Genomic DNA, 55,038 nt, shown 5'->3' with positions numbered 1-55,038 from the left:
TAGGATTTGAGGTGACTATACCTCCCAGACCCTGATACCCACTCCAGGAAATGCCATTAAACCGATTCACATAAAGTGCATTATCGCTTCCTCGGACGGCACAGATAGCACCTCCAATTAAGGAAGTACAACTAGGATTTGAGGTGACTATACCTCCCAGACCCTGATACCCACTCCAGGAAATGCCATTAAACCGATTCACATAAAGTGCATTATCGCTTCCTCGGGCGGCACAGATAGCACCTCCACCTAAGGAAGTACAACTAGGATCTGAGGTGACTATACCTCCCAGACTCTGATACCCACTCCAGGAACTGCCATTAAACCGATTCACATAAAGTGCATTATCGCTTCCTCGGACGGCACAGATAGCCTGACTTGTACCTAAGAATGAAGTACAACTAGGATTTGAGGTGACTATACCTCCCAGACCCTGATACCCACTCCAGGAACTGCCATTAAACCGATTCACATAAAGTGCATTATCGGTTCCTCGGACGGCACAGATAGCACCTCCAACTAAGGAAGTACAACTAGGATTTGAGGTGACTATACCTCCCAGACTCTGATACCCACTCCAAAAACTGCCATTAAACCGATTCACATAAAGTGCATTATCGGTTCCTCGGACGGCACAAATAGCACCTCCAACTAAGGTAGTACAACTAGGATTTGAGGTGGCTACACCTCCCAGATTCTGAGGTCCACTCCAAGCAGCAAGAACTGGTTGGCTTACCAGGGATAAAATTACCGACGTTGCGCCTGCTAAAATTGGAAATTTTCTTTTCATAAAACTAATGTCTTTCTCCTTAATACTGCTCTGTCTTTTGTTGCAAAGATTTGGAGAGATGTAAAGTTTTAACTCCTGAATTTTTCTTTCAGTTTGACTTATATTGTACGATGAAATCACGTACCTATTTTGGATTCAGTTTCAGTTCTAGAGCTACGGAAATCAGTTACAAACCTTTACATTATCTAGTTCAAACTCACAATCTTGGTGTGATAAAACTGCTGCTATCAGATGTTGCATCAATAGGATCGAATTAAAGTATATCAAAGTAAGTTTTAGGTAAAACTTTGTTTATATTCAGAGTTTAAATCTGAAGAAATCATACATTAACTTAGAGGTTGTTTTAAAAGTCCTCTGGTCGGTAGCAAAAAGTTTTAGATCCCCCTAAATCCCCCGATAAATTGGGGGACTTTGATTCCAGTTCCCCCCTTTTTAAAGGGAGCCAGCGCGGTCTTCTTCCAAAGGGAGACGCTAAAAGCGATGGGGTCTCCCCAAGTAGAGCGACTGGCGTGGGTTAGGGGGGATCAACAAGTGCCTAAAATTACAGCCAACCACTTTTAAAACATCCTCTTAGGGAACTCCAAGAAATAAATTATCCAATTTCACTCCTTCAAAACGGCTTTTTCTCCCCCTGCTCCCTGCCCCCTGCTCCCCTGCCTTAAAAGCGATGGGATATTTATTTATCTGGAAGTCCCTTAGTCTGATACTCAGTCGCTAATGGGCTGCATGAGTTGAGACACCTAAGTTGGACTCGAACATCTGACACCTGACAGCGCTTAAGCTTAACGATTCCCAAGTTTTACCTGCAAATAATAAAATGATTGCTAATTATAATAATTTGTATTTAGAAAGACTTTGAATATTTGTCTTTGCGTGGTGAAATAAGAATGATTTAATAGAATTCGTGCAAAAGTATGAATCTGCGTCATCTTGTTTGCAGATTATGAGCTTTTGCCGAATATCTCATAACTAGATGATTATCCAACGATGAACAACGCGATCGCTAGGACTTCAGCATTATTATCAACTTGCGCTTTGCTACTAACAGGCTGTGGTGGTGGCACTAGCCCCGTGACAAATTCTCCAACTAATAGTCCGAATATTACCAAAAATAACACTCCAAGCGATACCACAGCGACAACGGGCACTGCCATTCCTATCGGTATTGCTGTTGCTCAAACTAGCAATGTGGCATTACTAGGTCAAGAGGAAGTGGCTGGAGCCAAACTTGCCGAGAAGTATTTTAATAGTAAAGGTGGTATTAATGGCACACCAATTAAATTGGTGTTTCAAGATACTAGCGGTGATGAAGCAGGGGCAATTAATGCTTTTCAAACTTTAATTAACAAAGATAAAGTTGTCGGAATTGTCGGCCCAACTTTGTCACAGCAAGCCTTTAGTGCTGATCCCATTGGTGAACGGGCAAAAGTACCAATTATTGGACCATCGAATACAGCTAAAGGCATTCCCGAAATTGGTGATTACATTGCTCGTGTTTCTGCACCAGTTTCCATCGTCGCGCCTAATTCGGTAAAAGCTGCACTTAAGCAAAACCCTCAACTTAAAAAAGTCGCAGTTTTCTATGCTCAAAATGATGCATTTAGCAAGTCAGAAACGGAAATTTTTCAGCAAACAGTTAAGGATCAAGGACTGGAATTAGTAACAGTACAAAAGTTTCAAACCAGTGATACAGATTTTCAAAGCCAAGCTACTAATGGGATTAATCTGAAACCAGATTTAGTGATTATTTCGGGCTTGGCTGCTGATGGTGGTAATTTAGTCCGACAATTGCGCGAACTAGGTTATAAAGGCTTAATTGTCGGTGGAAATGGTCTAAATACATCGAATTTATTGCCAGTTTGTAAAGCACTTTGTGATGGCGTGTTGATTGCTCAAGCCTACAGTCCAGAACATCCAGGTGAAATTAACGCTGCATTTCGTAAAGCCTATACTGACGAATACAAAAAAGAGCCACCCCAATTTAGCGCTCAAGCTTTTACAGCAGTGCAGGTTTATGTTGAAGCACTCCAAGCTTTAGATAAAAAGAGTAAAGTCAACAAATTACAGCTACCAGAATTACGGACAGAACTAAATAAACAGATACTTATCGGAGAATACAATACACCATTAGGTGAAATTGGTTTTACTCCCATAGGTGAAGTTGTGCAAAAAGATTTCTATGTAGCGCAAATCAAGATGGCAAAAGACGGGAGTCAAGGTAAGTTCACATTTCTCAAATAATTGCTAAATGAATATCAATCTATTTTTGCAGCAATTATTAAATGGGTTATCCATAGGTAGCGTCTATGCAATTTTTGCCTTAGGATATACCTTGGTTTATTCTATTTTGGGTATCATTAATTTAGCTCATGGCGCGATTTTTACCTTGGGTGCATATTTTACTTATGCACTCATGGGTGGTAACTTTGGATTTAATGGCTTGTTGGCGAATGCAGCCCTACCGATAAAATTACCATTTGCTATATCCTTGATTTTAGGAAGTACCTTGGCGGGATTGGTAGGGGTAGTGATGGAACGTGTTGCTTTTCAACCTTTGCGCCGTCAAGGATCTGATCCTTTACTAACTGTTGTTTCCAGCTTGGGGGTAGCAGTGGTAATTGTGAATTTAATCCAGTATTTAGTAGGCGCTGAAAGTTACACATACCCCGCAAATACTTATGGTAATTTACCACCTGCGATTAACTTTGGTAGTCCAGAAAACCCAATTCCGATTCGTAGTGTTCAGGTGGTAATTTTTACTGTGTCAGTTGTGATTGTGTCAATTCTCACCTATTTTATCAATCGCACCAAATATGGTAAAGCAATGCAAGCGATCGCAGAAGATCCAACCACAGCTAGTTTGTTAGGAATTAATAGCGATCGCTTTATCATCCTAACATTCTTCATCAGCAGTTTTTTAGCAGGATTAGCAGGAACTTTAGTCGCCTCTAGTGTTAGTATTGCAGGCCCATATTTCGGCATTGCTTTTGGTTTACGGGGTTTAGCGGTAATTGTCTTAGGTGGTTTAGGTAGTATTCCCGGTGCAGTCTTAGGAGGTTTGTTAATTGGATTAGTAGAGGCGTTTGTACCCGCCGAATACTCTGGATATAAAGATGCAGTAGCCTTTGCGATTTTGTTTATCATGCTATTAGTTAGACCCCAAGGTTTGCTAGGACGACGGTTTATTCAGAAAGTTTAAAAAGAGTAGTGCTATGAAAACATCCACCAAACAAAAATTAACTTTTGAGGAATTTTTAGAACAGTGTCCAGAAGAAGGTTTATATGAACTTGTCGATGGAGAAATTGTAGAAGTGTGTGCAACCAGAAATCATGATGATGTCGCTGATTTTATCGCTGACTCTTTCAATAATGAAATTAGGCGAATTAACCTAAATTACGTAGTAACAAACACAGTGTTACTGAAAACGATAACTGCTGATGGAATAGAACAAGGGCGCAAGCCTGATGTAAGTGTCATAGATAAAGATACATGGCGCTCAAATCGTTCTGCTTACTCTGCACTTGAAGAACCCATCCAGTTAGCTATAGAAGTGACATCAACTAATTGGGAAGATGACTACATTGATAAATTAGATGAATATCAACGCTTAGGTATTACAGAATATTGGATTGTAGATTATTTAGCAATCGGTCTAAGAGAGTATTTGGGAAATCCAAAAGTTCCGGCTGTATTTGTTTTTCTATTAGATAATGAGGGTAAATATCAACGCACACATTTTAGAGGTTCAGAACGAATTGTTTGACGAACTTTTCCTGAACTGGCGCTGACAGCAGAGCAAATATTAACAGCTTAATATAGCAGTTCTTATTTGGATGCAATACACTCTGTGACCTCTCTCCAAACCTCTCTCCTAAAAGGAGAGAGGCTTTGAGCTTACTCCCCTTCCCTTGCAGGGAAGGGGCTGGGGGTTAGGTCTGTATTCTATGCAAGCGATAACCGCTATAGTTGATAAAAGCGATAGTTTGATTAAACTTAATCAAAATGTTTTAAAATGCCTGAATTTTTTGCTACCTACGGTTCTCTAATTGTCTCTATGGTATTGGGGTCCTTATTAGGGTTATCGCTTTACTTACCGCTAATGACAGGACAATTGTCTTTAGCTAGTCCAGGATTTTATGCTTTAGGTGGATATATTGCGGCAATTTTATCCACAAAAGTTTTGACATCTAGCAGTAGTTTATTTCCCCTTCCATTGTTGTTATTGGAAATGTTAATTGCTGGTGTAACTTGTGGTTTATTGGGTGTAATAGTGGGAATTCCAGCTTTGAGGTTGCGAGGAATTTATTTAGCGATCGCTACTATCGCTTTTGTAGAAGTTCTGCGCGTCATTGCCCTAAATCTGGATATTACAGGCGGTGCTGTGGGAATTTTTGGCATTCCGCAACCTTTCCAAACACAACTTGAATATTTATGGATTGCTCTGCCTTTACTATTAATTAGTATGGTGCTACTTTATCGTTTAGAAAGAATCCGCGTCGGAAGGGCTTTTATCGCTATCCGCGAAGATGAATTAGCTGCCGGTGCAATGGGTATTAATCCCACTTATTACAAAGTTTTGGCATTTGCATTAGGGGCTATGCTTGCAGGGATTGTAGGTGCAATTAGCGCTCATTTTCTCAATACCTGGAATGCTCGTCAAGGTACTTTTGATGCCAGTATTATATATTTAACTTTTGTTTTAATTGGTGGTTCGAGAAGTTTTTTAGGTCCGGTAGTCGGAGGTATGGTATTTACAGCTTTACCAGAGATTCTGCGAAGCCTCGCTGATACTGGGGGTTTACCTAATTGGTTAGCACAATTTTTGCGAGATGGTAGATTAATTATTTTTGGCTTCCTAATAGTAATAGGTACAATCTTTTTCCCCCAAGGGCTAATTACTCCAGATATTTTCCAAAGACGCAAAACCCAAAAATGAACTATTCATAATAATATGCAAAAACGTCAGATGATGTCTGGGCAATTAAACATAATACCCGGAACCCTACCTCGCCAAAGCTCTGACTTTTCACGGGATCTGGAAAACCTCACTTCTATTTCTCTCTCCTAAAAGGAGAGAGACTTTGAATTTTCCCCCTTCCCTTGTAGGGAAGGGGGTTAGGGGGTTAGGTTTTCCCTGGCTTTTCCACATAACGTGAAAAGTCAGGCCAAAGCTGCGCTTTCGATCCTCTCATGCGAGGAGGGGTTGGGGTTCTTTTATTACGGGTAATTTGGCAGACATGACATCACATAGTATTCAAGCAACTAACAGCAGTATTGTTTTAGAAGCAAGAGCATTGACTCGCCGCTTTGGTGGTTTAGTAGCAGTAAATAATCTATCTTTTAGTGTAAATAAATATGAGATTTTTGGACTGATTGGCCCTAATGGTGCGGGCAAAACAACACTGTTTAATTTGATTACTGCATTCATTCCCCCTTCTGGCGGTAAATTAATTTATCAAGGTGCAGAAATTTCTCAACTACGTCCTCATCAAATTGCTGCTTTAGGTATCGCCCGTACCTTTCAAAATATCCGCTTGTTTGGTGAATTATCGGCGTTAGAAAATGTGATAATCGCCCGACATTTACACACTAAAAGTAATATGATTACAGGAGTTTTGGGATTACCACCAGCGCCTAGTGAAGAATTGAAAACTAAGCGAAAAGCTTTAGATTTATTAGATTTGGTGGGATTGAGCGATCGCGCCACGGAAAAAGCCAAAAACTTTGCCTATGGCGATCAGCGTCGGCTAGAAATTGCCCGCGCTTTAGCATTAAAACCGCAAATCTTACTTCTCGATGAACCGGCGGCGGGGATGAACCCCAACGAAAAGCAGCAATTGAGTGCATTTATCCGTAGTCTGCGCGATCGCTTCAATTTAACGATCATCCTGATAGAACACCATGTACCATTGGTTATGGGGTTGTGCGATCGCATTGCTGTATTAGATTTTGGGCAATTGATTGCACTGGGTGAACCATCTATAGTCAGAAATGATCCGGCTGTAATTGAAGCTTATTTGGGAAATGAATGAATTTTTTGACAAAAAATCCTCACCAATTCGTCTAAAGAACTCACAGCGATCGCTCAAGCATCTCTGATTCAGCTAACAATGGAGAGCAAGGCTATGATCTGACCATCAGACTGTTAAAGGAGTAAATCGGATCTGCTACTTTTGTCACAGGATGCTTAATAGACATCGACCGAATTTAAATATGCGTTATCCAGAACCCTTGTAGAGACGTAGCAGTGCTACGTCTCTACATTCTTTTTCACCAGATGTCTAATGTTAATAATTTTCTACCACTGGGAATAATTAAACTAGAACCCCTTTCACGACAGAAGGGGGGGTGATGCTAATTTTGTAACTTTATAGTCAAAAATCAATGCCAAATCGTACTGGATACCAAATAAACTCGACTCTCCACGAAGGAATCCAAACAATTATTTATCAAACACAAAAGCCAAAGACACAACAGCCAGTTATCCTCAAGCTGCTTAAAAACGAATATCCGACTCTCGAAGCCTTTACTCGCCTGAAAAATGAGTATCAAATTCAGCAAGGTTTAGACCATCCTAATATAATTAAAGCTATCAGTCTAGAAACCTTTCAAAATCGTGTGGGACTGTTGTTGGAAGACTTTGATGGCCAGTCTTTAACTCAACTGCTACAAACAGGGAAACTTGACTTAATTAACCATTTAAATATTGCTATTCAACTGACTAAAGCCTTAGATTATTTGCATAAGCACCAGATTATTCATAAAGATATCAAACCCAGTAACATTATCATTAACTCCCAGACAGGTATTGTTAAACTCACTGACTTTGGTATAGCCTCCCGCCTCAATAAAGAAAATCCCCAATTTAATAACCCTAACTGTGTTGAAGGTACAATTGCCTATATGTCTCCTGAACAAACTGGGAGAATGAACCGCATTCTTGATTATCGCACCGACTTTTATTCTCTTGGTGTGACTTTATATGAAATGCTCACTGATAAAATACCATTTTTTAGCCAAGATCCCTTAGAAGTAGTTTATAGTCACATTGCCGTTCAAGCGATAAACCCACAGTCATTAAATTCACAAATTCCTACCGCCGTCTCTGAAATTGTCATGAAGCTGATGTCGAAAAATGCGGAAGACAGATATCAAAGTGCTACAGGATTATTAGCAGATTTAGAGTTATGCCTGAACCAGTTAGAAACCAAGGGTACAATTACTAATTTTGTTCCAGGCCGTTTAGATATTTTAAGCCAGTTATTAATACCTCAAAAATTATATGGCCGTGAAGAACAAGTTAATGAACTCTTAGCTGCATTTGAGCGCGTTACATCTGGAACTAGTGAAATGATGCTAGTTTCTGGTTATTCTGGTATTGGTAAATCAGTTCTAGTCAACGAAGTTAATAAACCCATTACTCGTAGGCAAGGTTACTTTATTTCTGGTAAATTTGACCAATTAAAACGGAATATACCTTATGCTTCTTTAATTCAAGCTTTTGCTTATTTAATGCGGTACTTGCTGACAGAGAATAATCAAAAAATAGAAGCATGGCGTAATAAAATATTATCAGCTTTAGGAACAAATGGAAAAGTCATTACTGATGTAATTCCAGAAGTAGAGTTAATCATCGGTACACAGCCAGAAGTTGCTAAAATTGGAGCAACAGAATCACAAAATCGCTTCAATCATGTTTTTAAAGAATTTATCCAAGTTTTTACTCAAAAAGAACACCCCTTAGTGATCTTTTTAGATGATTTGCAATGGGCAGATTCAGCTACCTTAAATTTAATCCAACTGCTCATAAGTGACACCGACAGCAAATATCTATTATTTATTGGGGCATACAGAGATAATGAAGTTAGTGCGGCACATCCTTTAATCCAAAAAATAGAAGAAATTAAGAATAGTGGCACGGTTGTTAATAATCTTGTATTGGAAGCTTTAAATTTAGATAATGTAACTCAGCTAGTTGCCGAAACTCTCCAAGAAACAGAGCTTAACCAGGATGAAGAAACCAAAGTCTTTAACAAGGAAATTATTAAATTAGCTGAGTTAATTTCGAATAAAACAGGTGGAAATCCATTTTTCATCACCCAACTAATTCAAGCACTTCATCAAGAAAGTCTGTTAAATTTTGACTTCATTAATACTAAATGGCAATGGAGTATAGAGGATATTCAAGCAATTGGAATTACTGATAAGAATGTAGTTGAGTTAGTTGCCAGCCGAGTTGAAAAACTACCAAAGTTCACCCAAGATATTTTAAAATTAGCAGCTTGTGTGGGTGACAGATTTAGTCTGGATGTTTTATCGATAGTCAATGAAAAATCACCTTCTTTGACAGCAAATGAATTACACTCGGCTTTGCAAGCGGGATTAATTCTACCTTTAAGTGAAGCTTACCGCATTCCTTTAGTTTTTAATCAGGAAGAAGCCGTTAATTTAAATTTTGACACTTCACGAGTGGGTTACAAGTTCTTGCATGACAGAGTACAACAAGCAGCATATTCGTTAATTCCAGAAGAACTTAAGAAATCTACTCACCTGAAAATTGGGCAATTGCTTCTCCAAAATATACCTAAAGAGGAAATAGAAGCCAATATTTTTGATATCGTCAATCAGTTGAATGTCGGTATTGTTAACCTGATAGAGCAATCTGAAAAAACTGAATTGGCACGATTAAATTTAATTGCCGGACGAAAAGCTAAAGCTTCTACAGCTTACGAAGCGGCTCTTAAGTACTTCACAAATGGGATAAAACTTTTAAATATAGACCCTTGGCAAACTGAATATACCTTAGCCATCGGTTTATATGAAGGAGCCGCAGAGGTAGCCTATCTGGGTGGTAATTTTGAGCAGATGCAACAATGGGCTGAGGTGGTGCAGCAAGAAGCTAAAGTCCTTTTAGATAAAGTGAAAGTCTATGAAGTACAGATTATCGCTTCTATAATTCAAAGCAAACAATTGGAAGCCATTCAAATAGCAGTATCAATTTTGCAATTGTTAGGAATAAGTTTTCCAGATGAAGCGACATCAACTGATATTCAGCAAGGGATGGATGAAATCGCTACTTCTTTGAAAGGTAAAGCCATTGGAGATTTAATTAACTTACCATTAATGACTGATCCTAAAAAGATTGCAGCTATGAGAATCTTAATGGGAGTTCTCCCTGCGGCTTTTCAAACTGCTCCGGCAATGATGCCAATTATTGTCTGTAAAATGGTTAATTTATCTTTAATGTATGGGAATACGGCTGTATCTGCTTATGGTTATAGTCTTTATGGATTACTTCTTTGTGGAGTTCAAGGAGAAATTAATTCTGGCTATGAATTTGGGAAATTAGCTTCTACATTGGTGTCACAATTTAACGCTGAAGAACTTAAGGCTAAGATTTTGACGGTTGTTAGCGCCCATGTTATGCATTGGAAAGAGCATGTTAGGGAGACATTAACATCATCAATGGCAGGTTATTCTAGTGGTCTGGAAACTGGAGATTTAGAATATGCTGGCTATTGTGGTTACATTTATCCCTATCATTCATTTTGGCTAGGTAAGGAACTTTGGGTTTTAGAAAAAGAATTGATAGCTTATTGTGATTCGCTGAAAAAAATCAAGCAACAAGTAGCTTTAACTTGGAATTTAGTATATTTGCAAACAGTTTTAAACTTGAAAGGAAATTTTGAAAATGTGGACTGTTTAATTGGAGAAGCCTATGACGAGCAAAGTATGCTGCCAATTCATCAGCAAGTAAATGATCTTTACACAATTAATCATTTATTTGTTAATAAGCTAATGCTCTCTTACATATTTGGGGACTATTTGAAAGCTGTAGAAAATGCTGCGATCGCAGAAAAATCTTTAGGTGGTGTTACAGGGTTATTTGTTGTTCCACTCTTCTATTTCTACGATTCTTTAACCCACTTGGCAATATATCATACTGCTAAAGAGTCTGACAAGCAAGCTATTTTAGAAAAAGTTCAAGCTAATCAGCAAAAGATGCAACTCTGGGCTACTCATGCTCCCACGAACCACTTACATAGATTTTATCTTGTGGAGGCAGAACGGTATCAAGTTTTAGGTCAAAAGCTGGAAGCAATGGACTACTATGAAAACTCTATTGCCAAATCTCAAGAAAATGGTTTTCTCCAAGAAGAAGCTTTAGCTTATGAGTTAGCTGGAAAATTTTATCAGTCTCTAGGCAAAGAGTTAATTCATCAAACTTACATAACTAAAGCCTATTATGCCTGTATTCGTTGGGGTGCGATCACTAAAGTTAAATACTTAGAATCAAAGTATCCTTTTTTAGTAGGACAAACTACTACTATAGAAAATAGTACTTCAAAAATAGATCCAATTCATCTTACAACTAGAACTACAACTAATACCAACTTGAGCGATTTTGTAGATTTTAATGCATTCATCAAATTTTCGCAAGCGATTACCAATGAAATTGTTTTAGAAAACTTATTAAGCAAGCTGATCAAAATTTTACTAGAAAATGCTGCTGCACAAAAAGCAGTACTACTACTACTTAAAGATAATCATTTATATATCGAAGCTTCTGGAAATGCTGCTGACGATACGGTGACAGTTTTACGCTCTATCCCTGTTGAAACCTATCAGGATTTAGCACTTTCTGTAATTAATTACGTTTTCCGAACTCAGCAATATATTGTGTTGAATGATGCTGTACTGACAGAACCTTTTAACTTTGATATCTATATTCAGAAATCTCAAACAAAGTCAATATTTTGTTTGCCCATTATGTACCAATCACAGCTGACTGGTATTATCTATTTAGAAAACCAGTTATCATCAGGAGCTTTTGTTCTAGAAAGGGTAGAGGTATTAAAAGTCTTAGTTTCTCAAATGGCGATTGCCATAGAAAATGCTAGCTTGTACACAAGGGCACAAGATAAATCTCGGGAATTAGAACAATCCATAAAAGATTTGCAAGAGGCGCAACTACAACTTATCCAAAGTGAAAAAATGTCTTCTCTAGGTAATTTGGTTGCAGGAGTAGCACACGAAATTAACAACCCCATTGGTTTTATTACAGGTAGTATCGCCCAAGCAAAAGATATCGTTAAAGATTTAATAGACTATCTGCAACTGTACCGGGAAAAATTCCCCAATCCTGGTGCAGAAATTGAAGAAAAAGCCGAAGAAATAGATATAGATTTTCTGCTAAAAGATTTACCAAAAATGATTGATGGGATGACAGTTGGCACACAGCGCATTCGTAATATTAGTACCTCTCTCCGTACTTTTTCCCGCGCTGATACTACCTCTAAAGTGTTAGCTAATATCCATGAAGGCATTGATAGTACTTTGTTGATTTTACAGCATCGTCTGAAAGCCGATCATAATCGTCCCGCCATTCAAATCATTAAAAACTATGCATATATTCCATCAGTAAAATGCTACTTGGGGCAATTAAATCAGGTCTTTATGAATATAATTGCAAATGCAATTGATGCTTTAGAAGAAGCAAATATCGGTCGTAATTTTTTAGAAATTCAAGAAAAATATCCGAATACTATTACTATTAAAACTAATCTAGAAGTGGAAAATGAAAACATAATAATTAAGATTCAGGATAATGCCAAAGGAATGAAAGAAGAAGTTAAAAACTGTATTTTTCAAAATTTATTTACTACCAAATGTGTAGGAAAAGGTACGGGATTAGGATTATCTATTAGTCGGCAAATTATAGTAGAAAATCATGGAGGAAGTTTGATTTGTGAGTCAGTCTTGGGACAAGGAACAGAATTTATAATTTCTATTCCAATTTTGGGAGAATAAGGGAGTTTTGATAGTTATAGCCGCAGATTTCCAACTTTTTTAAATAAGCTGACTTTTCACGGTATCTGGAAAACCTCACTTCTATTTCTCTCTCCTTCTAGGAGAGAGACTTTGAATTTTCCCCTTTCCCGTGTCGGGAAGGGGTTAGGTCTTTCATGGGCTTTTCCACATAACATGAAAAGTCAGGTTAAAGAAGTCGGTAGCTTATGATGAATTATCTATAATTGCTATAACTGATACTTGGTAAAATAAAATTATGTAAGTGGTAACTTTATTACTTAATCAAATCAACACAAACTTAGTTTTAATTAACACTTACAAAATTTTAATTAACTGTTATAACTAATCGTATACATCAAATCTTGTACTAATTTTATCATTCAGTAGAAATCTATTTTCTAGTGAATATAAAATTTCGATCCTAGCAAAGTATGCAAGTATTTTAGATATTTATTTGAGCTAAAATTATTAGTTTAAAAAATATCTATGTCAAGTATAAGATGCGAAAATCGTAACAATTAAGGGAGTCATCTTGTGGAAAAAAGAAGAGAAAGTGGGCGAATAGTTTCAAAGGCTATCTCGTTTTTGCTAAATCGGATCACATTGATTGTGCTTGCAGTTACTCTTGTGCTGTTTGTTGGAGGTAAGTTTCAACTAGCAAGTGCAACTCAACCTAACGCCGAATTTGAGATTCAACAATTAACATCCTGTTATTCGTTGGGAACTGATGCTATTGGTAGAGGAAATCTCCCAGAGGGAAAGAATATTTATCGGGATTGTTTTACTCAAAATGCAGTCCTCACTGCCATTTTTCCTGATGGGACAACTCAAACAAGTTATGGGACAGATGCTTGGGCAGATTTTGTCTATTCAGTATTTCAAGGCAATGGTTATACAGCTACCCAACACTTGATGGGTACGATAAACATTTCGTTTAAAAATGGTAAAGTAGCAATGTCTTCTTACCTTCATGCAACTCATAAACGTTCAGAAACTAGTATTGATGTCGCTAATGGCACTTATGAAGATGAAGTTGTCAACGAAAGGGGGCGCTGGAAAATTAGTAAACGCACTCTCAAACTCATCGATTTCTTGAATCTCAGTTCACCGACAATTGATTCTTCAAGCACTAATGCCCGAAGCACTAATTCCTTTGTAAAACCAAAAATGTCTGGCTTCAAGCACTAATATAGCAATCCTATTTGATTTCTGAAAATCACAAAACTCAGATACCCGACTTCTCTAAAAAGTCGGGTATCTTGTTGTTAACGAATAATTTAGGATTGCTATATTTCACACCATATAAGGCAAAATTAAAAAGTAAAAATTACTTTTTATTCTGTTTGATGTATAAGTAAATAAGTTCACGATCGCTCTGAGGATTGACAATTAGGCACGGACTATTACCTCTACTTCCATTACTGGCAATAACAACAGTAATACCCATCTGTGGACAAACCCCTAAACAACTGGTGCTAACAACCCGAAATTCACCCCATAATCCCTCAAATTTTAAACGAGATTTTAACCAATTCTCCAAATCTTCGGAAGCTGTTGAGCCTCTCGTTTGCACATTGTGAACACACAAGCACGCAGAGGCAATAGAGTTGCCAGTGCGCCCTTGCGGTGACCCGACTTGTACCCCTCCGGGGATCTTGCTACGCGTAGCCTCTCCCCCTGGGAGAAGCAACTGGCGCAGCGCAGAGAGGAAATCAGAGATTTTCTAAGTCACCTTGAAAGAGCTACTGTAACAGAACTTACGCACAGATTTTTGCTACGTGAGCGGTATGAACCAAAAGATTTATACTCAGTTTTCTCTCAATACGTAAGTTATGCTCTCGTTGGCTTTTCGTCTAAAACTAGATGAACATTGATTTCCACCCCAGAAGACTGGGGGAGCAGGTTAGTAAATGCTATAAAACCCGCCTTAACCTTTCTCCTCAAAGACTTAGCAAGTATTTTTTCCTTAAATATGGGTCGCCCGGGATTCGAACCCGGAACTAATCGGTTAAAAGCCGAGTACTCTACCGTTGAGTTAGCGACCCTTTCGCTGCATTTCGCAACTTTGCAATCATAGCATAAACATCTGTAGATTTGTAAAGGTATTTAGAAAAAATTAGCCGTCAACCTGAAAAATGCTGTGTGGCTAGCTCCTGGCGCTAACACAGTCAGGTTATCACCAGTATTGAGAGAGTTACGGGTGGCACTCCACGGTTCTAGACAGTAAAATTCTTTGCCTTTGACCGTCCAAAATACCAGCCAGGTAGAGAAATCATCATAATCCAAGGTGAGTTTTAATTTCCGGCTGTGATCTATGGCAGTGGCCGATTGACTAGTTAGCTGTCCAAAGGCAAAATCAATTTCATCACGGCTAAAGTCAAAATTGCCGTCAAAAGAGTGAATTTCTTTAGTTTGATTGTCTTGATACTGCTTAGAAGGAATTTCAACCTTTAGCTGAGTTTTATCACCACACAAAAAGTAGGGATGGAAACCAGCCGAAAAGGGCATTGGTGTGGATGACAAGTTTTTATACTGCTGACGCACTTCTAGGGTATTACCTTGAAGTTCGTAGGTGAAAGCCAGTTGAAAATCAAAAGGATAAACAGCCTTAGTTTGCTCGTTGCTATTAAGAACAACAGTCAGACTAGCCTTATCTTCCGTTTTTTGTTCTGTTGCTGACCACGGTAATTCACGGGCAAAACCGTGTTGTTTGAGAGTATATTTTTGCCCGTTATGAGTGTAAGTATTATCTGGTAGATTGCCACAAATAGGAAACAAAATTGGATTACCACCTCTGACACTCAACTCAGGATGAGTAAAGCGTTCAGTATCCAGGTAGAAAATTTCTTGCCCTTGAATGCGCCAACGGGTGATGATCCCACCGCGTTCTGGTACCACTTCCAATTGAGAAGCAGTGGTTTCATCTGAAAGGATGTAGGTTTTGTATTGTTGCTGTTCAACTGCAATGGTAAACACAAATTTTAGTCCTGGGTATAAGGATAGTTAGGAGTTAGGAGTTGTGAGTTGTGAGTTAAGAGTTAAAAATTCATAACTCCTAACTCCTAACTCCTAACTTTATTACTCGTCTTCTGCAAAAACGAAACGATATAACTCGCTGGGGTCTGGTTCGGGGCTGCTTTCGGCGAACTTAACTGCTTCGTCGATTACATCCTGAATTTTACGGTCAATGGCTTTAATTTCTCCCTCATCCGCCAGATTTTGCTCCAGCAAATAAGCTGCCAACTTCTTAATTGGGTCACGGGCGAACCAAAATTCTTTCTCCGCCTTGCTTCGCATTTCATCTGGGTCAGCCAAGGAGTGACCTCGGAAGCGGTAGGTAAGTGCTTCAATTAATGTCGGTCCTTCACCTGCACGCGCACGGGCTACAGCTTCTTGAGCCACGGCTCGCACTGCTAGTACATCCATACCATCTACTTCCACGCCCACCATGTTAAATACACTGGCTTTTTTATAAATTTCTGGCTGGGAAGTCGCTCGCTCGTGAGACATACCAATAGCCCACTTATTATTTTCGACCACAAACAAAATTGGCAGTTTCCATAAAGCTGCCATATTTAGTGTCTCAAAAAACTGACCGTTATTAGCTGCACCATCGCCAAAAAAGCAAGCTGTCACTTGGTCAGCATTTTTATCTCCCAGCACTTCGCGGCGGTATTTGCTTTGAAAAGCCGCTCCAGCTGCTACAGGAATTCCCTCAGCTACAAAAGCGTAGCCACCCAGCATACGATGTTCGGCAGAAAAAATATGCATGGAACCACCGCGCCCTTTGCTGCAACCTGTGGCTTTGCCAAATAATTCTGCCATTACCTCTCTTGCTGGTACACCCGCACTCAGAGCATGAACGTGGTCGCGGTAAGTACTACAAACGTAATCTTCACCCGGTCGCATTGACTGGACAACACCACTACAAACGGCTTCTTGACCGTTGTACAAATGGACAAAACCAAACATTTTGCCCCTGTAGTACATTTCAGCGCACTTGTCTTCAAACAAGCGCCCTAATACCATGTCCTCATACAACCGTAACCCTTCTTCTTTAGTAATATGCGTAGTAGCAGGATTAAATGTGGGTAAAGTACGCTCTTGAACCATTATTTTTGAGTATCCCTGTTGTACAACTTAAGCTTACGGTCTTAAATAAGTTGGTCTGATAACACCTCAGCTTTTAACAGGCTAGCGTTTGTAAGACTCAACAATCAAACTTTATTTATGCACCAAAAAAGGGTCTTAGGGAATAGCTGAATTTTTAATTTTTAATTTTTAACTTTTCAGCCCATGCCCGATGAGGATTTGACTCTAACGGCAATATCTGCCGCTTTAAGTTTTTCTCTCTCACTATTCCCCTTCATAGAGTAGCAATCAACATAGACTGCTTTCTGCATATCCATTAACAATTTCAAAAAAAGTCAGCAAAAGTCTTTATACCCAAATAGGTAATTGTAATTAAAGGTTAATTATGATATGATTTTTTTCTCGTGTTATCAGGGTCTCATCCCCAATAGTGGTATTTTTGTTACCGCCTACTGGGAAAGTCCCAAAAAAATCAATCATCAATAGATTCTTTCAACCACAACATTTATGCCGTGATTAAAAGCGGTAGTTGTGGTTTGTGGTATCGAAGGCTGATAATTAGTGGTGTTAAACAAAAATACTAAGAATTAAGACAAACAATTGAGGCTTTCTAGGCGAAAGCAAAAGATTAGTACTAAAATGTGACTCAAAATTTTGGGAAGGTATAAAACAAGTTGTTGCAATATACACTTGTAGAGTAAATTCCACACGTTATTATTAACATGGCACGGTTTTACAGACCTGGAACGCTCTAGGTGAATTATGTTGATCACGGTGCAGGGGAAGTAGGCTGTGCGAATTCCGCTAGATTACTACCGAATTTTAGGACTACCGTTGGCGGCAAGTGAAGAACAATTGCGTCAGGCATACAGCGATCGCATTGTACAATTGCCACGACGTGAGTATTCTCAGGCTGCAATTTCTTCTCGTAAACAACTCATAGAAGAAGCTTACGTGGTTTTATCAGATCCAAAACAACGCAGTACCTACGATCAGCTTTATCTTGCCCACGCCTATGACCCTGATAACCTTGCTGCTGCCGCAGTAGCACAGGAAAATCCTACAGAAAGCACCAAAAGGGGTATTAATACCCAGAGTCTGGGTATCGAAATTACCCAAGACGAATTAATTGGCGCTTTATTAATTTTGCAAGAGTTAGGGGAATACGAACTTGTACTAAAACTAGGTCGTCCGTACCTGGTAAATAAAAATAGTGCTATAAGTGCAAGAAGAGTCCATAATTTAGCAGACGAAGAAATACCCGAAAGTGCCGAACATCCAAATGTTGTTCTCACTGTTGCCCTGGCTTGTCTAGAATTAGGTCGTGAACAGTGGCAGCAAGGTCACTATGAAAATGCCGCCATATCCCTAGAAACCGGCCAAGAACTCCTAGTACGTGAAGGGTTATTTGCCAGTGTTCAGGCGGAAATTCAGGCGGATCTTTACAAATTACGACCATATCGCATTTTGGAGTTGCTGGCATTACCTCAAGAAAAGACTGCGGAACGAAGCCAAGGCTTGGAGTTATTGCAAAACCTCTTAGAAGATCGTGGTGGCATTGATGGCACGAGCAATGATGACTCTGGTTTAAACATAGATGACTTTCTGCGATTTATCCAGCAGTTACGCACCCACTTAACAGTCGCAGAGCAACACAAATTATTTGAAGCCCAAAGCAAACGTCCTTCTGCTGTTGCCACTTACTTAGCTGTTTATGCCTTGATAGCACGGGGATTTGCTCAACGCCAACCAGCTTTAATTCGTCAAGCAAGGCAAATGCTCATGCGTCTGGGCAAGCGCCAAGATGTACATTTAGAACAGTCGTTATGTGCATTACTCTTAGGGCAAACTGAAGAAGCAACTCGTGTTTTAGAACTTAGTCAAGAGTACGAAGCTTTAGCTTTTATTCGGGAAAAATCTCAAGACTCTCCAGATTTGTTACCGGGGCTGTGTCTATATGCCGAGCAGTGGTTGCAACACGAAGTATTTCCACATTTTCGAGATTTAGCAAGCCAGCAAGCTTTCTTAAAAGATTACTTTGCCAACCAACAGGTACAAGCTTATTTAGAAGCACTGCCAACTGATGCAGAAACAACTAATGAATGGGCTGTAATTAACTCCCAGTATTTTCCCCAGCACCAGACAAATAATGCCCCTTTCCCCAACAATTCAACTAGAAATTCCGCAAAATTTAATCACAGCAGAATACCTGACCTAGATTTGCCAGAAACACCAACCAAAGAAACACCCGAATATTCAAATTTCTCACCACCTATATGGAATTCATCTGGAAGTGTAAAATCAGAGGTTCCTGCTGCCGAACGGATGAGCAGAGGCACTAATCAGAACTTGAATGGTTCAGCTAAGACTGCCGTACCAAGTCATAACCAAAAGCGTCGGCAAAGAAAACCTACTCCATCTTCTAGCCGAGAGCGTCTACCAGATAATCGTCCTCATGCTCGTCGTCCCCGGCGGCGGCGAACTTTTGCTAACACCATAGAAGGGAAAACACGCCTGGTATGGAGAGTGTTTATTTCTTTGGTGAGTCTATTAGTTTTCTGGGTGTTAGCCACAACAACTTTTGGATGGTTAAAAAATCTGTTTTTTCCGGCATCATCTGGGCGTGGTTCACAGTTGTTTATACAAATAAATGAACCACCAATATCTATTCCTCCTACAAATAGTAAACCAGAATCACCAGATGGCCCTTTAACAGATGCAACGGCTAAAGAAGTCATTCGGACTTGGCTATTTACCAAAACCGAAGCTTTAGGGCCGAATCATGAGATTAATAATTTAGAGAATATTTTAACTGGTTCAGCTTTATCTCAATGGCGGCTGATTGCTCAACAGGATAGGTCAGACAACCGCTACCGCAAGTACGACCATAGCCTGAAGGTGGAATCTGTAGAGAAAGTTGATTTATTTCCAGATCGTGCCGCAGTGGTTGCTACGGTGAAGGAAGCGACCCAGTTATATGAAAATGGTCAGTTTAAAAAGTCTTCTAGCGACAATTTGCGAGTTCGATATGATTTGATTCGAGAAGGAGGTAAATGGCGTATTCAGAGTGCATCTGTTGTGAATAAAATCATCAGATAAGTTTGAATTTTTAGGCGATGTCTACGATTTTCCTTGCCTTACAAGGGTTTGAGGCTAAAGAAATCATAAATTCTGAGTATCCTTTTAGAGGAAGCATTTGAAGAGATTAATATTGAGTAACTTAGTTACTTATTTGACTTACTTAACTTAAATAAATTGTGCTTTTACTGTATGGGAATCCGGTTTGATTTCTGAAAAGATCCGTAGGGTGTCTTAGAGGATGTTTTAAAAGTCCTCTGATCGGTAGCAAAACGTTTTAGATTCCCCTAAATTCCCCGATAAATTGGAGGACTTTTAGAGACTTTGCCCCCCTTTTAAGGGCAGGGCTGTTTCATTCCATTTCAAACAGCATTTGTCAAGATGGTTAGCAAGAAAATTGTAAGTGAGGGTGACGAGAAGATGAAATTTTAAGCACTTGAACAACAGTAAAATTGTTCATTTTCTTGGCACGCTGGTAACAAAATCATCAGTTTTAAATCGCTAGAACCCGTGATATTTAGCGCTCTTTAGGGAATGAAACAGCCCTGCTTTTTAAGGGGGGTTGGGGGGAGCTAAAAGTGCCTAAAATTACAGCCAACCACTTTTAAAACATCCTCTTAGCACGGAGAGTACGGTACCAAACCCTTGATCATAGTGCCGTACTCTCCGTGCTAACACACCCTACTGGCGCTGGCGATTTTCCAAGCTTCTAACGGCTATATCGACAAAGGTTTGATGAGTTTATCAAAATATTGATTGAAGCAAGCGACCGAAACTGAATCCAATACAGCTAGTTACTATTATGATAATTATAAATATTTCTTCCTGTTCAATAGTACGCTTGACAACCTCGGAGAAAGATGGAAATATTGTGGCAGTTGCTATCATAAAGCTAAATATACACGCGATTATATTATGAGTATTTTGCCATTGAGACCAAGCTATACCTATACTTGAACCTAGTTGATAAACAAATTGTAATTCTGATGAGCTATTATTTAATAATATGTAAGTAATTGGTAGATTTAAACCTACACATATTAGCAGCCAAACTGGAACAACTTTTCCTAAAAGAAATCCTATTAAAGAATATCCTATCATTATGCCTAATAACGAAAATATTCTCTTTAAAAAAGCTTGCCTTTTTTGTAGGTTTATTTTTTCTTCTTCTTGACGTAGTTTTTCTTCTTCCTGTTGACGTGCTTTTATTTTTGCCTGTTCAGATTCATATCTAGCACGTTCTTCTTTTGCTTTGGCTTTAGCTTGAGCTTCCGCTTCCTCTACTTGCCAGTTTGGTCTAATTTTGTTAGCACAAATTCTATGGAAGTACTTATTCTCGCCTAGAACACTAACATTCTTAACGGCTAATGCTTCTAGCACTGACCGTCGGCAGTGAGTACATATCTGTGCCTTAAAAGGATGACCACATTTAAAGCATGATTGATTGAATGATGTATTGAGTATAGAACAAGTTGGACAATTATATTGAATAGTATTAATTTGATTTAAGCAAGATGAATGAAAATAATTATATTCAACAGTTACATAGCGGTTGGTGAATCTACCTCGTTCAATATCATAGTCTTCAACCTCATTTTGGATGTTTTCCTTATCTACTATTGCCTGTGAATCTGCTACATTTGTATTGCAGAATTTACAACTATGTCCATAAGGATTGTTTGAACATTTTGGACATTGATAAGCTTTAGAGCTAACTGGATAATGTCCACATTCTATACAAGTAACTAAGTTATTCATTTTGGTTATATAGGAAATATAATTATATGATAAAGTTTATTTATGAAGTCAATTTTATGAATTGACTCCATAAATCTTCAATGTTTCTGGCTCTATAACTCGTTTTATGTAATACCAAATTATTGTGAAGCTGCATAGAACTGTAGAAAGCTGGAATGCTTTCCAGGCAAAGTTTTTAGCCTTTTCACTCTATGCAACTTCATACAAAATTGGTATAACCTAATAATAAATACAATGGGCTTATAGGCTGTATTCCATATCAGGATTGGGTTTTAAGGTTTTATAGTGAAGCTTCACTATAAAACCTTGATTTTAACCTCTCACCATAAAATTACCGGAAGAACCAGTGTTTTTAAATATAGAAAGGCATATAAGCTTTCATTTCACCCTCATATACATTTTTTCCATCTATCACAATTTTTCCATTACAAGGAAGCTGAAAATCTATGTGAGCTTCACCATTTGAATTTGTATTAGCGTCTCTCACACCTCCAGCTATCGCCTTACTAATATAAACATTTAAACCTCTAACGGGTTCTCCAGTTTTATTGCGAATAACTTTGACTATAATCATTGCTTTCAGTGACGTTTTCTAAGTATTTTTGAAGTAATACAGTCAAATCACAAATGAGTAAAAATTTACGGGTTTATGTAATTTATGCTTAATTTATACCTATATTTTCCTTATGCTTGAGTAAAATCACTTATTTTTATTACTTTGTATTCACTACAAAACTGTGATTTCACTCATAAATTGATCGCCTAGCAACGTAATTTTAGGGTATTTGCCCACAGGTATACAGCGTTTTAAATCAAATCGAGAACGCTTATCAGGCTACTTATTGTTTATTTCGCTCTCTATACAGCACTTACGGCAGCTATGAGGTACATCCTCAAAGCTGAAAGCTATGCTAAAAGAGGGGCAAGGAGAAAACTGTATTGCATAATAGCGGGAAGCGCTGTATCTGAAATTAAATTCAAATGAACAAGGCGATCGTAAGTAGTGGCATTTGTGCAAAAGCTACTTTTATTCAGATACATACGGGGAGGGTTAGGGTGGGGTAATTCGAGGACTGGTAGTGATTCGATAACTTGTCTGTACACCGCAGGTGTCGGGAAGGGGGTTAGGGGGTTAGGTTTTTCGTGGGTTTTGCCATATAACCGAATAATTATAAATTATTTGGTCAATTCAAAGATTCCATCAACTCAATACATTTGTGCATCTGCTGGCGCATGGCTTCTCTATCAGCATGAAACCTTCGCCCATGACCTGGTAGCACCCACTCAAAAGAATAATTAGCCAAGTTACGCATTGATTTAATCTGTTCTGGCCAAGAATACCAGCAGACACCGTAGAATGCAGTCAGTTGGTGCAAACTTTCTGACCAAGCGAGATGGTCGCCAGTGAAGAGGAACTTATTTTTGTAGAGTAGGGCGGTTTGTCCTTTGGTGTGACCGGGAACTGGGATAATTAATAAATCTGGTGTCAAACTAAATGCTTCAGAACCAGTTAACTGTATTTCTACATTGCGAGTATCCGCAGTAATATCATCGGTGTGGAGGATGCGATCGCACTGAAAATGCTCGGCAAACTTTTGATGATCTGCCACATCATCCTTATGAGTTAGGTACATATAACGAATTGGCCCCAGTTCTTCTAAACGCTTGACTAAAGGCGGCGTAAACCGGGGAGAATCCACTAAAATGTTACCTTCTGGAAGTTGAATTAAATAGCTAGCAGCACCGTAAGATTTTTCCGAATGATAGCCACAGTGGTAAACATTTTCCGCTACTAATATGGGAAATTTTTGTTGAGCATCTTTGATATCTTTTGGTTTCTCAACTGTGCCAATAGAACTAGTAGGACAAGCTAAAAGTGCTTCCAGCGCGGCTAATCTTTCCGCCTCATTGGTTGGTTGATGATAAACAGCCGATTGATCATCAACATCATAAAATACTTCAGGAGCCATCCAGCGACAGGTATCACAATCAATACAGGTAGTATCTACATAAAAATCGCCGTTGACATTTTGGGGACGACGCTGATTTAAATGAGCCATATTAATCCTTTTGCTTCCAGGCGCTTCCTGGGGAGCGATAAACCTTATATCACTAGGCTAGCAAAAGTAACTTGAGACTGTAGCCGCCACTAGAAATAAATCTGCTCAAAAATATAAAGACTTATGAAACCCAGTAAGCAGAAATTGGGAAAACTGAACATAGACACTATCTGCTGATATATTCCCAAATATGCTTTACTGTTCTAATTCTAGTTGTTCAAATCCTTTTAACCCTGATGACAATAAGTTTTGCATTAAGTGTGGACAAACACTCACACCATTATTCAGAAATCGTTTCCGAGTAATACGACTTTTGGGTGAGGGTGGATTTAGCAGAACTTATGAAGCTAGGGATGCAGATAAAATAGACGAACCTTGCGTAATTAAGCAATTTGTTCCTCAATTTGAAGGAACGGCTGCACTTGAGAAAGCAACAGAGTTATTTAAGCAAGAAGCGAAGCGTTTGTATGATTTGGGAGAACACCCGCAAATTCCCCGTTTGATTGCTTATTTTGAACAAGATAAGCGGCTTTATTTGGTACAAGAGTTTATTCAGGGGCAGAATTTATTACAAGAATTGCAGCAGCAGGGAGCCTTTAGCGAAGAAAAGATCAAACAGCTTTTAACTGATTTATTGCCTATCCTGAAGTTTATCCATGAACGCGGTGTAATTCATCGAGATATCAAGCCAGAAAATATCATGCGCCGTCTGGATGGCAAGCTAATATTAATTGATTTTGGTGTTTCTAAACAGATGAAGGCACCTGTTTTAGGTGTTGGCACAATAGTAGGAACACCTGGATATGCACCAATCGAACAAATGCGTGGTCAAGTTTTCCCTGCGAGTGACCTTTATAGTTTGGGTGTAACTTGTATTCGGCTGTTAACCCAATGCTTTCCAAAACCAGATGGTTCTGATGAACTTTATGATGCCCTAAAAGGTGGGTGTAGATGGAAAAAATATTTCCCAAAAGGTACAAATATTACACCTGTTATGATTCAAGTTTTAGATAAGTTAATTCAGGATTATCTGAAGGAACGCTATCAATCTGTGGATGAGGTAATACAAGTTATTAATACTGAAAATTTGAATTCAGCAGTAGGTATTGATTATACAATTTTGCAAAAATTATTAGCATCTGGAAAATGGAGAGAAGCTGATCAAGAAACCTGGAAGCTTATGCTTAGAATATCCCGTCGAGAAAAAGAAGGTTATCTCAGAGTACAAGATATCGAGAAATTTCCCTGTCAAGATATCTTAACTATTGATATCTTATGGGTAAAATACAGTAATGCACACTTTGGTTTTAGTATCCAGAAGCGAATATGGGATAGCGTTGGGGGAAAACCTGACTTAGATTTGGAAACTTGGAAATATTTTGGAGAGTGTCTAGGTTGGCGGATTAAAAATAATTGGAAGCCTTATGATTTTCTATCATTTACATTAACTGCTCCGGCTGGACAACTACCCAGAGCAGTATGGAGTATGAGATTAGATGAAAGAAGGAAAAGACTTTCTGCCCTCACATCAAGGCTTGTGAATTGTAAAATTTAGTAGTTAAGGAAAGATTCGCTATGAGTGAAATTGTATTTCTCGTTGAAGATGATCCAGATGGTGGTTATACAGCAGTAGCTCTAACCGAGTCAATTTTTACTCAGGCTGACGATATAGAAACACTACAGGAAATGGTTCGTGATGAAGTTCACTGCCATTTTCCTAATGAACAACGGCGTTCCAAAATAATCTGGATACTGCTTTAAAACTCTGCGTCCCTCTGCGCTCAACTCCGCGTTCCTTTGCGTTTTACTCCTCTTCCCAATATATAGACAATCTCGCCATGAAGTATCGGTAGAGTATGACCCAAACGCAATCCTAAAATAATCCATCCTTCAAGAACATCTTGCAAATCCTCCCGGCAAGCTTCTAGTGTTGCAGCGTTTGCCCAAACTCCTGGACATTCTGGAATTTCGCTATAGAAAGTTCCATGCTCAAGCAACTCGTAGGTTGCTTTGTGCATTGCTGTACGAATGTAATTTGTCAACATTTATATTTTTTACAACTTCATTCAGCTTTTTAATCAATTTGGTTATAACTGAAATTTTACTTTTAATCGCAAATCCGCCAAACTCTAATTATTATCTATATTTTTTAATTTCTGAAAATGCGATCGCGCCCCTTTACCAAACGCGATCGCTAAATTTTCCATCCCCTATCCAATAAAATGCAGATGATTACTCACCGCACTAATTAAATTATGGGTAACGGGAAGACTATCGACTACCATCCCCAGACACAACAGCATCATGTAGGAGATGGAAAAGAGAAACAACTCTTTAGCTACAGCGCGATCCTCTGGATTTTGCAACAACCGCCAAGATTTGTGGATAAATAATCCTCCCAGAATTAGGGCGATCGCACCATAAAGAATTCCACTTGCACCCAAAGGATATACCAATAACACGGTTGCAAATACTGTTACCAGTGTGTAGTACCAAATCTGCTTCACGGTTGCCGTATCACCTTCAATCACAGGTAGCATTGGTATCCCAACCTTTGCGTAATCATCCCGAATCATCAGAGCTAAAGCCCAGAAATGGGGAGGTGTCCACAAAAAGACGATGGCAAAAATTAACCATGCTGACCAGCTTAAAGTGCCTGTGACGGCAGCCCAACCTACTAAAGCTGGAATTGCCCCAGCCGCACCACCAACAACGATATTTTGGGTGGTGTGGCGTTTTAGCCAGTGGGTATAGACCAAAATATAAAAGACGATGCCAGAGAAAGCTAGCAGCGCGGCTAACAAGTTGGCAAATACTGCTAGGAGTGTAAAGGAAATCGTCGCCAGTGCGATCGCAAAAATTAGAGCATCGCGCGGCTGCACCTTACCAGAAGGTATGGGACGATGGCGCGTCCGCTCCATGTCATAATCAATATCCCGGTCATACACACAGTTAATCGTCTGGGCGCTTGCAGCCGCCAAGGTGCCACCAGTGAGAGTTACTAGCAACAGCAATGGGTCTACTTCTCCCTTAGCAGCAATCCACATACTCCCAGCCGTAGTAATCAAAAGCAACGGAATAATCCGAGGCTTCGTTAGCTGGTAGTAGCTTTGAACTACCTGTAAAAATGTTCCGTGGTGGCGAGAGACATTAGTCTCAATCATTTTGGCTCTGGTTCCTTATTTTTCAACAACTTATATGCAGCCCCCGCTCAAGGTGGCTCTTTCAGGCAAATGAAAACACAGATTTTCTGCACCTGCGTGGGTCGCAATACTCGCCGTTGCGGCCATAATTTTAGTAGAGACGCGATTAATCGCGTCTGTACAGGAGTTAGGAGTTTGGAGAGACGCGATTAATCGCGTCTGTACAAGTTAGAAATTCTTCCTTCCGCTACTCCCCCTGTTCCCTCACTCCATACTCAGCAGTCATTGCTCAACACTGTGATGTCGCGGCTAGTAGCCCAGTCACGCAGTGATAAAACTGTGAAAGCCACCAAAGTACCCAGCAAAGCAGCTCCTATAGCTTGGTGAGAGACGGTGAGAGGCTCGACTTGGAGGTGTAATTTGAAAGTGGCGAATCCCAACAAGATTTGTAAGGTCAACAACGCACCAGCCATATTTGCCAGTCGCCGCAAGGCTGGATGTAGTGCTGGTGTCCGCCAACTGATAAATACCATTGCCAAGGTTGCCACTGTTGGCGGCACCAAACCAGCAATATGGCTGTACATTACAGTACAAAGTTGAGAACCGCCGAGACATTGGTGTAGCGCCCAGCGAGAGCCTACCAAAGCACCTAGCAGACTTTGCAGGTAAACCAGAACAGCAGCAGTTAAACCGACCCAAGGCAACTTACCAACGGTTCCATTCCCCTGATAGGGCGTGAGTGCTGTGCCGATAATCAAGAGAGTGCTAAAAAACAACAGCGCTGTGCCTAAATGGGCGGTAACGATATCAAACCGCAACAGTTCGGTAACGGTGAGTCCCCCTAAGATGCCTTGGAAGACGATTAAAAACAGGGCAAAGGTGGATGCCCAAGGCAGCCAAGAGGGTAAGAAACGACGACGCCACCAGGACAAACCAAAAAGTGCGATCGCGCTTAAACCAATTAAAGCTGCATCCAATCTGTGAAACCACTCCAGAAACACTTGGAAATTCATTTGCTTGGCTGGCACAAGTTCGCCATAGCATAATGGCCAGTCTGGGCAAGCAAGCCCAGCATTCATGACGCGGGTGGCACTGCCTATGGCCATCAAAATTAAGGTGGCTATGCACATTTTCCACACCAAGCGCCGAATCATTTCCTTGGGCTTTTGCTGCCCAAGCGCCGCTTCATTTTGTTGTTGTAGGACAAATTCGCTCATGAATGATACCTTCTGCCCGCTCTTGGTGGCTCTCTTCAAATTTTCAACAGGTAGCGCCCAGGATTCCCCAACTTCCACGCAGCAAGTTTGGGAGGAATGGGCGCTCCGGGACTGGGTACTGGGTACTGGGGACTGGGCAAGAAAATATGAGTAAGATTTGGTTAGGGACTGAATCCGCATCTAAATCTTCCCCTCTTCCCAGTCCCTAGTCCCTAGTTCATTTTCTTTTAGCGTCCCATCTTCACCCTAGCGTATAGGCTAAAGGTTTATAGATTAGCACTCACTTATACTTTGAATCACTCCAGCAAAGTTTTCCCTGAAGCTTTAGGTATTTTTCAAGATGTGAGAAATTGATAAATGGCAATTAATTTCAAGATCCTAAATTTTTTATTAAATTTTTAGATTGATTTACATCTATTTTTGGGGTTAGATGATATTAGACTCTTACTCAAGATTAGTAAAATAGTCAAAAAAATTAATAAAAATTTCAGACCTTTGGACTCCATCTCTTACAGCCTAGACTACCTTAGTAAGTGGGCAGCTTTAAGATAACGTAGTAAATTCAATTTAAGTAAGCCGTGAAGATCCCAAGTTCAATCTGGACATTACTCATTGGCATCGTGCTAACGCTAGCCAGCCTTTGGTACGGTCAAAATCACGGTCTGTTGCCAGCAGCAGCCACGGATGAAGCCGTTTTGGTGGATGGTCTGTTCAACGCGATGATGATCGTTTCTACAGGTATATTCCTGCTCGTTGAAGGTATTTTAATTTACTCTGCATTTAGATATCGTCGGCGTGCAGGTGACAATGAAGACGGCCCACCAGTTGAGGGCAATGTACCTCTAGAAATTCTTTGGACGGCGATCCCAGCAATTATCGTTATCGGTATTTCTGTTTACAGCTTTGATGTCTACAACGAAATGGGTGGCTTTGATCCCCATTCCATCCATGAAGCACCGATGAATCAGGAGTCGATGAAAATGCCAGGGCATGGAAGTGCCATGGCCGCAACTTTAAGCGATACACCTCCTGGCATCGTACCCAACCTCAATCAAGAAAAATCTGATCAGGCAATGGAAGACCCAGCTACCGCAGAAGTCCGCAATGCTGACCAAATCCCCCAACTGCGGAATGCCCCAGGTGTCGGTATTGTTGCCCCAACAATTGGGGATAGTCCCAATCAAGCAGGCAAACCAGCAGAATTACAGGTAAACGTCACTGGTTTACAATATGCCTGGATTTTCACCTATCCTGAAACTGGTATCACTACAGGTGAAATGCACGTCCCCATCGGGCGAAAAGTGCAAATCAATATGACAGCCAACGATGTCATTCACGCCTTCTGGGTGCCAGAATTCCGCATCAAACAAGATGCGATCCCCGGTAGACAAAGCGAGATTAGCTTCACCCCCAAAAAAGTAGGAGATTATGTCCTCATCTGTGCTGAACTTTGTGGCCCCTACCACGGTGCGATGAGAGCGCCAGTAGTTGTTGAGCCAGAAGAAGCCTTTGACAAATGGGTACAAGAACAGTTAGTTGCTAGTAAAGAAACACTAAATCAAGCGATCGCTGTTAACCCTGCCGATCTATCCCCAAATGAATTCCTCGCCCCTTATACCAAGGACATGGGAATTCAGCCAGAAATCCTCCATCAAGTTCACCATTAGTCATTGGTCATCGGTCATTAGTCATTAGTCTAAATAAATGACAACTGACAAAGGACAACTGACAAATGACAAAGGACAAATGACAAAGGACAAATGACAAAAGATAACTAACGACTATGACACAAGCTCAGTTGCAAGAAACTGCCAATATCCCCGCCCTTCTTGAGGAACCGGGGATCAGAAAATGGCAAGACTTCTTTGGCTTTCAAACCGACCATAAGGTGATTGGGATTCAATACCTCGTCACGTCGTTTATTTTCTACTGCATTGGCGGCGTAATGGCTGACTTGGTTCGTACTGAACTACGAACTCCAGAGGTAGATTTTGTTACCCCGGAAGTCTACAATAGTCTGTTCACACTGCACGCCACGATCATGATTTTCTTGTGGATCGTGCCAGCCGGGGCAGGATTTGCTAACTATCTAATTCCCCTGATGATTGGGGCAAAAGATATGGCATTTCCTCGGCTGAATGCTGTTGCCTTTTGGATGATTCCCCCTGCGGGTGTGTTGCTAATCGCTAGTTTGGTGGTAGGCGATGCACCAGATGCCGGTTGGACTTCCTACCCTCCCCTGAGTTTGGTAACAGGACAAGTGGGCGAAGGCATTTGGATTATGAGTGTCCTGCTACTGGGTACGTCCTCAATTTTGGGGTCGATAAATTTCCTGGTGACATTGCTGAAGATGCGTATCCCCAGCATGGACATACACAAAATGCCCTTGTTCTGCTGGGCGATGTTCGCCACTTCAGCGCTAGTTTTGGTATCGACTCCAGTCTTAGCAGCAGGTTTGATTCTACTTTCCTTTGACTTAATTGCCGGGACAACATTTTTTAACCCAACTGGCGGTGGCGACCCAGTAGTATACCAGCACATGTTCTGGTTTTACTCCCACCCAGCAGTTTACATTATGATTTTGCCCTTCTTTGGCGCAATTTCAGAGATTATCCCCATTCATTCCCGCAAGCCGATTTTTGGCTATAAAGCGATCGCTTATTCTTCTCTCGCTATTAGCTTTTTGGGGCTAATTGTTTGGGCGCACCACATGTTTACCAGTGGTGTTCCCGGTTGGTTGCGGATGTTCTTTATGATCACCACCATGATCATTGCCGTACCCACGGGAATTAAAATATTTAGCTGGTTAGCAACTCTATGGGGTGGAAAAATCCAGCTTAACAGTGCCATGCTATTTGCCATTGGCTTTGTTGGCACCTTCGTCATTGGCGGGATTAGTGGCGTGATGTTGGCAGCAGTGCCCTTTGATATTCACGTTCACGACACTTATTTTGTAGTTGCCCACCTGCACTACGTTTTATTTGGCGGTAGTGTGTTAGGGATTTTTGCTGCCATTTACCACTGGTTCCCGAAAATGACGGGACGGATGGTAAACGAATTTTGGGGTAAGGTTCACTTTGCCTTAACAATTGTCGGTTTAAACATGACCTTTTTACCCATGCATAAGCTGGGTTTAATGGGCATGAATCGCCGGATCGCCCAATATGACCCCAAATTCACCACACTGAACGAAATCTGCACTTATGGCTCTTATATACTGGCGATTTCGACATTCCCCTTCATTATCAATGCCATTTGGAGTTGGTTATATGGCGAGAAAGCAGGTAATAATCCCTGGAGGGCGCTTACCTTAGAGTGGATGACTACCTCACCACCTGCGATCGAAAATTTTGATCAAACCCCAGTCTTGGCTACAGGCCCCTACGACTACGGTTTAGAAAAGGCTGATGAAGGTGTACCTTTATCTGATCCAAATCCATTTTTATCTGCTGGGCCAAATTCAGTATTAAGAGCAGAACCAGACCCAGCAGTTGCCGCAAATCCTGAAGACCGGAAATAGAGTTAGGAGTGATGAGTTAGGAGTGATGAGTTTAATAAAGTTGTTAGTTAAAAATTTTTAACACCTAACTTTTAACACCTAATTCCTAACTTTTAACTCCTAACTCCTAACTCCTAACTTTTAACTCCCCACTCCCCACTTAATCAAAATTCATGCAAAGTCAAACTATTGACCCAGCTAAAACCGAACTAAATCATCACCACGCGGCAGAAGCGTCCGTCGGTCATCACGAAGAACATCCAGATCATCGCCTGTTTGGGCTATATGTCTTCCTGATTGCTGAAGGGATGATTTTTATGGGACTATTCGGAGCCTACTTAGCTTTTCGTGCTACCTTGCCCGTGTGGCCGCCAGCAGGTACCCCAGAATTAGAACTATTGCTACCTGGAGTCAACACCATCAATCTAATTTCTAGTAGTTTTGTCATGCACAATGCTGACACTGCGATCAAAAAGAACGATACGCAGGGTGCGCGAATCTGGTTAGCAATTACAGCTCTGATGGGTGCTACTTTCTTGGTAGGTCAAGTATATGAATATACCCATTTAGAATTTGGTTTAACTACCAATTTATTTGCTAGTTCATTTTACGTTTTGACTGGTTTCCACGGATTGCACGTAACTATCGGCGTTTTGGCAATTGTTTCTGTGTTGTGGCGATCGCGCGTTCCGGGTCACTACAGTAACGAAAAGCACTTTGGTATTGAAGCAGCCGAAATCTACTGGCACTTCGTTGACGTGATTTGGATTATTTTGTTCGGATTACTGTATTTACTCTGAGTATTAATTATTTAGTTGCTCATTCCACGCGAACAACTTAATCAGCCCCCAGTAGGGGGCTTTTTTTGTGACTATATGTATAAGGGACTGACAACAAATAAATTCTCCAATCTTGTGGGGTGGGCAACATGAGCGCCTTTGTATATGGGCGGGCGGAGACACCCACCTCACAAGAAGTAGTTAGAGTATTTTTTTTAGAAGTCCCTAATCAATCCAATATCTGTTTTTTAGCCCTATCCATGAAGCTAGATGATCGTGTGAACTAGTGTAAAATTTACTTAATATATGGTTATATTGCTAGAATTATTACAACAACTTCATAACAACAACACGCCCATGAAGCCTGAGAAGCTGACTAGCTCAAATACCAACTAAATCTAGCGGCAGGGATTCATAACCTCACCTAAGCTCGGAATGGTCAGTAAATTAAGAAGTAGTAGACGCCGGATGAGCCAGAACCCTCTAGTGCGAAAAACACTCCGAAGTCGCTTTGAGACTGTCAAACTGCCAAAAAGCGAGGGAACTGATAATACTTACTTGTTAAAAGGTGCTATAGATAACAACCATCAATCCTCTATCCCCGGAAAAACCCTTCGCAATCGCTTTGAGATTGTCAAACACTTAGGAAGTGGAGGATCTGGTGATACCTACTTAGCCAGAGACTTGGATTTACCAGGACATCCTCATTGTGTGGTCAAACATTTCCACCCAAAAGATTCAAATCCGGCAGTTGTAGCGATCGCTAAAAACCTATTTGGCCGAGAAGCGGAAGTTTTATACCAGCTAGGCAACGACCACGATCAAATTCCGAGACTGTTTGCCCATTTTGATGAAGATGGAGATTTTTATTTAGTCCAGGAATTTATTGACGGTCATTCCTTAAATCAAGAAATTATACCAGGTCAGCGTCTAAGCGAGAATGCAGTCTTAAATTTATTAAAAGAGATCCTCGAAGTACTGGCCTTCGTCCACCAAAACAAAATTATTCACCGAGATATTAAGCCTCAAAATTTAATGCGGCGGTACTCCGATCAGAAGATTGTGCTAATTGACTTTGGGAGTATTAAGAGAATTGGTGCTTTGGGTGCAGGGTTAACAATTACTGTTGGCACTCCTGGCTATATGCCAAGCGAACAGGCTAAGGGAAAGCCAAAACTTTGCAGCGATATCTATGCACTAGGGATGATTGGTATTCAAGCTTTGACAGGTTTAATACCTGAGCAACTACCAGAAGATCCCAATACTGGAGAAGTCATCTGGCGCGATCGGGTAGAAGTAAGTGACGCTCTGGCAAATATTTTAGATACAATGGTTAGCGATCGCTACAACCAGCGTTATTATTCTGCCACAGAAGCTTTGCAAGCCCTTAATTCCGATCTGGCGTTGTCACAGTCCTCACAATCTGCTGATATCAATCAAAACGCTGATGATACTTATTTGCTAACTTATAGAAACTTTATTTTGCTGCTGGGCATAGGTCTTGGTGCCACCACTAGTTTGATAGTAATAATTTTAATATATACATTTATTAATACGGGAACATTGCTTCCCAACCAACCTACTCAACTAAAGAGGTTTCTAGAGAAGTTTGTTGAATCACGGTTAACTAATACCAATAGCGTAGTAGCCAAATCAGCAGCTCACAGGGGAGTCTGTCAAAGCAATTGCACCATTACAAAGACTACCAAAGAGCAGATTTGATTTCAGTACATTAGAAAAAGTTAATCATCTAATATCAATCATAAAACTAGCTATTAGAGGATGTTTTAAAAGTCCTCTGCTCGTTAGCAAAAGGTTTTAGCTCCCCGCTAAATACCCTTCAAAAGGAGGACTTTGATTCTTCCCAGTTTTGAAGAGGGGTAAGGGGGGATCAACAAGTGTCTAAAATTACAGGCAAGCACTTTTAAAACTGGCTATTAACTAGCTATGACAGATTTACTTTGAATCTAAATATTTAAAGATTACTGTCGGATAAATACTTAGGTATTCCTGTAAGATAAATACAATAAACAATATTTAAAGATATGGACAATACAAATCAAAGAAAAGCTTTAATTAACAGCGAAATCGCCCTCTTTCTCAGAGGTTTGATTATTGGTAAAGTGCTGACACTTATGGTTATTGGCGGGTTGCTTTGGTGGTTACTGAAGCCAAATTTATTGTCCCGCAACAGCGTTGACTCTTCCTCTAATCAAAGTTTAAACACCGTCTCTACTAATGCATCCAGTTTTCAAACCGTTGCTGATGTCCCCCCTGCCTCATTTAACTACGGAGGCAGTACAGCTTGGGCATCTATCCGACAATTAGTAGATTCTCAGATCCAGAGCGCTCGCCCGGAACTACAATTGCGTTACCTAGACCCGATTACTGGTAGCCCTGGTTCTAGCTCAGGTATTCGGATGTTGCTTGATGGGAAACTAGACTTTGCTCAGTCCTCCCGCCCTCTCACAGATGAAGAACAAGCTATGGCAAAAGAGCGAGGCTTCACCCTTGAGCAACGTCAGATAGGTATGGATGGGGTAGCAGTGGTAGTCAATCCATCACTCAAGGTGTCGGGTTTAAGTGTTGAACAATTGCAGCAAATTTATTTGGGACAAATTACTAACTGGAATCAAGTTGGTGGTCCAAACCTACCCATCACAGCTTTTTCTCAACGACCAGAGGATGCAGATACCGTAATATTCCCTAGTAACAGCAACTTAAAGGGGCAAGCACTTGGCTCTAATGTGCAGTATGTCTACTCTACTACAGACGCAGTGCGCCAACTCAGTAAAACCCCTGGTGGTGTGTATTATGCTTCTGCCCGTTCAGTAGTCTTTCAATGTAGTGTGAAGGCTTTGCTATTGGGTAGCACTTCTGGTCAACTAATTGCCCCCTACCGCGAACCAATGGTATCACCTGAGCAGTGTCCACGTCAGCGCAACCAGCTAAATACTCAGGCGATCAAAAATGGCAGCTATCCCATGATCGCTAATTTGTTTGTGATTATTAAGCAGAATAAAGGTCCAGAACAGCAGATTGGGGATGCTTATGCCAAACTTTTATTAACGGATCAAGGGCAAAAGGCAATTGAGCAAGCTGGTTTTGTTGGGGTTCGCCAGTAGCTCAAGTTGTTAGTTATTGTTGAGTGCGATCGCGCCATGCATATTCATGGGTAAGCAAGTTCGTAGTAGAGCTAGAGCGATCGCAAAGATAACCAATAACTTGGCAATTCACAGTAATTTTAGAGTAACAACCAGGGGATCAAGGAGAACCCGCACTCTACATCACAGATCATTCAAATCGCGACTTCCTCTGATTCTTCGATTTCGGAAATACCTACTAGGGTTACAGGTGGACGGTTAGGAAATTCAACAACAAGCCGTAACTCACCTCCCATCGCAGCAATGTACTTCCGTAAAGTTGAGAGCATCAAATCAGTACGCTGTTCCAGACGAGAAATATTCCCTTGGTCAATTTGCAGAAGTTGCGCCATCTGTTCTTGAGTGAGTTTGAGTGCGAGTCTTAATTGCTGTCGGGTCATTTCTTCGGCGATGAGCAAGTTAGATTCTTCTTCAATCTTTTTGCGTCGTTCTGGTGATAACTGTTCTAGTTTTTCCTTTAAAGTTTTCCCCATCGGTTATCCTCACTTTTACCTCTTGCTGAGTATTGAGTTGAGCTAAGTGTGCGTCAAATCTATCATCAGCTGTTTTGATCAGTTGCTTATAAAAACGACTTTCACTACTACCTGATTTGTCACCTGCAACTAGCAATATTGCATTTCGTTTTGGGTCGAATGCAAACGCGACCCGCCAAACACCATCTGCTGCTTTAAACCTTAATTCCTTCATGTTGCTATGGCGAGAACCTTTAAGCGTATCAACATGAGGTCGTCCTAGTTCAAAACCAAAAGCTTCCAAAACCTTTGTATAGGCAAGTAACTTGTTTTGCACTTCTTCTGGTAGAGCATCAACTTCTGGCTCAAAATCCTGATGAAATTCAACAACCCAACTCATTAATTATGCACTCAAATACATATATTTTCCAGAGTATATTACAAATGATGTTGGTTTACTGATTAGGGAATTTGTGTATATTTTATTTAAGTATACTGAAAAGTCAATCCACAAGGATTAGGGTACAAAGTGCGATGCTTACGGCGGTAAACTACGCGTTTTTCACCACATATCATTGAAATCCCCAACTTCTCTGAAAAGTCGGGGATCTAGGGGAAGCGATCGCACTCTCCATTATTCTCCATTGCTGCGGCAAGTTTTTCTAGATTATGACGAACAGTGATACTACGGAGATGATTTACCCCCCAAACTCGTTCATAAATGTCTAAAGCTTGGACATAAAGAGGTTTTGCTTCGCCGTAACGTCCAGTTTCACGATAAATTTCTGCCAAGTTGTTGAGACTTTCGGCAACATTGGGATGATTTTCTCCCAATAGATGCTTATCAAGTTCCAAAGCTTTTATACATAAAGATTCCGCTTCATTGTAACGCCCCTGCTCCCTGTACATATAACCAAGAGCGTAGATAGTATCAGCTAAAAGCGGATGCGCTTTTTGTAATACACGCTCCTTGAGTTCCAATGATTGCAAAAACAAAGATTCAGCTTCACTGTAGCGTCCTTGAGCGCGGTATATTAAACCTAAATTGTGCAAATCTGTTGCAACATCGGGATTCTCCTCTCCCAAAAATCGCTTATCTAATTCTATTGCTTGTTGCGACAATGGTTCAGCTTCACTGAAACGTCCTTGATGATAATAAAGTAGCGCTAAATTATTCAGTATCAGAGCGAAAGAAAGATGATTTTCGCCAACCAAACGTTTTTCGATTTCTAATGATTGCAGATACAGAGGTTCTGCTTCGTCATAACGTCCTTGTTCATCATATAGTAGCGCCAAATTGTTCAGACTGACGGCAATATCGGCATGGTTTTCTCCCGACAGGCGTTTCCTCAGTTCCAAAGCTTGTTGATACAGGAGTTCCGCTTTACTATATTGTCCAGTAGATTTGTAGAGTCCCGCCAAATTATTCAGGCTAGTAGCAAAAGAAGGATGATTTTCGCCAAGCAGACGTTTCCTCAATTCTAAAGCTTGTTTATATAAAGGTTCGGCTTCGCTGTAGTTTCCTGTTGCACGATATATTCCTGCTAAATTATTGAGGCTAGTAGCTAAATCTATCTGCAAACCTAATTCATTTTGTAATTCACTCGCCTGACGCCAATACTTGATTGCTAATTCCTGTTCTTCTTGATAATTTTGAGATTCACCCCGATCTAATCTGCTGCGGTAAATATCACCTAACCTGGAATACAAGGTAGCTAAGGTAGGATCTTTTGTACCCTGTTCCTGTTCTACTTTCTCGATTAGCCTTTGTAAATCTTGGATGGGTAAGAAAAAGGGGTTATTTTCATTAGTATCTGTGCTGGCTAACTCTGTGTCTCTAAAAACAAAGCGGATATTTTCTAGTTCTTTACCAGGAATAGCATTCGTCTTTTTAGATTCAAACCGGAATACACCATTGCGCCAACTCCAAAAATCAGGAGCTTTTTTAATCAGGTTGACTAAAATTTGGTTAGTTACCCAAAGCACGATCGCAAAAGGAAATTCGCGCAATCCTTCCCTTGTCCACTGTAAATAACCAAAGAATTTCTCCTGTTCAGATTGCTCATTTCCCAATCTGAGAAAATAAAGTTGTTCAGCACCCGTCACAGTGATCACCACCGGGTTCTGCTGACGGAGATATTCTTCTTGCTGTACCAGTTGGTTAAGAGCAGCTTTGAGGCTCGGTTCCTGACGTGGTAAAGTTACTCGATATGGACGAAACTTAGGTTGGAGTTCGGCTTGATATTGGGTAATAATCTCATCACGAAAGCTAGCATCATCGCAAACCGCAATCAGTAAATTTAATCCCCGCTTTTGAGCTTCAATAGAAACAATTAAATCATCATAGGCATCTCGATTTTCTCCCTCATCATCTAAGAAGTCTTCATTTAACATCAATGGCTCCCTGTCTTCTCAAGCTTTCGATAATAATTGGATGAACATCATACCAAGTTTCATCAGTGCGATATTCTAGAACATACAACCCATGTAGCAAATCTAAAAACTCTGCTTGTTTGGGGTCATTAGGCATAAATTGTTCATAAACACTCTGCAAAATATCTATATCAACCTTTCCTAAACGGATGGAAAAATCATTGCGGATTTTATTGATTGCTTGAAGAAGAATTTTATCATCAATGATCACTTCGGCTGAGGGATTTCGCCGGATCATCCGCAAACAAATACGGCAACATTCCTTAGAGATCCGAATTAACTCTCGCAATACGCCACCACTGTAAATCACAATTTTTTCAGCAGTTTCTGCCGCGATTAATTCACTGGGAATCCGCTTTTGTAAAACTTCACCGAGAATCTTGGTTGCTTCCAGGCGAGGTTGGGCGTTAGGGAAGCGATTTTTACCTTTCTCAAAAATTTTTAAAACAGGCATTGCTACGACCTGATCGTTAGTTTCAGTGGTAATTATTGTGCTGATAAATGTTTCCCGAAGTACGGCGATGGGGATAGTGTAGATAATTTGAAAGTTAGGTTGGCAAAGGGCTTTAATGTTATCTCGATAAATTTCGTTCACTCTTCCTAAGTCAAGTTTATCTAAATCATCAATAATTACTAAAACGTTTTGTTTAGTTGCAGCTTGAATTAGAGCAGCAATTTCATTAATTCTGGCAACTAAATCTGATAATTTGCGTTCAAATTCTTGCTTAATTTCGTCCCGAACGCTAGCATCAGCTTTTAATTTAGAACTAATCAACTTTAGGAGGTCAAAACCTATTCCACCTTCTATCTTAAAATTTGATTCTTCAGTGCGAGTGCGGGTAGCAAACCACTGATATAGAGCTTCTTTAGTAGATTGAGGAATCTCAACTTTACGTGCTTCTGCCTCTGTCATTAAATTAACTGCGATCGCAAACAGTATATTAATATGATTAACAGCCGACATCTCAATTTTGTCAGCAATAGAAAAGAGAACTACAAAATATTTATCTTGAATTTGTCTACTAAACTCAGCTAGCAAAGTAGACTTACCACATCCCCGATGTCCTGTAAAGACAATTTTGCCATCTCCATTAGGACTATCTTCCACTAATTGGTTCAGGTCTGCAATCAAATCATCACCATATTCGACTTTAAATCTTTCCATTTCGTTCCGTTCCATCAACGGAAATAGTTCGAGATTGCTGTATGCTTCTTGAAAGGAGTTTAATAAGTCTTCAGACATTGGATAGTGCCGTAAACGTGCTAACTATCCATATAATGGCTCATGATTTTTTAAGTAGAAGTTTAGCTAATTACAATTTTCCTAACTATGTCAATAAATGACTACTAGGTGATACTGTCTTATCTTTTTAAAGAGGATACTTTCCTTTGCACAATCCTAACCGAAAAACAAGTAATAGAGGTGAATATAAATAAGAGTGAATGATATATTATACATTCAGAAAATATAAATAAATAATAGATTATACATTTGAAATAGTGAAAGTTACCTAACAAATCAAGAAAATTTAATTTTCATTTATAAAATAAAATTTTTAGCCTGCTTTGCTTCTGCATCCTCTTCCTACCTTTGAGAGGATAGGTTTTTCGATGGATGGAATGTGGAGATTAGCTAGATTTTAGAGTTTTAATTAGTCTAGGTATTTCTACGATGGGCGTAGCTGGGGCAGCAATGACGGATGCTTGGAGAAGATTTAGATGCCTATGTGCAAAACAAGCCCAACCGGAGTGGTTATGGCAGATGATTGCTGAAGCTGTCGAAAGGGAGCAGCCAGCCCAATCTTTTCAACGTAAAGGGGGTGAGATTTTAGCGGCAAGTATATCAAGTTTGGTAATCAGTTATGCTGTTCAGTGTCAGAATTAGTTGATACTTCAGGTTGAATCTCTTGCTTGTTAGCGAGTTGCTCATAATGTTCTTTGTCGCGGTATTTAATTGTTCTCATAGGTTGATTCCCAACAATTGCTAAAGGTTCAACATTGGCAGTGACAACCGTACCAGCCGCCACAATCGCACCATCTCCAATGGAAACTCCCGGAATAATTAGAACATTTCCACCAATCCAAACATTGCGACCGATGACAACAGGTTTATGAATGTAGACATTATGTTCATAAGGCAAATCATTACTTTGATAGTCGTGGTTTGCAGAGAGGATAACCACCTTCAATCCAATTGTGGTATTGTCGCCAATTGTGATTCCACCACGGCCATCTAATAAGACATCTGGTCCAATGTATACTTTATTCCCCAGAGATACATTTTGGGGATGGTCAATTTTAATATCTCCCTTAAATCTTAGACCAGAGCCACAAAATTTTAATTGACTCTTCAATTCTTGATGCTTGTATCGCCTGATTTTGGTTTCTAGATGTTCTCCCCACCGTACCAGACGAGGTACTAACCATTGTTGCAATAGTCGCTCTAATTTATTCGTAATTTTATTTTGGATCTCTTTCATAAAACCTCACGAATACTCAAATCGTTTCCTCCTCGTCTTGTAACTTACAATAGCGTAGCGTTAGCGAGTCCGCGAGAATTGTCAAGTAGTTGAAATCTTGTTAACCTTTATGCTTAAAATTGTACAAGAGGTTTATTTAGCATCTACCAAGAGCTAAAGTTTACCCTTTGCAGGACTCTCCCAAGCAATGCTGACTGAAATTTTGCCTTTCCACTTTGAGTTAGACACGATCGCGATCGCTGGAGCGAGTTTGTGGTCATTGGCGCTATATCTAGGTTTTTCCAGAGTCAATCAATGGCTAATCGAGCAACTCAATCGCTGGTTTAACTTTGCAGAGCGATCGCTTTACACCAGCCAATCAGAATTTGAAAAGACTCGTAAAGCTAGAGAATCCCAAAATGCTTTCTACGCCTCACTGTTTAGCATTGTGCCTTTTTTGGTAGTTGGCGCTTTATTTAACTGGGTTCTGGAAATTAGTTTAGGTGATAGCTGGGGAATTAGTACAGGTATACTTGCCTGTATGGGTGCCGGAATTTATGAACTGGGGCGAAGGGATGGAGAATCTTCGGATTAAGTGAAGATGAGGGGGAGGGGGATGATGTTGATGTTGCTGCCTCATCTCCCTTTACTTCCCAATCTCCTCGCCAACAATCTGTGCTATCTTCTGGGCTGCACCGCTTTCACCGCGAATGTTACGCAGTTTAGTGCGGATATCAGCCAATTTTTCTGGATGCGCCAAAAAGTCTAAAACCATCTCCCCAACTTCTTGCGGTTGAAGTTTACCCATAAGTTCTGGCACTATTTCTTTCTGTGCCCAAATATTTGGCCATGCTAATAAACCTTTGCGTCTGACGAATCTCAGGAATAACCAATTAATCACCTTAGCGCATAGCGTACCTACCCCTGGCAGATTTGCCAACAACCCAGGTAAACCATCCCAAGAACGCATAGCGTCAAGTTGCTGAGTTGGCAGCAAAACAATCATTGGCACTCCTAAAGCACCGAGTTCGGCAGTGTTTGCCCCCACTGTAGTCAAACAGATACAACACTGGGATAATAAGTGATAGGCAGGATTTTCTTGCCACAGTTCCACAGTTAAGCCCGTTGTTGTTTTGAGCAATGCCTTGCCTCTACCGTCCTCTGGGACAATTAAGGAAGCATCCTCAAAGCCAAAGATTTTAGCAATAGGGTTCTTTTGAAGATCGGCAAAACTAGCTAAAGTTTGTAAATTTAAAGTTGGGGCTACAGGAATGACAAACTTGGTTTGAGGTCTTTTTGCCTGGATGTATTCGGCAATAGCTAAACATAATGGCACACCTTGGGCTAATTTTGCTGCTTTTGATCCAGGGAGTAAACCAATCAATTCAGTTGTGAGTGATAGATTTATAGGCAGAAGGGAATTTGAATCTAGGCTCTCACCTGCTGCTTCTAACATTAAATCACCTACAACGGTGAATTTGTGAGCATATTTCTGAGAGACAGCTTTAGCAACTTCGGGTTTCATGATTCCAAAGTGGTCAATCCAGTTGTGCCATCTGGCTTCCCATTCGGCGTAAACTACTGTGCGATATCCCAGCTTTTTGCCTATAACTACGGGGAAAATTTGATCGCCACCGAGGAAGACAACTACACCTTGACTTCTCCAGTCCCAATTATCAAATGTTTTGCCCCAAAGCAAAAATTGCCAAAAATGCTCTGCTCCCTGTACTCTATCTACTTCTGGGTAAGAAAGAGCGATCGCAGCTTCTTTACCACTGGCATTTGAGCAAGGTGATAATACTACAGAAATCCTCACTACAGAAAGGTCATACCCTAGTTTTTGTCGCAACGCCTTGACTACTGGACGCACCCAGGTTGTTACCTCCCCTGGTCCGTTTGATAGGATGAGAATATCTACTTGAGTCATTAGTTAATGGTCAGCAGTTAGGGGCTATTAGTCAAGAGGCAAATATTACCTAATTCGTTCCCATATTATGGGTTTCAGTGGGGCGATCCCTATAATGGCGCAATTGCGATCGTTGCAGTGCCTCCCAAGTCTAATTCCAGTGGTTTTGTCTTGACAGCGATCGGCCTCTGGTCTGTTATTAAACTGATATAATCTGATCTATGTTTGATAATGTCTGCAAGTTTCTCGCAGAGTCATTTTCTAGCGACTTTGCAACTTGGCTACTCGGTGAACCAATAACTCTTACCCAACTTAGTCCATCTGAATTATCTCTTGAACCCATCCGCGCCGATGCACTAATTTTCTTGCAGTCCGATGAAATTATCCTCCATCTCGAATTCCAAACGACACCTAAAGCCGATATTCCCTTTCGGATGAGTGATTATCGTTTACGGGGGTATATAAAATTTCCCCATAAGCGAATGCGTCAGGTAGTTATTTACCTAAAACCAACCGATTCTGAGCTAGTTTATCAAACGGAATTTGTTCTAGAAAATAGCCTCCATAGATTTGAAGTAATTCGACTTTGGGAACAGCCAACCGAAGTATTTTTCAATTCTCCGGGTTTGCTACCGTTTGCAGCTTTAAGTCAAACCAACGATCAAACGCGAACTTTAGAAGAAGTTGCCCAAGTTATTGAAGCACTCAACGACACCCGAATCCGCAGTAATGTTGCTGCATCAACAGCAGTATTAGCTGGGCTAGTATTAAATAAAGACGTGATTAAAAGAATTTTGCGGAGTGATATTATGCGCGAATCTGTAATTTATCAAGATATTCTGCAACAAGGGCTTGCACAAGGATTAGAACAAGGTATTGAACAAAAAGCTCAAGATATTGCCATCAAAATGATTAATAAAGGTATCAATCTGGAAATAATTGTTGATGTCACAGGTTTAACTGTCGAGCAGGTTCAAAAATTACAGGCTAACACAGAAGATACTCAAACTGAGTGATATGCGTGAATCTGTGATTTATCAAGATATTCTGCAACAAGGGCTTGCACAAGGCGATCGCTCTTGTTAATCCCATTATCAACAAAACACCTATAAATTCGATAGGATCAATATTAAGAGATTAATATTTAATCATATTTATAATGTCTTATAGTGACTTCTCGCTGTCAAAAGTCAAACGCGACTTTAACTTAACTACGGTTGAAAATGGACGGTTTTTACCCGAAACGCAGTCCATAGAACCTAGTTTTTACCTCAAAGAAGCACTAAGCGAAGGACTACCACTAGCAACAGCAACTGGTTCAGAAAAAGCTCGTTCAGAGTTAATTATTAGTCCAATCCTTGTAGAAGTTCGGAAAATTCTCGAACGCAAAGTCAGCTTTTTTTCAGGTGAAGATTTTACCGTCGCACCGGAACTAGGCTTAAGTGGAGTGTGTGATTTTTTAATTAGCCGCTCACCCGAACAAATATTTATTGAAGCTCCTGCGATCGTAATTATTGAAGCGAAAAAAGGTGATTTAAAACCTGGCTTAGGGCAATGTACAGCAGAAATGATTGCCGCGCAAAAGTTTAATGAAATCAATAATATACCGATTAAAACAATTTATGGTAGCGTCAGCACTGGTACCGCTTGGCGATTTTTGAAATTAGAAGGGCAAACATTGAGTATTGATTTGAATGATTATAATGTTCCGCCAGTGGAAATACTATTGGGAATGTTAGTTTGGATGGTGCGGGAAGGTTGAAGAACAATGCAGAATTCAAGTTAGTTAAAATTACTCAAGCGATCGCACGAAAATTAGTGCGTATTTTTGCGGTTGTCAGTATATTTCAAAATAAGGCATTTTGAAAGCAGTAATTTTGTCAAAAAGCTTTTTAATTGGGATTCTGAATCATGACAAATAATACCCAAGTTACAACAGATTAACTCTATCATGTCTTTGTACCTTATCAAATAGCCAAGCAGGGTGGAACTCAAAAATTTACTTCTAGAACAGGAAAATATATGAAGTAAATATTCCAGCCAACTGTACAGAAGGAAGTCAAATCCGTTTAGACAAGACATCTTCTAGCTTTTTGAATAAAATCTCTGATTTGTTTTCACAAAAAACTGTGTTCAATCAAAAGTACAGTGTTATAACTCTGCATACCTTATTTGAGCAGAATGATAATATAGACAAAATGAGGAGGTGTTGGTCTAATGACTGGAGGATCTGCGCTAGTTGCATTTGGTGCAGGTCTTATTGCTTGGAAATTTCTGAAGGGAGATAAGAACGATCCGAAGAAGATTTTGAAACAGTTAGAAGCTAAACTTTATTCTTAGTTAACAAATTATAGAAATTAGGCGATGTCTACGACCACCTACGCCTAAGCATTTCGCCAAATAAAATACCAATTTTACAACCCGCACAAGCGGGTTTTGTTTTTTAGATAGGATAATATCTTTAAATAACTACTTAACGATTCAGATTTATTACGGAATATTTACACTTATGTGAGCTAACACTTTTATATAAAGTCAACAATTACAAAGAAATATTTCGTTTTTTATATCGATTTGTGTCAGATAGACGATAAAATGCCCATTGGGTAAGCGTTTTCTGATAAAAAACACATATTGCCTAAAGTTCACAAGTTAACTGTGGCTGATGATGCCGCTAGGAACTTCCAGTAGAGAACACGCATCAAAGGAGCCGAAGAAGCATGTTCACACACGTCAAGTCCACCATTAGACACATTGCGCCTGATAACTTACGCGGTCGTAGTTTAATCAAGGTGGTCTATGTCGTGCTTGAGTCCCAGTACCAGAGTGCTTTGTCGCAAGCGGTTCGCACCATTAACGCGAACAATCCCAACTTGGCGATTGAAATCAGTGGGTACTTGATTGAGGAACTCCGCGACCCCGAAAATTACGAGGAGTTTAAACGAGAAATTGAGAATGCGAATATCTTCATCGCTTCCCTCATTTTCATCGAAGACTTAGCACAGAAAGTAGTAGCAGCAGTAGAACCACACCGCGATCATTTGGACGTTTCCGTTGTCTTTCCCTCCATGCCAGAGGTAATGCGCCTGAATAAAATGGGCAGCTTTTCTCTAGCACAGTTGGGTCAGTCAAAAAGTGCGATCGCGCAATTCATGCGGAAACGCAAAGAAAAATCCGGTGCGGGATTCCAAGATGGAATGCTGAAGCTTTTGCGAACCCTGCCGCAAGTGCTGAAGTTCTTACCGATGGACAAGGCACAGGATGCCCGAAATTTCATGCTCAGTTTTCAGTATTGGCTAGGTGGTTCTCCAGAAAATCTGGAAAACTTCTTGCTGATGCTAGCTGATAAATATGTATTTAAAGGTTTAGAGAAACAAAATTTTGCACCTTCTACTTATGAACAGCCGGTGGTTTATCCCGATTTAGGGATTTGGCATCCTTTGGCTCCCAGTATGTTTGAAGATGTCAGAGAATACCTCAATTGGTATACAGCTCGTAAGGATATTTCTAGCGATCTAAAAGATCCCCTAGCTCCTTGTGTCGGGTTAGTATTGCAACGCACTCACCTAGTTACAGGGGATGATGCCCATTATGTCGCAATGGTGCAGGAGTTGGAAGCACTAGGCGCACGGGTATTACCTGTGTTTGCTGGTGGTTTGGATTTCTCCAAACCTGTGGATGCTTACTTCTACGAACCAATTACCAAGATACAGTTAGTAGATGCAGTGATATCGCTGACTGGTTTTGCTTTAGTGGGTGGCCCAGCCAGACAAGATCATCCCAAAGCAATTGAGTCACTCAAACGCTTAAACCGTCCTTACATGGTGGCGTTACCCTTGGTATTCCAAACCACAGAAGAGTGGATGGATAGCGATTTAGGGTTACATCCGATTCAAGTAGCTTTGCAAATTGCGATTCCTGAATTGGATGGAGCAATTGAGCCGATTATATTATCAGGTAGAGATGGGACTACAGGGAAAGCGATCGCACTCCGCGATCGGGTGGAAGCTGTCGCCGAACGCGCCTTAAAATGGGCGAACCTCCGCCGCAAGCCGAAACTAGATAAAAAAGTCGCTATCACCGTTTTCAGCTTCCCACCAGATAAAGGCAACGTCGGAACCGCCGCGTACTTAGATGTATTCGGCTCAATCTACGAGGTAATGAAAGCCCTCAAAAATAACGGCTATGACTTGCCGGAATTACCAGAATCAGCCGAAGCATTGCTGCAAGAAGTCATTCACGATGCACAGGCGCAGTACAACAGCCCAGAACTGAACGTTGCTTACAAAATGTCCGTTCCTGAGTATGAGGCGCTGACCCCCTACTCTCACCGTCTAGAGGAAAACTGGGGCCCACCTCCTGGACATCTCAACAGCGACGGACAAAACTTGCTAATTTATGGTAAGCAATTCGGTAACGTTTTCATCGGCGTACAACCCACATTTGGTTATGAAGGCGACCCGATGCGGCTGTTGTTCTCCCGTTCAGCTAGTCCTCACCACGGTTTTGCAGCTTACTACACTTACCTAGAGCAAGTTTGGAAAGCTGATGCTGTACTGCACTTTGGTACACATGGTTCCTTGGAATTCATGCCAGGTAAACAGATGGGGATGTCTGGTGATTGTTACCCAGATAACTTAATTGGCTCAATTCCCAACCTGTATTACTACGCAGCTAATAATCCGAGTGAAGCGACAATAGCCAAACGCCGGAGTTATGCCGAAACAATTTCTTACTTGACACCGCCGGCAGAAAATGCTGGTTTGTATAAAGGTTTGAAGGAACTCAGCGAGTTAATTGCTTCCTACCAAACCTTAAAAGATAGTGGACGCGGCGTTTCCATTGTCAACAGCATCATGGATAAATGCCGAATCGTGAATCTGGATAAGGATATTAACCTGCCAGAAACCGATGCCAGAGACATGAGTGCCGAAGAGCGGGATAATATTGTTGGCAACGTTTACCGCAAGTTGATGGAAATCGAGTCTCGGTTGTTGCCTTGTGGGTTGCACGTCATTGGTAAACCGCCAAGTGCAGAAGAAGCGATCGCAACTCTCGTTAATATTGCTAGTCTAGATCGTCAGGAAGAAGGACTTCAAGGCTTACCGGGAATTATCGCTAATAGCATTGGGCGTAGCATTGATGATATTTACCAAAGTAATGACAGAGGCATTTTAGAAGATGTCCAGTTATTGCAAGATATCACCTTGGCAACCCGTGCAGCAGTTACCGCCCTTGTCCAAGAGCAAATCGACGCTGAAGGACGAGTTTCTCTAGTTTCCCGGTTGAATTTCTTCAACATGGGTAAAAAGGAACCTTGGGTAGAAGCATTGCATAAAGCAGGTTATCCCAAAGTTGACACCGCAGCCTTAAAACCCCTACTTGAGTATTTGGAATTCTGCCTGCAACAAGTTTGTGCCGACAACGAACTAGGAGCATTACTCAGAGGCTTGGAAGGTGAATACATCCTACCCGGCCCTGGTGGCGATCCCATCCGCAACCCGGATGTATTGCCCACGGGTAAGAATATCCATGCTTTAGATCCGCAATCCATCCCCACAACAGCAGCAGTCCAATCAGCCAAAATTGTCGTAGACAGGCTTTTGATCCGTAACAAGTCTGAAAATGATGGAAAATGGCCAGAAACCATCGCTTGCGTCCTCTGGGGAACCGATAACATCAAAACTTACGGTGAATCACTAGCACAAATTATGTGGATGGTGGGTGTGCGTCCAGTTCCCGATGCCTTGGGACGGGTGAACAAGTTGGAATTGATATCTTTAGAAGAGTTGGGACGCCCCAGAATAGATGTAGTAATCAACTGTTCTGGTGTATTCCGCGACTTGTTCATCAACCAAATGAACCTGCTAGACCAAGGGGTGAAAATGGCGGCGGAGGCAGATGAACCCTTAGAAATGAACTTTGTTCGGAAACACGCTTTGCAACAAGCTGAAGAAATGGGGATTAATCTGCGTCAAGCAGCGACGCGCGTTTTCTCCAACGCTTCTGGTTCCTACTCGTCAAATATCAACTTGGCGGTAGAAAACAGCACTTGGGATAGCGAAGCCGAGTTGCAGGAAATGTATCTCAACCGGAAATCCTTCTCTTTCAATTCCGATAACCCCGGAATTATGGACGAATCCCGGCAGATTTTTGAAAGTACATTGAAAACTGCTGATGCAACTTTCCAAAATTTGGATTCTTCCGAGATTAGCTTAACGGACGTTTCCCATTACTTTGATTCAGATCCTACTAAGTTAGTTGCAAGTCTGCGGGGTGATGGTAAAAAACCAGCATCTTATATTGCAGATACAACCACAGCTAACGCCCAAGTGCGGACATTATCAGAAACCGTGCGTTTAGATGCGCGTACCAAATTGTTAAATCCCAAATGGTACGAGGGGATGCTGTCTCACGGTTACGAAGGTGTGCGCGAACTCTCCAAGCGGTTGGTGAATACAACAGGTTGGAGTGCGACTGCTGGCGCTGTGGATAACTGGATTTACGAGGATACTAACGAAACCTTCATCAAAGATGAAGAAATGCAGAAACGGTTGTTGAACCTTAATCCCCATTCTTTCCGCAAGATTGTATCAACTTTGTTGGAAGTGAATGGACGCGGTTATTGGGAGACTAGCGAAGATAATTTAGATCGTCTGCGCGAGTTGTACCAAGAAGTTGAAGACCGGATTGAAGGGATAGACTAGGATTACATGGGCAGGCTTTATGCCTGCCTTAGCAATGAGATAAGGTTAAAAAATGAAATATAAATGATTCAAACATTTCAAAAAAAAGCATTAGAAAATTTGTTTAGAGAAAATTTTAATCAAGGAGTTCCTGCAAACTTAGAAAAGAAAATTAGAATCAGACTTGAAGTTATAGACTCAGCCTTAATTGTAGAAGATATTAAATTACCGGGTTATGATTTGCATGAATTAAAAGGAGACAGGAAAGGAACTTGGTCAATTAAGGTATCAGCAAACTGGCGTATAACTTTTAAATTTGAAGATGGCGATGCTTATGATGTTAATCTGGAAGATTATCATTAAGTCCTGTGTTAATATGATCTTAATTGGCTAGACAATGCTAAATAAGGTTGACCAAATTATTAAGTAAGAAGTATTAATTATGGATAATTGGCAAGATATTACTGATACTAGATTAGTAAGACCAATACATCCTGGTGAAGTAATTGCAGATATTTTAGATGATTTAGATATTAATACCGCAAATTTTGCAGAAATTTTAGGAGTATCTAATCAAACAATTGAAGAAATTATTAATGGTCAAAGGTCAATTACAGTAGATATAGCAATACGTCTTGGTAAAGCTTTAGGAAATGGCCCAAGACTTTGGCTTAATCTTCAGCAAAAAGTTGATCTTTGGGATGCTTTGCAAAGCCATAAAGAAGAATATGAGCAAGTTATGACATTGGTTTAGAAGAAATTATGAAGAATTATTTTTTGAATAATTGAAATTTACAGCAATTTTCAGGTAAATGAACCGAATTTTTAAATCTCACACATTCGCCGTTAGGCGTTCACGCAGGGTAGGCACAAAGGAAAAAAGAGATTCATTGATGGTGTATCTAAATAAAACACAATATAACTGTACAACCCAGGATAGTCATTTATTTTCCTATTTATGACAGAGCATTAGGTTGCTGTGTTTTTGTTAATTTATAATAAATTATACGTTATTAAAAGCAATTATCTAGTAATTTTACGCATACCATTTAATTAATAGAGTGTAATTCTCAATGACTTTTAATGGTAATGCTTCTTTGAAAACAGATAATAAGGAAATATCCTATAAAATCAACCCTTCTCATAGAAGAAGTGGAAATCCTAACAAATCTATATGGACTATTACACAAGATGAAGAAATTACTTGTTTTCAATTAGCTCTTTCAAAAGGTTGGTTGGAGGAAAAAACAGGTTGGGGAATTAAGCAGAATCAAATAGGTAAATTAGAACAAATTGGTTTATCGCCACTACAAGAAGCTTTAAAAATAGCCAAATTTAGAGATGATAGTCAAACTAAAGAGTGGCATGGTCATCCTGCTGATTACCAGAATAATCAACAAGATAGACCTTCTACAAAAATTTTGCAAATTTGGAGAAACGACGGAATAATTGCCAAGCATCATATCACAAAAATACGGAGTGGTAAACAATGCAACCTTTAAAGCTCATAATTGAAGGTGACTTTTGGGATTGTCAAATATATAGAAATCGGCTTTATTTGTGGTACATGGATGGTTCTGTAGGTGTGTATCGTTGGGATGACATCATCAGTTCAATTTTTAAGGATCAAATAGATAATTTTCTTGTAAAAAGTGCTTTTATAGAAGGTGATTATTTATATAAACTAAATAACCAGCCGATATTAAATGATCCAGAAATTAAAAATCTATTTTTAAAGAAAATTCAAAAGTTATCAGCTAAAAATTTGTTAATCTCAAATAAAAAACTAAGAAAATTTGAATATTCCAGACAGGATAATATTGCTAATGATTTACCTACTGATACAGAAATTTATAATAACACCTTGTTTGTGATTACCGATTCGGGCTTAATTGCTAGTGCAATTCACCGTCAGCACACAAAATATGGTGTTAGTACACGTTATCAAAAGCTGTGGGATTGTCCGCTTTTATCAATTAGCGCATCAAAAAATACCATAGGTATGGCAGCAGGAGATGAAGGTGCTTTTGAACTACATCTTAATAACTATAGCTATGGAATTGAATCACTTGGTCTTGAAGAAGTTGATAACAAAGTTTACAGAATTAGCGATAGGCATTCTTCGTTAGTAAATTGGGCTTTTGCAAGCTTATATATTTCCTCTTATGCTTCCTCAGGCTTTCTTGCAGCTTTTGGCTGGAATAAAAATAAAAACATTAATATCGAAAGCAGAAATAGGGATTTTAAAAGAATCATTCCTGATACAGAAGTATTTAAAAAATCAGGTTTTAGCTGGGGTTGCCAAGAGAAAATCTATATGGCTAATTCTAATCGTATTGATGTTGTTCACTACACCCAGTCAAAAGTCTCTAATGATAATAAAGGTGCTTTTTCATTATTGGAACCTTTTTCAAATGATTCAATTCCAGGTAAAGTAATTAGTGCTGGTACTGCTTATTTTGGCGTGATTGTAGAATATGATGAGTCATTAACTGTTTTATGTAGCGATAAAAAAATTATAAATTTTTATGAGCCTGTAGTTCGTTGGAGAGTTTACCCTCGTTCAATTAGATATGAAAATCATCTTCACGTTATCTATGAAGATAGATTGGAAATTTACTCTTTTAATCATGATTATTTCATTAAGCAAGAAGACAAAGTTATGGGTATTCAGTATAAAGAGAAAAGAACTAATAAGAATAATAGATAAATATAACAATTATATAAATATTTACTTATTTAAAAAGGTGGATATATGCAAAATCTCGTTGTAAATGCAGGGAGGCGCAATTTTGGAAGTCTAAGAGGCGATCGCCTTCTTTTTGAGGTTTTCTGCAAAGCGATCGCTCATTTTTGGACAACAGGCGATTGCTTTGTTTTTGAGGTTTTCTGTAAGGCGATCGCGTTCACTCTTCCACAACAGTGATCACTTTGTTTTTGAGGTTTTCTGCAAGGCGATCGCACCATCAGGTATCAAATCAGATGGAGCGTTCAATTTGATGGACAAAATCTTGTCCGCTATATTTAAGGTATACCAGTTTCTTCCTCACTCCAAGTTAATACCATGGATATCACAGCTACTTTGAACGAAATTGCAACTCTCAGTGTTGAAGATAGAATCCGTCTTGTACAGGCAATTTGGGATACCATCGCAGCAGAGCAAGTTTACCCTGATTTAACCGATACACAAAAGCAAGAGCTTGATCGTCGAATAACTGATTACGATTCAAATCCAGACAATGTGCTGACTTGGGAGGAAATCAAAGCATCAATTAAGGGGCAACAATGAATTATGTCCTGGTGTTTCGCCCAGAGGTTCGAGAAGAACTCAATGAGGCGTACAGTTGGTACGAGAGTCAAAAACCCGGTCTGGGTGATGAGTTTTTAGACTGTGTAGACGAGACGGTGAATCTAATTTGCCAGATGCCAGAATCCTATGCAGTTACCTACCGTGATGTTAGACGAGCAATAGTAAGACGATTTCCCTATGCTGTGTACTATCGAATTGTTTCGAGTCGAGTAATTGTCACAGCAATTTTTCATGGTCGCAGAGATCCAAAATCTTGGCAGATGCGAACCTAACAGTGCAATTTAGTGGACAGACGAAAGCCGCTACGAGTCTACGCTTTGTTTTTGAGGTTTTCTGTAAGGTGATCGCCTACAATGCCATCATACAATCAGCGATCGCTTCTATATTAAATTTTATGGGAATATTCAAGTTGAAATTTTTCTATGGATGCGTTAACTATCAACTTTGCTCCTGTTCTTCAAATAACAGATGAGCAATTCTTCCAGTTATGTCAGATAAATGAATTAATCAGATTTGAGCGTAATGCTGATGGCACATTGCTACTAATGCCTTTAGTTGGAGGTTTAACCAGCAATCCCAATGCTAATTTAACTGCTCAACTTGGAGTGTGGAATCGTGATGAGTCAGTAGGTATAGCTTTTGGTTCTTCGGTTGGATTTATTTTACCAAATGGGGCAGTGCGATCGCCTGGCGCATCTTGGTTAAGACGTGACAGATGGGATTGTCTCACACAGGAGCAAAAAGAGAAATTTCCGCCTGTATGTCCTGATTTTGTAGTGGAATTGCGTTCTGATACTGATTGTTTAAGAAGGCTACAAAATAAAATGCAAGAGTACCGAAAGAACGGTGCTAGATTAGGTTGGTTAATTGATTTAGAAACTCGGCAAGTAGAAATTTATCGCTCCGGTAGAGATGTTGAAGTGCTGCAATCTCCTGCTAGTTTATCAGGAGAAGATGTGCTATCGCAATTTGTGCTTAATCTTAAAGATATATGGTGAATTGATTAAAATACAAAGTGCGATCGCTTTATTTTTGAGTTTTTCTGAAAGGCGATCGCTCACTCTTGCACAACAGCGATCGCTTTGTTTTTGAGATTTTCTGCAAGGCGATCGCACATAGGCTTGTTATGAAGTTTTGAGATGGTTGAATCCTCAATTACAGCGTTCAATTTGATGATTATTTGCCGCAATGAAATTATACAGCCGTTCCGCAGCTCCAAATAATTATGGATCTTATTTAATCCTCATTCCTAAAGTGCAATCCTCATACTCAAATCCAACCACTTCGACTGAGTAATCGGCGCACTGCTCGAAATATAGTCAACACCCGTTTCCGCCACAGCGCGAATCGTTTCCAAAGTCACATTCCCCGAAGCTTCAATTTTCACCCTGCTATCCTGCTGGCGAATCAACTGTACCGCCTGACGCATCATATCCAAAGGCATATTGTCCAACATAATAATGTCAGCCTTGTGTTGCAAAGCTTCTTTCACCTGCTTTAAACTTTCCGTCTCTACCTCTATAGTCAAGGGATAAGGAATTTGAGAACGAATACGGGTAACAGCTTCTCCAATTCCCCCAGCCGCCGCAATGTGATTATCCTTAATCATCACCGCATCATCCAACCCCATACGGTGATTAATCGCCCCACCCAAAGCAGTCGCGTACTTTTCCAACAGTCTCAGCCCTGGTGTAGTTTTACGCGTATCCACCAACTGAGCAGGTAAATCAGCAATTTTCTCTATATATATATTAGTCAGCGTCGCAATTCCACTCAACCGCATGGCCAAGTTGAGCGCGACTCGTTCCCCCATCAGCAGTGCATCCAGCGAACCATGAATTTCAGCTACCACCTGTCCCGGCTCACACCATGCACCTTCAGCCGCCACCGCCACAAAGCTGACTTTCTCATTCAAAATCTGAAACACCCTAGCAGCAACAGGTAAGACAGCAATAATCCCAGAAGCCTTAGCGATCCATTTCGCAGAGCCTAGCGTCACATCTTCTACTAGTAGAGTATTTGTAGTGCGATCGCCCCTGCCAATATCCTCCATCAACCAGCCACGCAACAGTGGATCTAAAACCAACCAGGGCGGCAAAACAGCAGAATTCCTCACAACTTTAATTGCTTCCTTAGTGACATCCAGCAATACTATAGCCTAAAACCCTTACTATCTAAGGCTTTGATAGTGACGAAGAAACAATCCCAAAATTATTTTGGAAAAAGTAGTTGACACAAAGAGATGTGTTCGCTATATTGAATAAGTGCCTGAAGCGAAGCGAACGAAAGCGACGCCGAAAGGGATACCGAACCTTGAAAATATTATAGTTTGAAAGCGATTATACAGCAAGTGGATTGCGTCAAGCAAATAAAGATAACTAAGCTGAAGTTAAAAAAGAG

At 40.2% G+C, this 55,038-nt stretch carries 45 protein-coding genes and 1 tRNA gene; 28 read left to right on the top strand and 18 right to left on the bottom strand.

What is annotated here, in order from left to right; genetic code table 11:
* The coding region (locus V7K50_RS02005; protein ID WP_442944533.1) for a hypothetical protein at window positions 1-790 on the bottom strand (790 nt) is incomplete at its 3' end.
* 987 nt (window positions 791-1,777) lie between these two features.
* On the opposite strand from V7K50_RS02005, the gene V7K50_RS02000 reads away from it, so the two are divergent.
* From V7K50_RS02000 to V7K50_RS01970, 7 genes are all read left to right on the top strand, one after another.
* The gene (locus V7K50_RS02000; protein ID WP_334956766.1) at window positions 1,778-3,031 is read left to right on the top strand and encodes an ABC transporter substrate-binding protein; all 1,254 of its coding nucleotides are present in this window, start codon (window positions 1,778-1,780) and stop codon (window positions 3,029-3,031) included.
* Between the two features lie 7 nt (window positions 3,032-3,038).
* On the top strand, window positions 3,039-3,989 hold the full coding sequence (locus V7K50_RS01995) for a branched-chain amino acid ABC transporter permease (RefSeq protein WP_334956764.1): 951 nt from the start codon (window positions 3,039-3,041) through the stop codon (window positions 3,987-3,989).
* A gap of 13 nt (window positions 3,990-4,002) precedes the next feature.
* The gene (locus V7K50_RS01990) at window positions 4,003-4,554 is read left to right on the top strand and encodes a Uma2 family endonuclease (protein WP_334956762.1); all 552 of its coding nucleotides are present in this window, start codon (window positions 4,003-4,005) and stop codon (window positions 4,552-4,554) included.
* Between the two features lie 249 nt (window positions 4,555-4,803).
* Complete coding sequence (locus V7K50_RS01985; protein ID WP_334956760.1) at window positions 4,804-5,727, top strand: branched-chain amino acid ABC transporter permease; 924 nt, start codon at window positions 4,804-4,806, stop codon at window positions 5,725-5,727.
* Between the two features lie 301 nt (window positions 5,728-6,028).
* Complete coding sequence (locus V7K50_RS01980; RefSeq protein ID WP_334956758.1) at window positions 6,029-6,823, top strand: ABC transporter ATP-binding protein; 795 nt, start codon at window positions 6,029-6,031, stop codon at window positions 6,821-6,823.
* Window positions 6,824-7,175: 352 nt separating this feature from the next.
* Window positions 7,176-12,602: a trifunctional serine/threonine-protein kinase/ATP-binding protein/sensor histidine kinase gene (locus tag V7K50_RS01975; protein WP_334956756.1), complete on the top strand. Its 5,427-nt coding sequence runs from the start codon at window positions 7,176-7,178 to the stop codon at window positions 12,600-12,602.
* 609 nt (window positions 12,603-13,211) lie between these two features.
* Window positions 13,212-13,790, top strand: a complete 579-nt coding sequence (locus tag V7K50_RS01970) for a nuclear transport factor 2 family protein (RefSeq protein WP_334956754.1) — start codon at window positions 13,212-13,214, stop codon at window positions 13,788-13,790.
* Window positions 13,791-13,929: 139 nt separating this feature from the next.
* On the opposite strand, the gene V7K50_RS01965 is transcribed toward V7K50_RS01970, so the two are convergent.
* The 4 genes from V7K50_RS01965 to pdhA form a co-directional block, all read right to left on the bottom strand.
* On the bottom strand, window positions 13,930-14,175 hold the full coding sequence (locus V7K50_RS01965) for a (2Fe-2S) ferredoxin domain-containing protein (RefSeq protein WP_334956752.1): 246 nt from the start codon (window positions 14,173-14,175) through the stop codon (window positions 13,930-13,932).
* A 400-nt stretch (window positions 14,176-14,575) separates the two neighbouring features.
* A tRNA-Lys gene (locus tag V7K50_RS01960) sits at window positions 14,576-14,647 on the bottom strand.
* 61 nt (window positions 14,648-14,708) lie between these two features.
* Window positions 14,709-15,578: an aldose epimerase family protein gene (locus V7K50_RS01955; protein ID WP_334956750.1), complete on the bottom strand. Its 870-nt coding sequence runs from the start codon at window positions 15,576-15,578 to the stop codon at window positions 14,709-14,711.
* Between the two features lie 102 nt (window positions 15,579-15,680).
* The gene (gene pdhA, locus V7K50_RS01950) at window positions 15,681-16,715 is read right to left on the bottom strand and encodes a pyruvate dehydrogenase (acetyl-transferring) E1 component subunit alpha (protein WP_334803464.1); all 1,035 of its coding nucleotides are present in this window, start codon (window positions 16,713-16,715) and stop codon (window positions 15,681-15,683) included.
* A gap of 771 nt (window positions 16,716-17,486) precedes the next feature.
* Here pdhA and V7K50_RS01945 point away from each other — a divergent pair.
* A complete protein-coding gene (locus V7K50_RS01945) occupies window positions 17,487-19,793 on the top strand; it encodes an IMS domain-containing protein (protein ID WP_334956748.1) in 2,307 nt (768 codons plus the stop codon).
* 723 nt (window positions 19,794-20,516) lie between these two features.
* On the opposite strand, the gene V7K50_RS01940 is transcribed toward V7K50_RS01945, so the two are convergent.
* From V7K50_RS01940 to V7K50_RS01930, 3 genes are all read right to left on the bottom strand, one after another.
* Window positions 20,517-21,530, bottom strand: a complete 1,014-nt coding sequence (locus V7K50_RS01940; RefSeq protein ID WP_334956746.1) for a hypothetical protein — start codon at window positions 21,528-21,530, stop codon at window positions 20,517-20,519.
* Window positions 21,531-21,882: 352 nt separating this feature from the next.
* Complete coding sequence (locus V7K50_RS01935) at window positions 21,883-22,104, bottom strand: hypothetical protein (RefSeq protein ID WP_334956744.1); 222 nt, start codon at window positions 22,102-22,104, stop codon at window positions 21,883-21,885.
* 610 nt (window positions 22,105-22,714) lie between these two features.
* A complete protein-coding gene (locus tag V7K50_RS01930; RefSeq protein WP_334956742.1) occupies window positions 22,715-23,590 on the bottom strand; it encodes an MBL fold metallo-hydrolase in 876 nt (291 codons plus the stop codon).
* A 190-nt stretch (window positions 23,591-23,780) separates the two neighbouring features.
* On the opposite strand from V7K50_RS01930, the gene V7K50_RS01925 reads away from it, so the two are divergent.
* Together V7K50_RS01925 and V7K50_RS01920 are read left to right on the top strand one after the other, a co-directional pair.
* Window positions 23,781-25,145: a protein kinase domain-containing protein gene (locus tag V7K50_RS01925; RefSeq protein ID WP_334956740.1), complete on the top strand. Its 1,365-nt coding sequence runs from the start codon at window positions 23,781-23,783 to the stop codon at window positions 25,143-25,145.
* Between the two features lie 20 nt (window positions 25,146-25,165).
* Window positions 25,166-25,351 carry a 2-oxoisovalerate dehydrogenase E1 subunit beta gene (locus V7K50_RS01920; RefSeq protein ID WP_334956738.1) on the top strand — a complete coding sequence of 62 codons (186 nt, stop codon included), beginning with the start codon at window positions 25,166-25,168 and terminating at the stop codon, window positions 25,349-25,351.
* A 20-nt stretch (window positions 25,352-25,371) separates the two neighbouring features.
* Here V7K50_RS01920 and V7K50_RS01915 read toward each other — a convergent pair whose 3' ends face one another.
* The 3 genes from V7K50_RS01915 to V7K50_RS01905 all read right to left on the bottom strand — a co-directional run bounded on the left by V7K50_RS01915 (window position 25,372) and on the right by V7K50_RS01905 (window position 27,950).
* Entirely contained in the window at window positions 25,372-25,635 is a 264-nt protein-coding gene (locus V7K50_RS01915) for a type II toxin-antitoxin system HicB family antitoxin (protein ID WP_334956736.1), read from the bottom strand.
* A gap of 165 nt (window positions 25,636-25,800) precedes the next feature.
* Complete coding sequence (locus V7K50_RS01910) at window positions 25,801-26,754, bottom strand: heme o synthase (RefSeq protein WP_334956734.1); 954 nt, start codon at window positions 26,752-26,754, stop codon at window positions 25,801-25,803.
* A gap of 254 nt (window positions 26,755-27,008) precedes the next feature.
* Window positions 27,009-27,950: a COX15/CtaA family protein gene (locus V7K50_RS01905; protein ID WP_334956732.1), complete on the bottom strand. Its 942-nt coding sequence runs from the start codon at window positions 27,948-27,950 to the stop codon at window positions 27,009-27,011.
* A 578-nt stretch (window positions 27,951-28,528) separates the two neighbouring features.
* On the opposite strand from V7K50_RS01905, the gene V7K50_RS01900 reads away from it, so the two are divergent.
* The 5 genes from V7K50_RS01900 (at window position 28,529) to V7K50_RS01880 (ending at window position 35,353) form a co-directional block, all read left to right on the top strand.
* Window positions 28,529-29,617, top strand: coding sequence for a cytochrome c oxidase subunit II (locus tag V7K50_RS01900; RefSeq protein ID WP_334956730.1), 1,089 nt, complete (start codon window positions 28,529-28,531; stop codon window positions 29,615-29,617).
* A gap of 116 nt (window positions 29,618-29,733) precedes the next feature.
* The gene (gene ctaD, locus V7K50_RS01895) at window positions 29,734-31,470 is read left to right on the top strand and encodes a cytochrome c oxidase subunit I (protein WP_334956728.1); all 1,737 of its coding nucleotides are present in this window, start codon (window positions 29,734-29,736) and stop codon (window positions 31,468-31,470) included.
* 152 nt (window positions 31,471-31,622) lie between these two features.
* The gene (locus V7K50_RS01890) at window positions 31,623-32,249 is read left to right on the top strand and encodes a cytochrome c oxidase subunit 3 (protein WP_334956726.1); all 627 of its coding nucleotides are present in this window, start codon (window positions 31,623-31,625) and stop codon (window positions 32,247-32,249) included.
* Between the two features lie 447 nt (window positions 32,250-32,696).
* Window positions 32,697-33,950 (top strand): serine/threonine-protein kinase, encoded by a 1,254-nt coding sequence (locus V7K50_RS01885; RefSeq protein WP_334956724.1) that lies wholly within the window; start codon window positions 32,697-32,699, stop codon window positions 33,948-33,950.
* A 323-nt stretch (window positions 33,951-34,273) separates the two neighbouring features.
* Entirely contained in the window at window positions 34,274-35,353 is a 1,080-nt protein-coding gene (locus tag V7K50_RS01880; protein WP_334956722.1) for a PstS family phosphate ABC transporter substrate-binding protein, read from the top strand.
* 173 nt (window positions 35,354-35,526) lie between these two features.
* Here V7K50_RS01880 and V7K50_RS01875 read toward each other — a convergent pair whose 3' ends face one another.
* The 4 genes from V7K50_RS01875 to V7K50_RS01860 form a co-directional block, all read right to left on the bottom strand.
* Complete coding sequence (locus V7K50_RS01875; protein ID WP_334956720.1) at window positions 35,527-35,865, bottom strand: helix-turn-helix domain-containing protein; 339 nt, start codon at window positions 35,863-35,865, stop codon at window positions 35,527-35,529.
* Window positions 35,804-36,244 (bottom strand): type II toxin-antitoxin system RelE/ParE family toxin, encoded by a 441-nt coding sequence (locus V7K50_RS01870; protein WP_334956718.1) that lies wholly within the window; start codon window positions 36,242-36,244, stop codon window positions 35,804-35,806. The genes V7K50_RS01875 and V7K50_RS01870 overlap by 62 nt, the downstream gene beginning before the upstream one ends.
* Before the next feature lie 209 nt (window positions 36,245-36,453).
* Entirely contained in the window at window positions 36,454-38,238 is a 1,785-nt protein-coding gene (locus tag V7K50_RS01865; protein ID WP_334956716.1) for a tetratricopeptide repeat protein, read from the bottom strand.
* Complete coding sequence (locus V7K50_RS01860) at window positions 38,228-39,520, bottom strand: ATP-binding protein (protein ID WP_334956714.1); 1,293 nt, start codon at window positions 39,518-39,520, stop codon at window positions 38,228-38,230. Before V7K50_RS01860 ends, V7K50_RS01865 begins: the two co-directional genes overlap by 11 nt.
* A 429-nt stretch (window positions 39,521-39,949) precedes the next feature.
* Between V7K50_RS01860 and V7K50_RS01855 the strand changes: the two genes are divergently transcribed.
* Window positions 39,950-40,162, top strand: coding sequence for a hypothetical protein (locus tag V7K50_RS01855; RefSeq protein WP_334956712.1), 213 nt, complete (start codon window positions 39,950-39,952; stop codon window positions 40,160-40,162).
* Here the strand turns inward: V7K50_RS01855 and V7K50_RS01850 are convergent.
* Window positions 40,134-40,757, bottom strand: coding sequence for an acyltransferase (locus V7K50_RS01850; protein ID WP_334956710.1), 624 nt, complete (start codon window positions 40,755-40,757; stop codon window positions 40,134-40,136). The genes V7K50_RS01855 and V7K50_RS01850 overlap by 29 nt on opposite strands.
* Before the next feature lie 187 nt (window positions 40,758-40,944).
* Here V7K50_RS01850 and V7K50_RS01845 point away from each other — a divergent pair, with 187 nt between their 5' ends.
* On the top strand, window positions 40,945-41,331 hold the full coding sequence (locus tag V7K50_RS01845; protein ID WP_334956708.1) for a hypothetical protein: 387 nt from the start codon (window positions 40,945-40,947) through the stop codon (window positions 41,329-41,331).
* A gap of 51 nt (window positions 41,332-41,382) precedes the next feature.
* On the opposite strand, the gene V7K50_RS01840 is transcribed toward V7K50_RS01845, so the two are convergent.
* The gene (locus V7K50_RS01840) at window positions 41,383-42,663 is read right to left on the bottom strand and encodes a lipid-A-disaccharide synthase (RefSeq protein WP_334956706.1); all 1,281 of its coding nucleotides are present in this window, start codon (window positions 42,661-42,663) and stop codon (window positions 41,383-41,385) included.
* A 200-nt stretch (window positions 42,664-42,863) separates the two neighbouring features.
* On the opposite strand from V7K50_RS01840, the gene V7K50_RS01835 reads away from it, so the two are divergent.
* The 11 genes from V7K50_RS01835 to V7K50_RS01785 all read left to right on the top strand — a co-directional run bounded on the left by V7K50_RS01835 (window position 42,864) and on the right by V7K50_RS01785 (window position 53,636).
* Window positions 42,864-43,658 carry an Rpn family recombination-promoting nuclease/putative transposase gene (locus tag V7K50_RS01835; RefSeq protein ID WP_334956704.1) on the top strand — a complete coding sequence of 265 codons (795 nt, stop codon included), beginning with the start codon at window positions 42,864-42,866 and terminating at the stop codon, window positions 43,656-43,658.
* A gap of 143 nt (window positions 43,659-43,801) precedes the next feature.
* Entirely contained in the window at window positions 43,802-44,404 is a 603-nt protein-coding gene (locus V7K50_RS01830) for a hypothetical protein (protein WP_334956702.1), read from the top strand.
* A gap of 455 nt (window positions 44,405-44,859) precedes the next feature.
* Window positions 44,860-44,982, top strand: coding sequence for a hypothetical protein (locus V7K50_RS01825; RefSeq protein WP_334956700.1), 123 nt, complete (start codon window positions 44,860-44,862; stop codon window positions 44,980-44,982).
* 380 nt (window positions 44,983-45,362) lie between these two features.
* Complete coding sequence (locus V7K50_RS01820; RefSeq protein ID WP_334956698.1) at window positions 45,363-49,349, top strand: magnesium chelatase subunit H; 3,987 nt, start codon at window positions 45,363-45,365, stop codon at window positions 49,347-49,349.
* Between the two features lie 63 nt (window positions 49,350-49,412).
* Window positions 49,413-49,691 carry a type II toxin-antitoxin system RelE/ParE family toxin gene (locus V7K50_RS01815; RefSeq protein ID WP_334956696.1) on the top strand — a complete coding sequence of 93 codons (279 nt, stop codon included), beginning with the start codon at window positions 49,413-49,415 and terminating at the stop codon, window positions 49,689-49,691.
* Window positions 49,692-49,770: 79 nt separating this feature from the next.
* Window positions 49,771-50,082 (top strand): HigA family addiction module antitoxin, encoded by a 312-nt coding sequence (locus V7K50_RS01810; RefSeq protein WP_334956694.1) that lies wholly within the window; start codon window positions 49,771-49,773, stop codon window positions 50,080-50,082.
* A gap of 319 nt (window positions 50,083-50,401) precedes the next feature.
* On the top strand, window positions 50,402-50,830 hold the full coding sequence (locus tag V7K50_RS01805; protein WP_334956692.1) for a hypothetical protein: 429 nt from the start codon (window positions 50,402-50,404) through the stop codon (window positions 50,828-50,830).
* Window positions 50,818-52,038 carry a hypothetical protein gene (locus tag V7K50_RS01800; RefSeq protein ID WP_334956690.1) on the top strand — a complete coding sequence of 407 codons (1,221 nt, stop codon included), beginning with the start codon at window positions 50,818-50,820 and terminating at the stop codon, window positions 52,036-52,038. Before V7K50_RS01805 ends, V7K50_RS01800 begins: the two co-directional genes overlap by 13 nt.
* Window positions 52,039-52,392: 354 nt before the next feature.
* On the top strand, window positions 52,393-52,617 hold the full coding sequence (locus tag V7K50_RS01795; RefSeq protein ID WP_334956688.1) for an addiction module protein: 225 nt from the start codon (window positions 52,393-52,395) through the stop codon (window positions 52,615-52,617).
* Window positions 52,614-52,910 carry a type II toxin-antitoxin system RelE/ParE family toxin gene (locus tag V7K50_RS01790; protein WP_118170840.1) on the top strand — a complete coding sequence of 99 codons (297 nt, stop codon included), beginning with the start codon at window positions 52,614-52,616 and terminating at the stop codon, window positions 52,908-52,910. Before V7K50_RS01795 ends, V7K50_RS01790 begins: the two co-directional genes overlap by 4 nt.
* Window positions 52,911-53,060: 150 nt before the next feature.
* Window positions 53,061-53,636, top strand: a complete 576-nt coding sequence (locus V7K50_RS01785; RefSeq protein WP_334956685.1) for a Uma2 family endonuclease — start codon at window positions 53,061-53,063, stop codon at window positions 53,634-53,636.
* A gap of 251 nt (window positions 53,637-53,887) precedes the next feature.
* Here V7K50_RS01785 and nadC read toward each other — a convergent pair whose 3' ends face one another.
* Window positions 53,888-54,754: a carboxylating nicotinate-nucleotide diphosphorylase gene (nadC, locus tag V7K50_RS01780; protein ID WP_334956683.1), complete on the bottom strand. Its 867-nt coding sequence runs from the start codon at window positions 54,752-54,754 to the stop codon at window positions 53,888-53,890.
* Window positions 54,755-55,038 lie beyond the last annotated feature (284 nt).

The sequence above is a fragment of the Nostoc sp. genome, assembly GCF_036917135.1.
In the GTDB taxonomy this organism is placed as follows: Bacteria; Cyanobacteriota; Cyanobacteriia; order Cyanobacteriales; family Nostocaceae; genus Nostoc.
This window is presented reverse-complemented; position numbering and strand designations above follow the sequence as displayed.

Excerpts from the sequence above, each read along its gene's own strand:
- V7K50_RS02000 (WP_334956766.1), top strand. The coding sequence starts at position 1,778 with ATGAACAACGCGATCGCTAGGACTTCAGCATTATTATCAACTTGCGCT.
- V7K50_RS01795 (WP_334956688.1), top strand. The coding sequence starts at position 52,393 with ATGGATATCACAGCTACTTTGAACGAAATTGCAACTCTCAGTGTTGAA.
- V7K50_RS01840 (WP_334956706.1), bottom strand. The coding sequence starts at position 42,663 with ATGACTCAAGTAGATATTCTCATCCTATCAAACGGACCAGGGGAGGTA.
- V7K50_RS01830 (WP_334956702.1), top strand. The coding sequence starts at position 43,802 with ATGTCTTATAGTGACTTCTCGCTGTCAAAAGTCAAACGCGACTTTAAC.
- V7K50_RS01790 (WP_118170840.1), top strand. The coding sequence starts at position 52,614 with ATGAATTATGTCCTGGTGTTTCGCCCAGAGGTTCGAGAAGAACTCAAT.
- pdhA (WP_334803464.1), bottom strand. The coding sequence starts at position 16,715 with ATGGTTCAAGAGCGTACTTTACCCACATTTAATCCTGCTACTACGCAT.
- V7K50_RS01850 (WP_334956710.1), bottom strand. The coding sequence starts at position 40,757 with ATGAAAGAGATCCAAAATAAAATTACGAATAAATTAGAGCGACTATTG.
- V7K50_RS01940 (WP_334956746.1), bottom strand. The coding sequence starts at position 21,530 with ATGAATAACTTAGTTACTTGTATAGAATGTGGACATTATCCAGTTAGC.
- V7K50_RS01915 (WP_334956736.1), bottom strand. The coding sequence starts at position 25,635 with ATGTTGACAAATTACATTCGTACAGCAATGCACAAAGCAACCTACGAG.
- V7K50_RS01880 (WP_334956722.1), top strand. The coding sequence starts at position 34,274 with ATGGACAATACAAATCAAAGAAAAGCTTTAATTAACAGCGAAATCGCC.
- V7K50_RS01920 (WP_334956738.1), top strand. The coding sequence starts at position 25,166 with ATGAGTGAAATTGTATTTCTCGTTGAAGATGATCCAGATGGTGGTTAT.
- V7K50_RS01835 (WP_334956704.1), top strand. The coding sequence starts at position 42,864 with ATGTTTGATAATGTCTGCAAGTTTCTCGCAGAGTCATTTTCTAGCGAC.
- V7K50_RS01885 (WP_334956724.1), top strand. The coding sequence starts at position 32,697 with ATGAGCCAGAACCCTCTAGTGCGAAAAACACTCCGAAGTCGCTTTGAG.
- V7K50_RS01845 (WP_334956708.1), top strand. The coding sequence starts at position 40,945 with ATGCTGACTGAAATTTTGCCTTTCCACTTTGAGTTAGACACGATCGCG.
- V7K50_RS01825 (WP_334956700.1), top strand. The coding sequence starts at position 44,860 with ATGACTGGAGGATCTGCGCTAGTTGCATTTGGTGCAGGTCTTATTGCT.
- V7K50_RS01995 (WP_334956764.1), top strand. The coding sequence starts at position 3,039 with ATGAATATCAATCTATTTTTGCAGCAATTATTAAATGGGTTATCCATA.
- V7K50_RS01805 (WP_334956692.1), top strand. The coding sequence starts at position 50,402 with ATGACTTTTAATGGTAATGCTTCTTTGAAAACAGATAATAAGGAAATA.
- V7K50_RS01785 (WP_334956685.1), top strand. The coding sequence starts at position 53,061 with ATGGATGCGTTAACTATCAACTTTGCTCCTGTTCTTCAAATAACAGAT.
- V7K50_RS01865 (WP_334956716.1), bottom strand. The coding sequence starts at position 38,238 with ATGTTAAATGAAGACTTCTTAGATGATGAGGGAGAAAATCGAGATGCC.
- V7K50_RS01930 (WP_334956742.1), bottom strand. The coding sequence starts at position 23,590 with ATGGCTCATTTAAATCAGCGTCGTCCCCAAAATGTCAACGGCGATTTT.
- V7K50_RS01870 (WP_334956718.1), bottom strand. The coding sequence starts at position 36,244 with ATGAGTTGGGTTGTTGAATTTCATCAGGATTTTGAGCCAGAAGTTGAT.
- V7K50_RS01910 (WP_334956734.1), bottom strand. The coding sequence starts at position 26,754 with ATGATTGAGACTAATGTCTCTCGCCACCACGGAACATTTTTACAGGTA.
- ctaD (WP_334956728.1), top strand. The coding sequence starts at position 29,734 with ATGACACAAGCTCAGTTGCAAGAAACTGCCAATATCCCCGCCCTTCTT.
- V7K50_RS01800 (WP_334956690.1), top strand. The coding sequence starts at position 50,818 with ATGCAACCTTTAAAGCTCATAATTGAAGGTGACTTTTGGGATTGTCAA.
- V7K50_RS01925 (WP_334956740.1), top strand. The coding sequence starts at position 23,781 with ATGCTTTACTGTTCTAATTCTAGTTGTTCAAATCCTTTTAACCCTGAT.
- V7K50_RS01985 (WP_334956760.1), top strand. The coding sequence starts at position 4,804 with ATGCCTGAATTTTTTGCTACCTACGGTTCTCTAATTGTCTCTATGGTA.
- V7K50_RS01935 (WP_334956744.1), bottom strand. The coding sequence starts at position 22,104 with ATGATTATAGTCAAAGTTATTCGCAATAAAACTGGAGAACCCGTTAGA.
- V7K50_RS01815 (WP_334956696.1), top strand. The coding sequence starts at position 49,413 with ATGATTCAAACATTTCAAAAAAAAGCATTAGAAAATTTGTTTAGAGAA.
- V7K50_RS01875 (WP_334956720.1), bottom strand. The coding sequence starts at position 35,865 with ATGGGGAAAACTTTAAAGGAAAAACTAGAACAGTTATCACCAGAACGA.
- V7K50_RS01980 (WP_334956758.1), top strand. The coding sequence starts at position 6,029 with ATGACATCACATAGTATTCAAGCAACTAACAGCAGTATTGTTTTAGAA.
- V7K50_RS01975 (WP_334956756.1), top strand. The coding sequence starts at position 7,176 with ATGCCAAATCGTACTGGATACCAAATAAACTCGACTCTCCACGAAGGA.
- V7K50_RS01990 (WP_334956762.1), top strand. The coding sequence starts at position 4,003 with ATGAAAACATCCACCAAACAAAAATTAACTTTTGAGGAATTTTTAGAA.
- V7K50_RS01860 (WP_334956714.1), bottom strand. The coding sequence starts at position 39,520 with ATGTCTGAAGACTTATTAAACTCCTTTCAAGAAGCATACAGCAATCTC.
- V7K50_RS01890 (WP_334956726.1), top strand. The coding sequence starts at position 31,623 with ATGCAAAGTCAAACTATTGACCCAGCTAAAACCGAACTAAATCATCAC.
- V7K50_RS01820 (WP_334956698.1), top strand. The coding sequence starts at position 45,363 with ATGTTCACACACGTCAAGTCCACCATTAGACACATTGCGCCTGATAAC.
- V7K50_RS01855 (WP_334956712.1), top strand. The coding sequence starts at position 39,950 with ATGGGCGTAGCTGGGGCAGCAATGACGGATGCTTGGAGAAGATTTAGA.
- V7K50_RS01905 (WP_334956732.1), bottom strand. The coding sequence starts at position 27,950 with ATGAGCGAATTTGTCCTACAACAACAAAATGAAGCGGCGCTTGGGCAG.
- V7K50_RS01810 (WP_334956694.1), top strand. The coding sequence starts at position 49,771 with ATGGATAATTGGCAAGATATTACTGATACTAGATTAGTAAGACCAATA.